A 57,671-nucleotide genomic window follows, 5' to 3' on the forward strand; every position below is an offset into this window, starting at 1 on the left:
TATTTTAGGTGAATTTGACAAGTATCTGTAACTCTAAAACCGCATAGGTTCAGCCCAAAAGTTTTTGGGCTTCCAGTTTTCACAACTGGTAAAAAAATCAAACCCACATCTGCGGAATGTGGGATAACAAAAACGGTTTGTAGTGCGGACTTAAGTCCGCAACTAGAGAGCGGACTCAAGTCCGCGCTACGAACAAAACTGCGGTTCGTAGTGCGGACTTAAGTCCGCAGCCAGAGAGCCGACTCAAGTCGGCGCTACGAACAAAACTATAACAAAAACGGTTCGTAGTGCGGACTTAAGTCCGCAGCCAGAGAGCCGACTCAAGTCGGCGCTACGAACAAAACTATAACAAAAACGGTTCGTAGTGCGGACTTAAGTCCGCAGCCAGAGAGCCGACTCAAGTCGGCGCTACGAACAAAACTGTACAGATATCCGTTCAGTTTGAGTTTTCAATTATCCAAAAAGAGAAATATAAATCGGAAGAAGGAAGGCGAAATCTTCCACAACGGTTTCAGCAATTAAAAACTTTCTCATCGTCGGGCGTGGCTGCCATAACTCAAGCCTCAACAATAAAAATAAGCATCATTTTATTCTAGTTGTTGCTTTGCGGATTTTTTTGTAGATGTCATTAAAACTCAGCCTTTTCTCCACCAAAATGCTGATGCTGACCAGCATGAACTCTCAACAATTACGGCCGTTAAATCAGCACTGAGGATGAGTCGATCGAGCTATTCGTCCTGCTAACTTAAGGACAGTAAAAACTACTTGACTGCGGGGACACCTACTATGTTTGGACTTTATATATTCGGTATGTACGTCGCTGCTTTCTGGATACTCACTCAACCGATTGGTGGCAGTAGAAGTCGCGAGTGGTGGGTAGAAGTTGACACAGATTCACCCAAACGCACCTATTACTTTGGCCCTTACGAAAGCAAGGATGAAGCTTCTAATAGTACCAACGGCTACATCAAAGATTTGGAGAAGAAAGGAGCTAAAAAAATTAGCATTAACATCAAGCAAGGTCGCCAACCCAGTCAGCTAACAGCTACTGATGAGTAATATAGCAATCCTAAATGATTCATCAATATTTGTAGGGGTAGTGTCCCCGTGCCTACCCCCTATCTATCGGGGCAACCTGGCTCTTAAAGAACCCCTACAAGAATTATAAAAATGATGCAAGGATTGCTATATCATTTTTTCAAAATCGTGCAACGCCGTAATCGAGCGGGTGTGGCTCCCTTCTTCAATCTCTGGCATTTCAACTACAATCTAATAGCGACGCACTTTACACATTGGGTGGACTAAACAACCCGGATTTTCAGTCTGCCCAACAATTTTCTTATAGCAACCTATTTTCTAACGGTCTAATATAGAGTTAGGTGTCACGGGTCAATTCGTAGAGTGCGCCGCCATTCTTAAATCTTTGGCATTTCATCTAGAATCTAATAGCGACGCACCTTACACATTGGGTGAACGAAACAAACCCAACAAATTTCTTGTAGCAACCTTTTTTCTAAACGGTATTAGCCGATCGCACCAGTGGTTGCTTCTGAGAATTAAGATTAAAGTGCCATCTGGTTTAAAGTGCTGCGGGGATTAAAAGTGCGATCGGCCTTGATTTTTTCGTAGCATTCGCGTTCTACAGCACTCAGTTCTTTCGGCGGGACGATCGCAATTTTGACCAACAAATCCGTGCGTTCGTCTTTCTTCGGTTTCGGCCATCCCTTCCCGCGCAACCGCAAAGACTGACCCGATCGCATTCCTGCGGGAAATTTTACAGTTATCATACCTTCAGGCGCGAGCACTTCAATAGAAGCTCCCAAAACCGCTTCATCTGGAGTTATCGGCACTTCGCAGACCAAATTATCTCCCTCAAACTGAAAGAAAGGGTGAGGCAAAACTTCTAACTTTAGGTACAAATCTCCCTGCTGCTTCGTGTACGGGTCAATTTGACCTTTGCCTTTGACTCGAATTTTGCTGCCGGTTTTCACTCCCGCAGGTATTGAAACTTCACCAGTAGCGACTCGCTTGGAAGTTCCCCGAAATGCTTCCCCCAGAGTCAGCGAAATTGTCACCTCAGTGTCGCGAGTACCTCCGGCGCTGCGGTTATCGTAGCCAGCGAAATCTTCAAATCCGCCAAAACCAGTAGCCCCGCCGGTGCTGGTGCGCTGGCTGCTGTAATTCCACTTGCTGCTGCGGCTGCTACTACTACCTCCACTGCTAGCTGCGCGCCCCAGCAAGGCATTAATAAATTCGTCAAAACTGCCGTACTGGCTGAAGTCAACGCCACCAAAGTCTACATTCGTAGCGCCTGAGCCCGGCCATCCGCTGGGAGTTGCCGCCGCTTGCTTCCAGTATTGACCGTATTGGTCGTATTTTTTGCGTTTTTCTGGATCTGAAAGCACTTCGTAAGCTTCGTTTACTTCTTTAAAACGAGCTTCGGCTTCTTTGTTCCCAGGATTCATATCCGGGTGATATTTCCGGGCTAGTTTGCGAAAAGTTTTTTTAATTTCGTCAGAGCTGGCGGTTTTGTTGAGTCCCAAAATAGCGTAATAGTCTTTAAAATCTGTTGCAGCCATTAAGTAATCCTCTCTTTATTAGTTATTAGTTGTTAGTTGTTAGTTGTGAGAAAGGATAAATCCCAAATTAGCAGGATGGCGAGTTATAGCAACCGCGCCTGACGGTGAGGAGGTTGTTAATTCCTGAAACCCTTACGGAAGATTGCTTCTTCCTTCTTCCCTCTTGTTATCCCGAGCGAAGCCGTTATAGTCCTTTACCCTCTTTCCTCTTCCTTCTTGCTTCTTCCTTCTTCAAATTATAGGTTATCAAAGTTTTGGACTCGATCGAGTTCGGTTGTTGCTTGCGGGACATCGCAATTTCCGCACCCCGCTGCTGTTGGAGATTTTGAGGAGTAGTAAGTCTTTGCGATTTTGGTGTGGCTGCGATAGCTGGTGAGAGTGTGGGGAGAGTTGAGGTGAACCCGGGAAAGCTGCTGCGGTTGTGGGCGCGATCGCCCGTTGGGTTGACTGCCACTGGCGATCGATCTTTTTTTACCGTGCGCGGTGCGATGGCTACTTCCTTAGCTTACGCCTACGAACTTTTCTTTCTTTAGCTTTTCGCTCAATGCAAATCCTAGCAGGTTCTCATCAGCAACTCCCGTCCAAATCTGCTACCTTAATTCTGACTCAATTCTACCATCAAGCGTACATTAATTCAACAGCCTTTGGATATATTTTTTTCTGACACTACTGGTGCTATACTTTTTTATTTTAACACCACATCTATACCTTTAAGTCATAAAATATAACAAAATATATCTGCTGTCTGTTAACTAGAGCACACACTTCAAAAAAAATTAAGATAAGATGGTAACTCAATAACTTATTAACGTTACGAGGGTGATAACATCATGAATTATTTGCTAAGTTGGCCTTGCGGCTGCTGCGACGATTGGAAAGATAGTTCCGAAAGTTGTGTGATGCTAAGAAACGGGCAGCGCATTTGTCAGTCGTGCTACGAGCGCAAATACAAGAATCAGAAGCAATCCGCCAGACGCAGGCGATCGAACATACGCGTATCACCGCAGACCGTAACAGAGACTGTTCCTTATTAATGCGCCTGAGTTTGAATGAAGCCAAATATTTCGACAGCCTTGCACCAACAGTTGCAATTAATAATGAAGTAAAAAAAATCATCAGTCATCAGTCATCAGTCATCAGTCATTGGTTATCTGTCACTAATTTATTTATTTATCATCAGTCACTGGCTGACAGATAACAGATTTTAACTTAAAAAACTAATGACTGACGACTAATGACTAATGACTAATAACTAAATGATAGTTCCATCAGGAATCGTGGCGTTTTTCAGGACTACGACAATGCCGCTGCGGATGTAAAAACCTTGGTTTTCGCGGTTGGCTTCTTCCACTCGGTCTTTATTAATGATTTGAACGTTCCGGCCGATGCGGGCATTTTTGTCCACAATCGCGCGGCGAATTGTAGTATCTGCACCGATACCGAGGGCGACACCACCGTGGTCTAAACTCGAATGCCGTTCCGCGTCGGGTTCGTAGAAGTCAGCACCCATAAGCAGGCTATCTTGAATCGTACATCCAGCTTCAATGCGCGCTCGAACTCCCAACACAGAATGGTCAATGCGGCACTGTTTGAGAATGCAGCCTTCAGCAATAATTGATTCCGTCACGTGAGTATCTAAAAGCTTAGTCGGCGGCAAGAAACGCGGGCGAGTATAAATCGGCGCATTTTCATCGTAGAAACTGAAAGGAGGCTTAGGCTGTTTTGTCAGCGCCAAGTTAGCATCATAAAAAGCCTCAATGGTTCCGATATCTTCCCAATAATCGTCAAACAAATAAGCTTGAACGTTGTGGTCTTTTGAAGAATTCGGAATAATCTCTTTACCAAAATCAGTTTGGTTGGGAGATTCTTTCAGGAGTTTAATCAGAACTTCTTTTTTGAAGACGTAAATCCCCATCGAAGCAATGTAAGGACTTTCCTGAGCCTGCTGCGGTGTCAGTCCCAGTTTAGTAGTATCCACCTGCATTTGTTTGAGCGCATCGCCTTTTGGCTTTTCGCTGAAAGAAATAATGCGGCCGTTGTCGTCGATTTTCATCAAACCAAAATCCGAGGCCCGCTTCTCGTCCATCGGCAAAACGGAGAGGGTGATATCGGCATTGGTTTCGCGGTGTCTATCGACAAACTTTTGGTAGTCCATGCGGTAGAGGTGGTCGCCTGACAGAATCAAGTATTCGTCAACGTCCCACTGTTCTAGCAGCGAAAGATATTGGCGAACTGCATCCGCTGTCCCTTGAAACCAGTTGGGGTTTTCCTGAGTTTGCTGGGCGGCGAGTACCTCGACAAATCCCTCGGTGAAGCCAGAAAACTGGTAAGTGCGAGAGATGTGCCGGTTGAGGGATGCCGAGTTGAATTGGGTGAGGACGTAAATTTTGACTATTTGCGAGTTGATGCAGTTGCTCACAGGAATATCGATGAGGCGATATTTACCTGCGAGGGGAACTGCGGGTTTGGCTCGCAGTTTGGTTAGGGGGTAAAGGCGGGTGCCTACACCGCCACCGAGGATGATGGCTAAGACTTTTTTCAAGGAACTTTCTCCCTAGGGTCGATTAACTCTCCAAGTCCAGTGTCGGATGGTGAGGGCTTCTTGACAAGGGGGGGAGCGAGGAAGTTTTGAGTTTTGAGTTTTGAGCGATCGAGTTATGAGTTAAAATACCCAGGAATAAATTATGGGGAGGTAAACTACCCCTAAAGCTGGTTTCGCCATCCGCGGGTTCGCTTTCTTCAATTCTTCAATTTTTCAAATCTCAAATCGATTGACGGTAATTTTTGGTGGTATTGCCAATGAATGAAGAGCAAACATATCTGATGAGTTAGTCGCTCGGTATTTACCGTACCAGAAATAGGTAAAGTAGATCGTGGAATAGTTTCAGTTAATGCGTATGGAATATATGAAAATATAACTTTCCCATTAATTTTTCAATTATTTAAACTTTTATTCTTCTGATTAATCTGGGCTTATTTCTTACTTTTTCAATCCGGATAGTCACAGAAGAGGGGTAGGTTTGAGTAGGTTTTTAGAAGCGCTGGCAATCACCTCTTCAGAAAACTTGGCCAGGTCTGTACCTCGCATGAAATCGGTCAATAGGGCAACTGTTGAGTAAGAATCGATATTGGCTGCACCATTGTTTGTGAGAATGTCGTCGTAATGCACGGTTCTAAAGTCAAGACTGAAGCGCGTTGACCCCGATGTATTCGGAACAGCAGAGTGCATCTGTGCCCCTGAAAAGAGAATTACTCCCCCTGCCGGACAGACGATCCGAATTTCCGGCTCAATTTCGATCTGTTGTTCTGGATGCGGAAATTCAGCCTCCCGAAAGTTGTTTTTATAATCTTGTTCTTGATTAAAGCTACGAGAGTCATTGTTGACTGGCTGCTTCCAGTACAAGGGATGGAATGCCAATGCACTTTCAGATTCAAATTCGGAGATGGGTATCCACCAGTTGATTAAGCACTGAGGTGCAGCATACCAAGTATCTCGATGCGGATCGTGAAACATTCCTTCATTGTTCGGCAAATAGCCTCGGGCAGGTACGATTCGTAACTGTGGTAAATCAAAATAAGTCTTGCTTAAGTCACACTCAAACTCTTGCAGCAGCGACTGAACCAGTTGCTTGGTTTGAGGGTGATTCATAATCTGGTGTTTGAGGGAAGATTCAGCAGCCAAAAATTTCTCAACTGGCAAACCGTCCTCTATTACTGAAGGTATCGGTGAACCGAAAGTTGCTTCGAGCAGATCGCAGACCAATTGGTGGAGTGCGATCACACTTGGACAAGCAGAAAAGACAAAAAGTTGACCATTATAAAGACGCTGCCGTCTTACATCGTCTTTAACGCTAGAATCAAAGTAAATAGTATTCATTGACCTAATATCTGGGCATAACTGAATTATTCGTTGAGACTCTTGAACTGTTTGATTCCGGCAACTGCGTACCAGTTACGAGTAAATAAGAACTCATCGACACTTGCTTGTTGACAAAGCTCTGAAAACCATCGTTCTGCTCGATCAGAGGGAAACCCTGCTTCCACAATCCAGTTGCGAATTCGCTCAAAGAAAGGTTTGTCAAAGTCGCGATCGATGCGAACACGGGCATCAACTGTGATGTCAGTCAGTCCTAAATGCTTAAACATACTGGGTAATTTTCGACCCATCCAACCATCGCTCCAGTAATCGGCGGCAGCATTGAGAACACTGCGGGTGAGTTGCTTGTCACCGGGATAAAGCACCGCCGTTTCAAAATCTTGATCTAAAACTGCGATCGTTCCACCTATCTTAGTGACTCGCACCATTTCTTTTAAGATGTCTGCCGCCCTTGGTACATGAGCAAGCACAGCCGCAACATAAACGAGATCGAAAGTTTCATCTGGATAAGGCAGGTGAGTCGCATCTGCCGCCTCAAATTGATAGGATGGAAACCGCTGGCTGGCATTGGTAATCAAATACTGATTGAGATCGACTCCATAAAAAGATGGGGTGACGATCGCCTTCAATGTGCGATCGCAAACCTCTAAGAGATGACCTGTTCCACAACCCACATCCAGAATTTTGGTTGGTGTTGAATCTTTCAGGATTGTTTGAAAAAACCAACTGATAATATCTGAGTAGTATGTATCCAACCGATCGAGCAAAACTTTCTCGGCGGCAATCTCTTGAGCAGGGTCGTGATTTCTAGCATCCAGAACCATAAAATTTTAATCTCCTTGAATCAATTTTTTTCAATAATTTCATCTTCCATCCGACAGCTTTCTTGAATGATTAAACTGTACAAATGAAGCATGAAATCAGGGGTAATCCCCTGTTCTATACCTAGCTCCTGACGGCGCTTCTTCACTTCTTCTACTCGTCCCGGTTGCATCATGGGAATCCCCTCTGCTTTTTTGAAATGAGCAACCTGTCTACACACTTCAAATCGTTTACCTAACACTTCAATAATCTGAGCATCTAAGGCATCAATTTCTTGTCTAAACTGTTCGAGCTGATTCATGGCTGAATTTTACCTCTAATACACAAACTATACCAGACAAATCTCCATCCTTTTTTAAGCCCCTGATTTACTCAGTTAATTTTTCATAACCATCCGTAGTTGTTGTTTCTAATCACAGAATGTGATATGTGTCTGGTTCAGATGTTCCGTGCATTGTCAGAACCAGAGCGTCGATTAAGGCTTTGGCTTTAAGCAGCGTTTCCTGAAACTCCATCTCAGGATCGGAAAGCGCTATAATTCCGCCACCGATACCAATCGAGGTTCGATCGGGTGTCAAAACAGCAGTCCGAATCACAATATTCAAATCGGCTGAACCATTCAAGCCCAAAAAGCCGATCGCCCCGGAATAAACTCCCCGCGCCTCTTGTTCCAGGCGATCGATAATTTGCATAGTGCGGATTTTGGGGGCACCAGTCATCGATCCTCCCGGAAATGAAGCCCGCACGCAATCCACCGCTTGTAGATTTGAACGTAACCGCCCGCGTATCGTTGTCACCAACTGATGTACTGTTGCATAGGTTTCCACATCCATTAACTTCGGTACCTGAACGCTACCCACTTCACAGACTCGTCCCAAATCATTGCGTAACAGATCCACAATCATCAGATTTTCAGCCCGGTCTTTTTCGCTGTTGCGTAGCTGCTCTCGGAGGATAAAATCTGCTTCAGGGGTTTCTCCTCGGTGTAGCGTTCCCTTAATGGGCTTAGTTTCTACCCAACCTTGGCGATCGATCCGCAAAAACCGTTCTGGAGATGAACAGGCGATCGCTATCTCACCAAAGCGCAAAAATGCAGAGTAAGGAGCAGGATTGATTTTACGTAATGTCCGATAGAACGTCAATGGGTCGGGGATCGCATCGGTGTGAAGCTGATTCGTCAGGCAAACTTGATAGGTTTCCCCTTCGTGAATTTCGTCCAAGCACTGGTGGATATCTTGGATGTAATTTTGGTAAGTGCGACTCAAACGGAACTTGACTGGCTGAGAATTTCCCTGGGGTACAAGGGTTGCCAGAGGCGCAAGGGTTTCGAGTTGTTGTTGGATAGTATCAAACCAAGTTTCTACCTGTTCTGTTTGTCCTTTTTTGATTAATTGGAGCAAATAAAGACACTGTTCTTGGTGATCGATGGCAATGATGCGATCGGCAAGTAAGAAAATTGCATCAGGTAATGGTGAAGAATGCACCAATGACGATCCCGACTCTGCCTTGAGTTCATAGCCAAAATAGCCAACAAATCCACAATTAAAATCAAACGGTAAACCATCAGCTTGGCAACTTCGGAGGTCAATTTCTCGTTTGAGATACTCGAAAATACTTTCTCTGCGATGGGTCACCCGATCTGACTGTGTGATAATAAGTTCTTGGGTTAGAGTATGGTATCGCACCAATAGACTGTTTACCCCGCTTCCGTCACCCATAAACGAGAAGCGAGATAGACCAAGTTCCACACGGCTGCTATCTAGCCAAAAAGCGTTCGGTGCATCCTCAAACAACTGTACAAATATTTGTTCTGTATTTGGGCAAATATCCAACTTCCGCGTATACAATTCAAACTGCTGAGACTCTTCTTGGTAGGAGTCATCTATAGCAGGAGCAACAGATCCATATCCTGTCCAATACTGTTTTACTGAACTTCTTGATGACTTCTCAGTAAATTGCAGCGTAATCTCTCTAAAGTTTTCTATTAATCTTTGTCCATATTCTGTACAGATAGACTCTGGGTGAAACTGCACCCCCCAAAAAGGTAGATGCCGATGACGCAATCCCATCACCAGTCCTTCTTCAGTCCAAGCAATTTTTTCTAGGCACTCAGGTAGTTCATCAGCAACTAACAGGGAGTTATAGCGCACCACAGAAAATTGACTGGGAATGCCTTGGAATAATTCCGAATCATTGTGATAAATTTTACTGAGTCTACCGTGTCGAACTTCCGGTGCATGAATCACTTTTCCACCATGTAGGTAGCCAAGTCCTTGATGCCCCAGACAAACTCCCAGCAAGGGCACATCCACTTTCTCAATTATCTGTCGGCAGACTCCAAAATCTTCTGACCTTTCTGGACGACCGGGACCTGGAGAAATTACAATATTGTCGAATGCAATTTCTTTGACTTCATCCCAGTTAAGCCGATCGTTACGAATTACCAGAGGCAGCTCCCCATTTACCTCAGCAATCATCTGGTACAGATTAAAGGTATAAGAGTCATAGTTGTCAATAATTAAGGTTCGCATCTAGCCTTTCTCAAAAAGAGGAGGTACAATTATAGTTGTGAGTCGATCATTAATAGTTGTGAGTCGAGAGGCTGAGTCAGGGTCGATCGTCGCTTTCACTTGATCGGCTGCTGCGGCTGAGTCGGGGTCGATCGTCGCTTTCACTCGATCGGCTGCTGCGAGCGCGACCTTTAATTAGAGCTGCATTACCTTTTGGGTTCTATATTGCTCACTCCGTTTTTGTCAGTTACATGATACATCATCTATCTGAGAAAGGCTATATTTTACGATTTTTTGATCGACAAAACTCGATCGAGCGTCTATTCTCTACCAAAAGCTAGATCTCCTAGAAACATCTGCTAATGTAGCCTAAGCTGTAAAAGACAGGAAAATTGTATGCAAATCCAAACGCCGGACTGGGTTAAACACGCGGTATTCTACCAAATATTCCCCGATCGCTTCGCTAAAAGCAAACAGCCGCGCAAACGCCTCCTGCAAAACTTCATCTGGGAAGAATGGCACGAAATTCCCACCCTCCAAGGCTACAAAGGCGGCGACTTGTGGGGCGTTATGGAACAGCTAGACTACCTGCAAGACTTAGGTATTAACGCAATTTATTTCACCCCGATATTTCAGTCGGCCTGCAATCACCGCTACCACACCCACGACTACTATCAAGTCGATCCGATGTTGGGTGGCAATCCAGCGTTTAAAGAGCTTCTAGACGCCGCCCACGATCGCAACATCAAAATCGTACTCGACGGCGTATTCAACCACGCCAGCCGCGGCTTTTTCTTCTTCCACGATATCCTCGAAAACGGCCCCCATTCTCCTTGGGTAGATTGGTTTAAAATAGAAGGCTGGCCGCTATCTGCCTACGACGGTAATTTTCCTGCTAATTACGCAGGTTGGGATGGCAATCGAGCCTTGCCGGAATTCAATCACGACAATCCAGAAGTACGAGAATACATCATGGAAATTGCCGAATACTGGATTAAATTCGGCATTGATGGCTGGCGGCTAGATGTTCCTTTTGAAATTAAAACTCCCGGATTTTGGCAAGAATTTCGAGAGCGAGTCAAAGCAATTAATCCCGAAGCTTACATTGTCGGCGAAGTTTGGGAAGATGCGAGAGAATGGCTCGACGGCAGTCAATTTGACGGAGTGATGAATTATCTGTTTGCGGCGCCGACTATTGCTTTTGCAGCGGGCGACAGAGTAGATTTAGCTCAAATTGAAGGTCGTTCTTACCATCCCTATCCGCCGCTGTTTGCTAAAGAGTACGGGGACAAAATCCAGCACGTTTTGGAACTGTACCCGTGGCCGATACAGCTAACTCAACTTAATTTGTTGGCGAGTCACGATACAGCCCGGTTGATCTCAATTGCTGGAGGCGATAAAGCTAGCGTAGAACTAGCTAATTTGCTGCTGTTAACTTTTCCCGGAGCTCCTAGCATTTACTACGGCGATGAAGTTGGTTTACCCGGTGCTCTAGATCCTGATTCCCGCCGCGGTTTTCCCTTAGAAGCTCACTGGGAACTTGAGGTTTTAGATTACCACAAGCAGTTGATAGCTTTGCGGCATAAATACGCTGCCCTCCGCACCGGAGACTACCAAATTCTATTTGCTGAGGGAACGGTTTACGTTTTTGCCCGAATTTTGGGGGATGAGGAAATAGTTGTTGCTGTCAATGTCGCGACTGAAGAGGCAAATATTAGTTTTGAAGCAGCTACTTTGAAATCTCCTCACGAGAAATTGCTGTTTGGTAAAGGCGAGTTTGTTTGGAAAGGTGAAGGGAAAACTCGGCAGTTAGAATTGATGCTGCCGGCGCGATCGGGCTTAATTTTAGGTTCGCACAATTAGTTTAAGAACATAGGTTTGTAGTGAGGACTTTAGTCCTCTGATTGCGGACTAAAGTCCTCACTACAAACCGACAGAATGTGATAGGTAAGAATTTTGTTGAGTTTGGGTATGTTTTCCATCCAAGAGGCAATAGGATTAGGAATTTTGGTAAAGGGCTCGTCAGTGGGTGGTAATACCAATTTTCTAAAATCGTGCAACACTCGAAGACCCCCCCTAGCCCCCCCTTGCCAAGGGGGGGGACAAGAATACTGTTATTTCGTTTAAAATTGGTATAAGACGGTGTAGGGGCCGGGACTTTACAATAAATTTAACAAATCGGCTGCTTCAATAACAGTCACGAGTGTTCTGAAAGAATCGGCATTGGTGGCAGTCTCGATAATATCAGCCATGATGTTTTTCTGGAGTGGAAATAGCAGAAAATTAATCTGGGGCGACGATCATTTTAGGTATTTAAAAATAGCAGAAAATTGATCGGAAGGCTGATGATTGTTTGACGAACTATAGGTTACTCTAATTGCTGGTGCGGATGGTTGAGTGCGATCGACCTTTTTGGCCTATCCTGGGGTGACATCCTCGCCTTTGCCCAAAAACTGCTGGAGAATCTCTCCGGGATCTCTGTCCCAGGTATCGATATGTTGGTAAATTAAGCCCTCTGGATCCAGCTTGTATGTAGAATAGCCGTTGAAGAAGATCCGAGCTTTCCAGGGTACGCGCAGTGTCCCGCGAACAGTCCAAGTTGCCACAATAGTATCAGGGGTTGTCTGACTTACGTCGTGCAGGTCGAAGTAAATCTCGGTGAAAAATAGCTGCCCGTGAAATCGCAAAGTCCAAAAGATAATGCGATAGTTGATTTTTCCTTTAAATTTGTTAACTGGGTCTTGAAAAAAAACATCTTTTGTGTAGATGTCGTAGGAAATGTCTTTCTCAAAAAGCGTCGGGAGATCTGCTTTGAGGATGTCTACTGTTTGTTCTACCTGCATTTGATATTCGATCGCGCTCAAGCTACCACCTTGTGACACTATTGTGTGTAAGTTTAAATGGATAATCTCGATCGACAGCAAGAGCATCCAAAACTTGATACATCTAATTATATTGTCCGATCCCGCCTTTGGGCCGATCGGGACTTGGGACATCGAAACCTTGGCACAGATTTGATTGAACACCCCCACTCATCTGACATTCTCGCAGAAATCAACGGCGGCAAGCTGTTGATGGTAGATAGCCGTCGCCGAAACGGTCTAATTTTGATTAAAGGCTTCCATGCGGAGTTTGCCGGGCCTGGTGCTGCCGTTGGAGGTGCTTTTGATGCTGACTCGCAGCAGGCGATTCCTGTGGGGGATTTTTGTTTTGTTTGCCCTCTATCTCCCGCAGAAAGACAGAAAGCTTTCGGAATTAGGCGGCATTGGGTGCGGTTAACGGAACAGTTAACGGCAAAGTCTGTAGCTGCGGAACGCGCACAAATGATTTTAACTCAGTTTGAACAATATTTTGATTCGGAAACAGTGGCACAAATTCCCGATCGAGCTTTGGCACTTTTAGTCGGCGTATTTCCCCAAACTATTCGCGCGGCGCGACAAGGAAATGATCGGTTATAAATTGGTGTAGATAGCTTATGCTGCGATCGCGCTGCTACAAGCTCCACTCGGCATTCTGCAAAACAACTCGATAGCCATCTGGGTCTTCAAAGGTCACTCCATCTTTGTCCCAGTAGGGATTGTAGGAGTTTACAGGCTCAAATCCCATTGCTTTCATTCGCTCAACAGCTTGCTGCCATTCTTGTTGGTTAGGAAGGTAAAAGACGATAAGATTGTCTTTAGTTGGAGCGCCACCTACAATATGTCCCCGTTGATGGATGAATTCAAAGTGGTGGCTTTCTCCTGGCATCCCAACCATTACTCCGTCAAAATCTTCATGGTTTTCAAAACTATCGAGGATTTGCAGCCCTAAACCCTCCGTGTAGAAATGAACAACTCGATCGAGGCAATCCGTTGGACGAGCAACCCGTAAAACCTTTCCTTGAAGCATATATATCTTCTCCAAATTTATTTTTGTGTTGAGCAGAAACTGGATACCGAATATTATGACTTGTCAAAAATTTCTCCTATTCGATCGCAAGTTCGCACATTTTCGTCGGGAGTACCCACGGTAATTCGCAAACCTCCGCCTGTGTGGCGAATTAAAGTACCTTGAGTTTTTAGCTGCTGCATGATTTGTTGGTGTTTGTGTTCGGGCGATTCGCCCTCAGCAGTTGTCACCCGCAGGTAAAGGAAGTTAGCTGCACTCGGCCAAACTTGCAGTTTTTGATGCTGACTTAGCGCTGCAATTAATTTGGCTCTTTCTGAGATAATTTCAGGAATTACTGCTAGCAATAATTGCCGGTGGGCGAGGGCAAACTCTGCCGCTGTCTGCGAGAAACTGGGAAGGTTGTAGGGGAGCCGGATTTTTTCTAAGGTGGCTGTGAGTTCGGGATGGGCGATCGCATATCCGACTCTCATTGACGCTAGGCGAAATGCTTTGGAAAATGTTCGCAAAATTATCCAATTCGGATGTTGGTGCAATCTGTCGGCTAAGGTATTTTGGCTGAATTCAAAATAGGCTTCGTCAATTACTACTAAGATATTTTCGGGCAAATTTGACAGCCATTCTATTTCATTGATTGTTAAAGCATTGGCTGTGGGGGAGTTGGGATGGACGACAAAGACGATGCGGACGGGGGGATTTTGATTTTGGTCTATCGCCCTTTGAGCTGCATTGATGTCGATTTCAAAAGTCTCGGGGTTTCGCCCGACACTAACAACGGGAATCCCCAGGGTGGTGGCGGTAATTCCGTACATGGAAAAGGTGGGATTGGCGACGAAAATTGAGCCTGCGCCGCCCAAGCAAGTGGCGATTAAGAGCGATCGAATTAGTTCGTCGGAACCGTTGCCGACTGAGATATTGTCGGCTGTAATGACAGTTTTTGGCTGTGGAACCCCCCCTAGCCCCCCCTTGGTAAGGGGGGGGACAGGAATAGATTCAGCCCCTAGTCCCGCCTTGTTAAGGGGGGGGACAGGAATAGATTCAGATCCTAGCCCGCCCTTGTTAAGGGGGGGAAAAGGAATAGATTCAGCCCCTAGCCCGGGGGCATTTAGGGATTCGTTGACGTATTGGGCGATCGCTTCTTTGAGTGCTGCATGGCCTCCGTCGGGATAGCGATTTGTCTCAATTAACTGCTGGTAAGTCCAAGCTAGCTTTTGTTTTAATTCCTCTGGCAGATCGTAAGGGCATTCGTTGGTGTCTAGGCGATCGAGTACAATTTCCGAGTGCGCTGATTCTCCTGAGGCGCCGCCCGGATGGGGAGTGTATGCGGTAAGTTCGGCTAAGTCTTTTCTGATAAACGGAAGCATGGTATAATTTACGACTTTTTATTTTAGATAATCTGCTTGCAAGCATCTGAACTTAGCATAAAGCTTGTTCTATCTCAAAAGCAAGAGGAAAGGGGGAATTGAGTTTCTGTCGATCGATTGATGCAGGCATCGCGGCAAATTAATTATCTTGATAGAGTAACTGCTGAAATTTGGAAACATACAATGAATAAATATGCAGCTTCGGCGCTTCTAGCTTTGAGTTTAGCTATTCTCCCTTCAGCCATGCCAGCTCAGGCTCAAACAAACTCCGCTCCGGCACAGAACAATACTGATTCTAATCGAGTTATTTTAGACACAACTCCCTTTCAAGAAAGCAAAGGGGACAACAATCATTGGGGTGCTTTGGGTTTGTTGGGCATCCTCGGTTTGGCAAATCTGTTTCGCAAGGATGAACCCAAAAAGTACCGCGATCCGATGGGCGAATAATTTTAAAAACGGCTGTCGCACAAGCCAGAAACCCCATCAACTGTCTGTCTTGGACGCAGAAACCGGGTTTTTTACGAAACTACTGGATTATTGCCTTTAATCCTGACAAAAAACCCGGTTTGTTTGATGTTGACGGACACTTTTGCAAGAAAATTACTAATCGCGCCACAAAGCAATTCCGCCCAACAAACCGCTGACATTCGGTACTATTTTAACTTGTGGCGGTAACTCAAAAACAATTTTTTTGGTATTGCCGCCGCCGATGTAAAGGCGATCGCAGTTAAAGAGATTTTGCAGGTAGACGAGGGCTTTTTCCAGACGGCGGTTCCATCTTTTGGGGCCGACTGTATCTAAGGCGGATCGCCCTAATTGCTGTTCGTAAGTTTCCCCTTTGCGAAACGGGTGATGTCCTAATTCTAGATTGGGTACCAAGATACCATCGACAAACAAACCAGAACCGAAACCGGTGCCGAGAGTAATTACTAATTCTACTCCCGTTCCAGCAATTGCTCCCAATCCTTGAATGTCGGCATCGTTAGCCACTCGCACAGGTTTTCCCAATCGATCTTTGAGGGTAATTGCTAGGTCAAAATCAATCCAAGATGGATCTAAATTGACTGCGGTTTTGATGATGCCGCGGGATACGACGCCGGGAAAACCGACGGATACTCGGTCAAATTCGCCTTGTCCGCTGGCCAAAGAGGCTATGGTTTCCAGTATCGGTTCCGGCTTCGGGGGTTGAGGCGTTTCTAAACGGCTGCGTTCCGTTTGGGGTTCACCTTCAGCGTCCAAAACCATAACTTTGATGCCACTTCCGCCAATGTCAACGGCTAAGGTGCGAGTCGATTTATCTTGTTCAGTCATTTGATTTTTGAAACTAGCAAGTTGGTGAGTAGATTTGAGATTTTAGACTTGAGATTTTAGATTTACTCCACACAGGAATCTTGGAGTTTAAACGTTGTCTAAAATTTTTGTTTCTCACGACTTAAGTCGGAGGATTGTATCCATTTTTGGGCATTGTCAAATTTTAATTTTTGAATTGGCAAAACTTTTGCATCGCTTCCCAAATTTCCGCTAGGACATTTCCCAAAGAATGATCGTCCTCTAGTTCGATTAATTTCACCCAGGGACGATTATCTGAAAAACTTCTGCTAGCTTGAATCGGTACGATCGTATCATGCTTGCCGTGCAGAATTAACGTCGGAACAGATCGCATTAATTTTTCTTCAGGGTATTGAGCCATATCTGTCACAAACTCATAATTCAACGGCAAATAGCGCTGTTCGCCGTAGTGGTAAACTGGCAAATATTTCTCAGACTGCCACTTTTCTAACTGTTGCTGTCCCAACTGTGGCAGCCAATGGGAGAGAAATTGAAAAGCCGGTGCTAACAAAACTATTTGTTTTATTGATAATTGTCGCTGGGCCAGCCAAGCCGCTGTCAGCCCGCCAAAACTCGACCCAATGATGGTAACTTCCCCTAAATTTTTTAGATTTTCTACAGATTCGGAGGATTGGACTTGCAGAAATTCTGTTTCTATTTGGTCTAATTGGCGCGTGAGAGTGAGGCGCGAAAAATCATTGTAATTGAGATCGGGAGTTTTGAGGTCAATTCCTAGGGAAAAAAAGCGATCGCGGAAATATTTAGCCTTAGTTGAATCTGGACTTGAAGCAAATCCGTGTAAATAAATGTAACTAGAATCGTTTTGTAGATTCATCCAGAAAATTTGATGAGATTTACCAACTAATTATTTTAACTTAAATGAGCGAACTGGCGACTGCACGCCCGACAAGTTTATTTTTTAGTAGGGTGTGCAGTCGGTAGCAGTGTAGATTAGAACTCTTGCTCTCGTCAAATTTACCCCCCTTAGTCCCCCCTTATTAAGGGGGGAAACAAGAATAATCTTACCCCCTCCCCGCGACTTCGGGGAGGGTTGGGGTGGGGTGCGTTGTATTTTTGCAAGAGATCTATTATTGGGATTTTTGGCTGTTTTGTCTCCGGGTTTTAGCAGCTTCCCTGCGCTGCTGCATCATTTGGGAGAACTGGCTGCGCTGTTCGGGTGTCAGCACTTCTCGCATGGCTAATGTACTTTCAAATTGTACCTCTTCTAACTGCTGCCTCAATCCCATGATTTGGCGGTGTTTGTCGCGCATTTGGCCGACGTTTGCTGTCGTACCAGACATCATCGTTTCCAATTCTTGTCTGGCTTGGCGGATTGCTTGCATTCGCTGGGAAACTTGGTCTTTGTAGCGATCGCGAACAGTCTGCATTTTCTGCTTTTGCTCGGCGCTTAAATTTAGTTTGTCAAACAGCCCGTTCTCTTTACCACCAACTCGATTGGGACGCTGGTTTTGGGCAATTGTTTCCGGTTGAGCGGGGCTGGGAGCTGCTGTTGCAGCGGCTGTAGTACCGAGAGTTAACAGTAAAACTGCGATAGCAGAAAATTGGCGCATTGACATGAAAAATTACCTCTTTAAGATTAGTTAATTTGTTGGGGTTCGGTGTCAGCAGTAACAGGGAAATCAAATAAATCTGTTTGCGGGCGATCGCTCATAGTTGCCGTGCGAGAATCGTTCAATACACCCTCCCAATTATTTACCAGAAATGCTTCCAAGTGAGCTGCTTCATCCGCCTGTAATTGTGCGGTAACTAGGACGCGATAGCCCGAACCAAAAACTAGCAAGCTAGCGACGATCGCAGCGGGAAAACCCCACTTGGGAAAACGGAGGAATTTTGAGCTTTTACTAGACTCTCTAAATCGCGAATACCCGAGACGATTTAGCTCTCTCGCCCTGTCATTCCTATCTATTGCTGCTAAAAGTCTTTGCTCAAAATCGGGGGCAGCGTCCGGAACTTTTGGGCTATTTTGCTTCAAGAAATTCACTAATTTTTTGTCGCTATTTTCATCGTTCACAGTTCGTCTACCCCCTGTTTTTGCAAAAATTGTCGCATGGCATTTCGGGCATAAAACACGCGAGATTTAACAGTTCCCGCTGGTAGTCCCAGGATTTGGGCTACTTCTTTTTGCGGGATGTCTTCTAAGTCGTGCAGCACCAAAACAGTGCGGTGTTCAAAGCTCAATTGCTCCAGTCCTCGTTGCACTAAATCTTGATAGTGCAACTGCATCAAGCCGGATGTGTTATTATTGGGAATAACACTATCCATTGTTTCTTGATTTTTGAGTTGGGAGTCAAAAGAATGCTGTTTGGCAAATGCTTTTCTTTGGTCAGATGCCACATTCCAAGTAATGCGATAGAGCCAAGTTGAAAAGTTTTCCTGTTGTTTGAGTTTGGGTAATCCTTTCCAGACTCGCAGAAATACTTCTTGGGTTAAGTCGTCTAGAAGTGATGAACCGCAGAGTTGGTAAAGGGTTGACCTGACTTTTTGTTGGTAGCGTTGGTAAAGGTGACGAAAGCAAGTACGTGAAGCGAAGCTATCCCGTAGGGAATCGCCCTTTAAACACCGATCGACTAAGTAGGAGTCGGAACAATCATCGATTAAAACATTGGCTGACACACCTAACACCTGTGAAGTATCCCTCACCTGTTCGTTATCTGAAGCGTTTAGACAGGACAAGTTCAAAAAAGGTTCAAAGGATTTAAAATTCTTTGGCAAAGGTACGTAGTTGCGCTTCAGCGCAAAGCGCGAAGAGCGCTGAAGCGCAACTACATACCTAAATATAACGGCGCTAGTGCGGGTTGAAGAGGGAGGGAAACGGCAATGCCGTTTCCCGATTTAAGATTTATCGCAGAGTCACAAACTCTTCAGCAGTCGAGGGGTGAATGCCGATCGTCGAATCGAAATCTTTCTTGGTAGCTCCCATATTAACGGCGATCGCCATTCCTTGAATAATCTCGCCCGCGTCTTTCCCAACCATGTGCACGCCCAAAACTTTGTCAGTATTAGTTTCAACAACTAACTTGACAAAAGTCTTTTCATCTGCACCTGTCAAAGCGTGAAACATCGGCCTAAACTTGGCTGTGTAGCACTTAATTGAGTCGGGAAATTTGGCTCTAGCCTGCTCTTCTGTTAAGCCGACTGTAGCAGCTTCCGGCTGGGAAAATACCGCTGATGCGACATTTTCGTGACTGATTGCTCTCGGATTGTTGCCAAATTCGGTATCTGCAAAAGCGCGTCCTTCGGCGATCGCAATTGGCGTTAAATTGATCCGGTTGGTGCAATCTCCGACAGCAAAAATGTGCGGTTGATTGGTGCGGCTGTCTTTGGTAACTGCGATCGCACCTTTCTCGGTTTCAACTCCCGCATTTTCCAAGCCCAGTTTTTCCAAATTTGGCGATCGTCCGGTAGCGCACAAAACCGCGTCTACTGTCAAGGTTTCTTGGGATTCTCCCCACAATTGTAACTTTAAGCCTTCGGGAGTTTTCTCAATCCATTCGATCGAGCTTCCTGTGACAAAATTGATGCCGTGCTTAACCATTCCTTCTTGGACGTTGGCGCGAAGTTCTTCGTCAAAGTAGTGCAAAATGCGATCGCGCCGGATGATTTGAGTCACCTCACTTCCCAACCCGTTCATAATGCAAGCAAATTCAACGCCGATATAGCCGCCGCCCAAAATTGCCAACCGTTTCGGCTGCTCTTTTAACAAGAAGATTTCGCGGGAAGTGATCGCGTGTTCGATGCCGGGAATATCGATTCTGTGAGCTTCGCCGCCGACAGCAATTAAGATTTTAGCAGCGGTGTATTTTTTGTCACCAACTTCGACAGTGTGGGGGTCGATAAATTTGGCATATCCTGAGATTAATTCAACTCCGGCTTTTTCGAGGAAGCTGATGTGGAGTTTGCTGAGTCGTCGCACTTCTGTATCTACAGTGGTGACGAGTTTTTCCCAGTTGAAGCTGGTTTCTACAGGGCTCCAACCGTAGCCGATCGCATCTTCGTACAAATGCGAAAATGTTGAAGCGTACACCATGAGTTTTTTGGGTACACAGCCGCGAATGACGCAGGTGCCGCCTACTAAGTCATTTTCGGCGATCGCCACCTTCGCCCCGTAGGATGCCGCCCGCTTAGAACTCGCCAATCCGCCAGAGCCTGCACCTATCACAAACAAGTCGTAATCGTATGTCATAATTGTCGCTAGTTTCCTGTCTCAATTTTAGCCATTTTGCGCTTTACTTTTTTTAATGATATCTCAAAAAAAATTTCGTTTTTTAGAGGAGAGATTGCTTTACTTCTTGCAGTTTACATGATATCATTTAATAATGGAAATATGTGCATTAAGATTTAAAATTTCTCACACTCCCATTATTAGAGTATAGCACAAGCAACTAGCAAAAAACATATAAAAATGTAACTATTTTTCGGCGGCCGCTATGGCAGTTTTATTGCAGTCAAACAAATTAGGTACGTAGTTGCGCTTCAGCGCTCTTTATAAGATTAGGAAAGAGTGCAAAGAGCGTAACAACGTATATTGGCCCAAGCGCAAGCCGACCTTTGAGTTATACTTTAGTAGTTTTATATAGCCTTTCTCAAAAAGATGAGGTATGGCTGACAGCTTACATAACCGCTGAAATCAAGAGGGCTCTCTTCCCAACAACGTCCGCGAATCTTTGTGAAAACCGCTATATTTCCTATCCTGATAATAAAACTATCCACCTCCTCGAAGTCGCGGGGAGAGTTGGGGGAAGTCAAAAATTTACGACTCACTGAAAATTGCTATATTATAGAGATAAATTTATTTGTCGGGCTAGCTTTATGATTGATTGGCTTGTCGTCTGGGGGGTAACGCAAGGAGTCGGCATTCTCGTTAAACCCATCTTAGAAGAGTTGGCAGTAGACGGCGCGAAGGATTTAGTAAAAGATTTTTTTAAAGATTCCCTAAAAAACGTCTTATTTGGCGAAAAAGATCCGCGACAAGTCGCAGGGGGGAAAGCCCTCAAAAAGTTTTTGGAGTTAGTGCAACAGCAGTTAAAAATCAGCGGACTTTCCCAAGAACAGATAAAGCTGTATATTAAAGATGTTAAAAAATTTATAGGCAACAAGTCAGTTAAGGAAATTTTGGGTAAAGCCTTTGAGAGCGATCGCGAATCTCTAGATGCAGAACTTCTCGAACAAACCTGGACTCAACTAGATTTAGCAGCTTTACCCGCCAGATTTAAGTGGCAAACCATCGCCAATCAGTATCTCGCCGAAGTTCAAGAAATTCTCTTTGACTCAAAAGACTTGCGGGATATCTTGAATGCTCAAAATCTGGACAGCATTCAGAAAAACACTCAAGAAATTGCTGGGATAATCCCCGATTTTGATTTGAGGCAATATCAAGAGGCTTTGTGCGAACGTTACAGCAATCTGGATTTAAGCAGCGTCGATAGCAATACCTACGATTATCGCGAAAAGCTGAAAGTTTGGCAAATCTTTATTTTCCAAGATGTGCGCTTAATTTACGAGTCTTTTCTGCCCCAAGCTTACGAAATTCCCAAGGAACATCAACGGCGGTTGGAAGATAGCGATCGATTAGAGGCGATCGCACTTGAGAATGTAGAGAAATATCGACGCGGTTATTTTTCACAGGCGATCGTATCCGTGTTAGATGTCATCAATGACAAGTCAAATTATCCCTACATAGTGATTTTAGGCGATCCGGGTGCGGGCAAATCTACTCTGTTACAATATTTAGCATTAACCTGGGCGCGATCGCCTTTAAATAGCGTAACATCTCTCCCGATTCCGCTGCTCATAGAATTGCGGATTTACATTCGCAACCTGGAATCAGGACATTGCAAGAATTTCCTGGAATTTTGCCACAAAAACTCGGGTTTTATTTGTGACTTGAATCAGCATCAATTGCACGAACAACTTAAAGCCGGCGACGCTGTGGTGATGTTCGACGGATTAGATGAAATTTTCGATTCGGGGAAACGAGAAGATGTAATTACCGCGATTCATCGGTTTACCAACGAGTATCCGCGCGTGCGGGTGATTGTCACGTCTCGGATTATTGGTTACAAACCTCAACGGTTGCAAGATGCCCAGTTCCATCACTTTATCATCCAAGACTTGAATCCCGCACAGATTCAGGATTTTGTGCACCGCTGGCATGAGTTGACTTTTACGGATGCTAGGGAAAAAGTGCGAATTTGCGATCGGATGAAAAGAGCGCTAGAGTATTCATCAACAATTCAAGATTTAGCCAGAAATCCGTTATTGTTAACGATTATGGCGATTTTGAATCGCAGTCAAGAATTGCCGAGAGACAGGGCAGAACTTTACAATCAAGCTTCGCGGGTATTGCTGTATCAATGGGATGTGGAAAGGTCTTTAGTAGAGGATAGCAGGCTCGATCCAAAAACGATTGATGCGAAAGACAAGCAAGAAATGCTGCGGCGAGTCGCTTGGAAAATGCAAGCAGCACCTGAAGGGTTGGCGGGCAATATTATTAGTGCGGAAGATTTGGAGGATATTCTGACAGCATATCTGAAGAATAAAGATTTTGACCAACCGAGAAACCGGGCGAAGTTAATCATCAATCAACTGCGAACCCGCAATTTTATTTTATGTTATTTGGGTGCGGACAGTTACGGGTTTGTGCATCGAACTTTCTTGGAATATTTCTGTGCATCGCAAGTGGTGAACAGGGTTCAGGCTTTAGAACTCTCGCTGGATGAGTTGAAAGCTGAAGTTTTCGGCCCGCACTGGGATGATGAATCTTGGCAGGAAGTTTTGTGTTTGATTGCGGGGTTGATTGCTGGAAAGTTGACAGGGGAATTGATTCAATTTTTGATGGAGCAGGATGGGGAAGCTCAAAAGTTGGCTAATCTGTTTTTGGCGGCGAAGTGTTTGGATGAGGTGAGGAATAGAAAGGAGATTGCTGGGGTTGATAGTCAATTGCTTGAGCGGTTAAAAGAGTTAACAAAGTACGATCTCATTTACCATTATGAGTGTTATGAAGAAGAAGCAGATCTAGTTCAGGAAATTCGCACTCAAGCAGTAAATGCGATCGGCTTTACTTGGCAAGATGACCCGGAAATTTTACTTTGGCTAAAACAATTAGCTCAATCTGATGATTATTCGGATGTGCTAAAAGCAGCCGTCCAAAAATTTGTACTGGGGTACAAGAACAAATCAGAAACCTTAATTTGGCTCAAACAACAGGCTCAATTTGCTAATGATTTAGGTGTGCGAGAAACAGCCGTTCAAGAAGTAGCACGGGGCTGGAAAGATGACCCAGAAACCTTGCCTTGGCTCAAACAACGGACTCAATTTGATGATAGTGATGGTAGTCCGTTTGTAAGACAAGCAGCAGTCCAAGAAATAGCACATGGGTGGAAAGATGACCCAACAACTTTATCTGTAATCAAACAAATAGCTCAATCTAGTGATGATTTAGAGGTGCGAGAAACAGCCGTCCAAGAATTAGCACGGGGGTGGAAGGATGACCCCGAAACCTTACATTGGCTCAAACAATATGCTCAATGTGATAAGAGTCATCATGTGCAAGAAACAGCAGTTCAAGAATTAGCACGGGGGTGGAAAGATGATCCAGAAACCTTGCCTTGGCTCAAAAAATGTGCTCAAGGTGATAAGAATCATCATGTGCGACAAGCAGCACTTCAAGAATTATCACGGGGGTGGAAAGATGACCCAGGAATCTTACCTATGATCAAACAAATAGCCCAATCTGATGATAATTTGTTTGTGCGACAAGCAGCAGTTCAAGAATTAGTCCGGGGGTGGAAAGATGACCCCGAAACCTTGCCTCTGCTCAAGAAATGTGCTCAATCTGATGATGATTGGGTTGTGAGACAAGCAGTCAAAAAATTAGCCTTGGGGTGGAAAGATGACCCCGAAACCTTACCTCTGCTCAAACAATGCGCTCAATCTGATAATAATCAGTTCCTGCAAAGAGCAGCAATCGAAGAATTAGCACGGGGGTGGAAAGATGCTCCCGAAACCCTACCTTGGCTCAAACAACTTACTCAATCAGATGATAATTCGTTTGTGCGAGATGCAGCAATCGAAGAATTATCACAGGGATGGAAAAATGACAATAAAATATTTGAATTATTGTGCGATCTTGCTATAAATGATCCTTTTGAAGGTAATTCGCACATTCAAATTAACCCTCGAAAAACAGCACTTAAAATCATGGTTAAACAATACCTCGATCGCCCAAAAACATTAGAAATATTGCGCGATCGATTTGTCAACGATCCAGATGAACAAGTCCGCAACTTTGCCGAGAAACAATTGGCAAAACTAGACAAGCTGTGATACAAACAAAAAAAGGAGAAACAAATTATGACCACAGCCACTAAAATCCCCCAAGCTTATGCAGAAATAGTTGAGTTTTTTGCTGCTGGCGCTACTCCCGAAAGCATTCTCAACTTTCAACTATCCGAAGAAGCAAAAGAGCATATCGCCGACCTAATTTATGCACACAACAATGAAGGCTTGAGTCGCGAGGAAAACATCGAATTGGACAACTTTCTAGTAGTCGAACATCTGTTAAGGCTAATCAAAGCAGTCGCTCGCAAACACGTCGTTAAAGAGTAGGTTTTTTATGTCTCGTCCTTACATTAGTGTCGAACTGAGGCGTTTAGTTACTCTTCGTGCCGATCGACTTTGCGAGTACTGTTTAATTGCAGAAGCAGATAGTTCCGGTTGTGCAGTTGACCACATCATCAGCGTCAAACATGGTGGAGAAACGACAGCAGATAACCTCGCTTATGCTTGCGTTTTTTGCAACCTCCACAAAGGAACCGATTTGGGTTCAATTGTTCGGCGCACTGGAGAATTGATGCGCTTTTTCAACCCGCGCAGAGATTTTTGGGGAGAACATTTTCGCTTAGATGAAGCCGTAATTCAACCGAGAACAGATATTGGAGAAGTGACAGCACGAATTCTAGAATTTAATAACAATGAGCGGATTAGAGAGCGACAATTTTTCATAGAATTTGGTGCATATCCGTCACCAGCCGCGCAACAACGGATGACTCAGTAACTCAATAAATATCACTCAATCTAGTACAATTAATATGTGTCCCTACTTTTCGGAGACAACCACTATGCAAGTCACAACCGCAGAAATCATTTATCCTTCCAGCGACGGTCAACCAATGGCAGAAAGCACAATTCAATACAAATTAATTGTCAAAATCAAAGAAGGCTGCGAATCGCTGTTCAAAAATGACCCAAACGTCTTTATAGCAGCCGATTTACTGTGGTATCCAGTTCAAGGTAGACCAGACATTTCTCAAGCACCGGATACGATGGTAATATTTGGTAGACCAAAGGGCGAGCGACCTTCTTATATGCAATTTCTCGAAGATAATATTGCTCCCCAAGTCGTATTTGAGATTCGCTCTCATAACGATCGCCAAATCAAGATGGACAAAAAACTTTCATTTTACAATCGCTATGGAGTCGAGGAATATTACCTTTACGATCCAGAAAATAATGATTTGAGTGGTTGGCAAAGAATTGAAGGTAATTTAGAAGTAATTGAGCCGATGGAGGGATGGATCAGTCCTAGATTGGGAGTACGATTTGAGTTGGGTGAAGATGGGTTGGAAATTTACCGACCAGATGGAGAAGCATTCGTTTCTCCTGAAGAATTGAGAGAAGAAAGGGATTTTGAAAGACAGCGTGCAGAACAAGCAGTTCAAAGAGCCGAACGTTTAGCAGCAAAACTGCGCGAATTGAACATCGATCCCGATCGCATTTAAGCCACAAATTGTTTGATTTAGGACTTACTCACCAACACCAAAGAAACCGGATTTTTATCGTTTCTGCACGCTGTAACGAATTATTTACGTCAAAAAACCCGGTTTCTGACTACCCGTGCATAAGTCCCGCAACCGTCCAAACATCGCCCTTCCACCCCCGAAAACCGCTCAGAAGTGTTAACTTAGTAGTAAGTTGTGTCGATCGCACATAAAAACAAATGCCTGAACTACAAACCGAGACCCACCAACACCTCGACCTGCAAGCCACCTCAAAACCCGTCATCCTCGGTCTCAAAGACATAACCAAAGTCTACGGCATCGGCGACTTAGAAGTGCGCGCCCTCAACGGGATCAGCCTGACGGTAACGCAAGGAGAGTATTGCTCAATTATGGGCGCATCCGGTTCAGGCAAATCTACAGCTATGAATATTATCGGCTGTCTCGATCGACCTACGAGCGGCAGTTACTACCTAGACGGCGTAGATGTCGCCCAAATGCCCGAATCAGAATTAGCCGGAATTCGCAATTTAAAATTAGGTTTTGTCTTCCAACAATTTCACCTGCTAGCTCAACTAACAGCATTAGAAAATGTCATGTTACCGATGGTTTATGCAGGCATTCCCTCATCAGAAAGACGCGAACGCGCAGTGGAAGCTTTAACCAAAGTAGGGCTGGAAAGTCGGCTGCAAAACAAACCAAATCAACTATCAGGAGGACAGCAGCAGCGGGTAGCCATCGCCAGGGCTATTGTTAACCGTCCCGTGTTGTTGCTTGCAGATGAACCGACTGGTGCATTGGATACGAAAACTACTCAAGAAGTAATGGATATTTTTACAGAATTTAATGAAGCCGGCATGACTGTTGTGATGGTAACTCACGAACCGGATGTAGCGCGTCAAACTCGCCGGGTTGTCTGGTTCCGCGACGGTAAAGTTATTCATGATAATCTGGATCCGGCAGAACTTTCTCACGCCGTCTTTTAAATTAATTTTTTGTTAGTTGTTATTCGTTATAAAATTGGTTTGTAGTGAGGACTTTAGTCCTGAGATATTCTGCGGACTAAAGTCCTCACTACAAACATCTTTTTTTGGGATTAGTCATATGCTACCAATAACTAATAACTAATAACCAATCACAACTAACTAATTAAAAGCACTCGGAAAAGTTGCCCAAACTCGATCGACAAAATCTCTAAGTTGCCGAGAGGCGATCGTGCTATCCTTGCGATCGGAGTCCAGATACTGTAACTGGGTCAACAGCGAAATCACCTCCGTATCCAGCGCCGCCCGAAACAAACTCAGCGGCCACAGCAAATCAGAACCATCTCGCAAATCCGATAAAGTGTATTCTTCCGGCCAGCTTTGGGGGAAATCCTTCCCCGAAACGAATCCAACCAACATCAAAGGGCGCACCCAACAAATTTGACGTGCTTCAACTACTTGAATTACCTCTGAATGCAGGCACGCATCTCCACATTCCAAACTAACAATTTGACCAGGCTTAAAGTTCAAACCACAATCCATTAATGCTGACTCTTAATACAGACACAACCAAGTAAAATAAGTGCCACAACTCTCAACAGCACCAAAAAATATTATATCACAATTAATTCTTCCCTCTTCCTTCTTCCTTCTTCCTTCGGTCAACCATCAACTGTCAACTGCCAACTGCCAACCATCAACTGTCAACTGCCAACTGTCAACTGTCAACTGTTAACTGTCATCAAGAGTTTTAAGAGCCATTTCGAGTTCGGCCGTCAACAATTTTGCTTCTTTTTTACCACTACCACCATTAGCATAATCTGCCACAGAAATCGGAGCACCGATCGCAATTTTCACTTCAGAACGCCATCGAGGAATGCGCGGGCGATAGCGAATACTCATCGGTACAATTTTCACCCCCAAGCCAGGGGTGCTCAACTCCGCTTGCAGGGCTAAACGAGCTAATCCAGCCTTGAGAGGGTGAACTTCACCATCTTGAAAAATGCCACCTTCAGGAAAAATCACCAACATTTGCTTGTCGAGAAGCAACTCCACGCCGTAACGAAGACTGCTAACTGCTGGATGCTTGATATCGACAGGAAAGCCTCCCAAATGTCTGATAAACCAACCTTGCACTCCTTTGACTTCATCAGCAGTTACCATAAACCGCAAATCGCGTCCAGTCACCTTCTGTCCCGTTGAATAGGGCATCATCAGCGCATCCCACCGGGAACGATGCGTCGGGGCTAAGATTACGGGCCCGTCTTTCGGCAAGTGTTCCTGTCCGGTTATCCTAATCTTGCCAAAATAAAACGGTAGGACAATATAGTGACCTAGCGGATAGAACAAGGAGGTTAACCAAGGAGAAACGCGAGAGGTATTAGATGCTACCTTGGCAGGCATTGGCTTCACTAGAGATGATTTACTGGACTCAATGGCGATCGCGGCAGTATGACGCATGGCAATTACCCTGCTATATCGATATATAGAGTCTAAAGATATGTTGCTTGGCAAATCTTTAGTCTTTCGATGGGGACACTTTTGCTATTGGCCTTTGCCTCCGCAAGCGATCGCACCCAAAACAGATAATCTGTAAGCAGGTAAAACAGGATCCCAGCCGACACCACTACCGCACAGCCGTCAAGGGATTTTAGATTTTAGATTTGAGATTTATGCCACAGATGAATCTGGGAGTTTGAGCAAAAGTCTAAAATCTTGAGTGCACCGCGACGAGTGCCGGCAAGCAAGTATCCGTTTTTAGACGGGGTCAACCGCCGAAAAAGCTCGATCGGGCAATTCCTATTATTTCAGTTAAAGAGTCAAATTCGATTAAACATTTGCTATGGGAGAGTAAAAAAGTTTACCTGTTAATTTTGGCGGCGGGCTTCAAACCAAGCAAGCAACTGCTCTCGACAAACAGACTCCATAATACCGCCGAGTACCTGTAAGCGATGACACGAAGGCGCGCTATCTGGAAGATTGGCCACCGTGCGAATTGTGCCAGTTTTCGGGTCATCTGCTCCGTATACCAGCAAACCGATCCGAGCTTGTACGATCGCACCAGCGCACATCGGGCACGGCTCCAGGGTCACGTAAAGCGTGCATTGATTGAGATGCCAGTCTTGCAAAACCTTGCCCGCCGCCCGCAGCGCCAAGACTTCAGCATGAGCAGTCGGATCGCAGTCTCGCTCTCGCCGATTTTGCGCTTCGGCAATCAATTGGCCAGCACCGTCAACAATTGCAGCACCTACTGGCACTTCGCCCGCATCACCGGCTGCTCGTGCCAGTTCCACAGCCCTACTCATCCAGTGTTGGTGAATAGCATAATGAGAATCACTAATACACAACGGCTTTATTGGCAAATTCACGGTATACCTACTTCAACAGTTGACAGTTGACAGTTGAAAGTTGACAGTTGACAGTTGACAGCAAGAGAGCGACCTCTACCTAGAAACAAGAGGATTGGAGTAATCAATAGTCTGATTTTAATTTCTCCCTCGAAGGCGGGCGGGCTTTCAACCAATTCTTTCTGGTAAATGAAAGCACTTAATATAGTCTTACGTATCCACTTGCTGTGGAAAGAATAAGTACGATCGCTAAGAAAACAAGTTTTTTACAGAATTCATGGCATACTTGCCTAGCTGAAAACACTTAAGATCGAGAAATAAAGTTACACTACAGCCCATCCAGAGTAATTTTGAATTATGGACACCACCCTGATTAGCACTGAAGTTGTTGAGCTGTTGTCCCGGATTAGCCGCCAAAAGCTCCGCGAGCAAGATATCACTCCTTTGGTAGTCTTTCTAACTGCTCTGATTTCCATCCTGCGCGGAGTGATGATTATCGACAGGACGATCGCAGTTGAAGAAGAAGAACGGCTGCAAAAGACTCTCAAAGCCTTTGCTAGTGGCGACCCCGATCGGATAGAACTAATTCAGCGCCTTGTCAAAGGAATCTCCAAACAGCAGGTTTACTTCAACCCCACAGAACTGCTAACTCTGACAGCTTTCTTCTCAGAATCAGAAAAGCTGTTGCTCATCGGTTCCGGCTACGAAATGTCAGCGGTAGACGGACACATCGACCTGAGGGAGCAAATGTACTTACAGTCGATCGGCAATCGGCTCGGCCTCGACTCCAGACACATTGCAGTCGTAGACACTTTATTTACCAAAGAAGGAACTCTCAACCAAGAAGACTTTGCCGAAGTTAAAGCTTTACTAGCTCCCAGCGAATTTGAATCCCGGGATCCGGTATTTGCCAAAGCAGCAAAACACCTGCTGTCTCTGTTAACGCGCAAATAATGCAACGCATATAAATTATTTGCTGCTTCAAAATTTGAGACTGTTAGCACGGGAGAGGGGAATTGCGCGCTCTTGTAGTGAAAACCGGGTTGTTTAACCGGCAACAAGAGCGCTTTACAGTTTTTTGGGGCGAACAAGTCGGTTTGGGCCACCAGTCCCGCTTAATTTTTTTCCCAAGAGTCGATCGACCTTTGTATCCCATTGAACCGAATACGTCTAAAATCTAAAAGCGAATTATTCCGGCCTCGATCGCCCCAGCTCCCTCTTTAATCTCAACTTAACCCCGAATCAACGGGTACAAGCCCCCGACGCTGTTGAGTGAGTGGATGCTCCCCCAAATTGAGACTAAAGTTCCTACTCAGGTAATTCAATTGCCGAGTAAATCTAAAATCTATAGCGGTTCTCCAATAAGTGAGGTATGTTCTTCAGTCCAATGCCCAATGCCCAATGCCCAATGCCCAATGCCCTATGAGTATCTGATGTTACTAAGAAAGGCTATAAAATCTAAAATCTAAAATCTAAAATCGACTGATTGATTATGCAAATTGAATGGCAAACGGCCAAAACCTACGAAGACATTCTGTATCAAAAAAGTGGCGGCACTGCCAAAATTACCATCAATCGACCTCACAAACGGAACGCTTTCCGTCCCAAAACCGTGCAGGAATTGTGCGATGCCTTTACTGATGCCCGTGAAGATACCAAAATCGGGGTTGTCCTGTTCACCGGTGCGGGGCCTCATACAGACGGCAAATACGCTTTTTGTGCTGGTGGCGACCAAAGCGTGCGAGGTTCTGCGGGATATGTAGACGAAGGTGGCATACCCCGGTTGAACGTGCTCGACTTGCAGAAGTTGATTCGATCGATGCCCAAAGTTGTGATTGCTTTAGTTGCAGGATATGCGATCGGCGGCGGTCACGTTTTACACTTAATTTGCGACTTGACGATCGCTGCTGACAATGCTATTTTCGGGCAAACCGGGCCCAAAGTCGGCAGTTTCGACGGCGGTTTCGGGGCCAGCTATCTCGCCAGAGTTGTCGGCCAGAAAAAAGCCCGAGAAATTTGGTTTTTGTGCCGTCAGTACAGCGCCCAGCAAGCTCTAGAAATGGGTTTAGTCAACTGCGTCGTACCCGTCGAACAACTCGAACTCGAAGGAATGCAGTGGGCTGAGGAAATTCTCGAAAAAAGTCCGATCGCGATCCGCTGTTTAAAATCCGCTTTTAATGCCGACTGTGACGGTCAAGCCGGTCTCCAAGAACTGGCTGGAAATGCCACTTTGCTGTATTATATGACCCAGGAAGGTGCCGAAGGCAAACAAGCCTTTTTGGAAAAACGGGAACCCGATTTTAGTCAATATCCTTGGCTGCCGTAGCTCGATCGAGAAATGAGTTTTGGGATTCCCTCATTCAAGTTACACATACCATTGATTGCTGTGAGTTGAATGACCGAGTTTAGTCGATCGTCCAAAAGTATCAGTATCGATACCACTTCGCAAAAAGAATGAAACTGCTTTGCCAGATCCAAATCATAATAGTTATCAGTGATTTCCCAATCGCCAATCGAAAATGATACAATCTGTCCTGTTGCCGACGGACTAAACCGAGACTGCTGCTGATTTTTCGGTTAATGTTGTACCTGTCAACTGGCAGGCATTACGTTCAGAAACAGTAACAGCGGTCTCATGCGGAGTCGCAGTCTGTTCTTGCCACAGTTCAATTTCTGTGATGTTTTCCCAAGATGCCCCAAAAGGCGAAACCGCCAAAGAACAAGCTTTCCACTGACTTTGCACCGGCGCGCTCAACAGATCGCAAATTCCTCCGCGTCTCCCCTCAGGGGTATAGTGGCGGCAGTGACGACAAGCAGAAATTAATGGGGTTTTCATAAAAGTGTTGGCGGAAATCAGTTTCATCTCTAATTCTCCTGTGTAGAGCTAGGAGGTTTTAGAGCATCCCAGCCCTTATCCTGTCTGGGTTATAGCGATCCCCGAAGCACAATCAACCTTAATGATTTATTTATAATCTTGTTATATATAGAAACAATCACCTGAGTCCTTCCTCATTTTGTAGCGAAAAAGACAGGTTAAAAGTTTATAAAGGGTCAGGGATCAAGCAAAAGAACAAATACGGAACGACTATGAGATCTTCTAAATAAACGGTTGCTCCCATGCCAAAATCTGCTGAGAGTCTGTTCAACAGTTGACAGTTGACCGCTTGACAGTTGACCGTTGACCGTTCGAGAGCTACCTCTACCCTTCAGTCCGAGGATTGGAGTAATGAATAGTCTGATTTTAATTTCTCCCTCGAAGGCGGGCGGGCTTTCAACCAATTCTTTCTGGTAAGCAGGCTCCGGGACACAGCAAGAATTAAGTTGTCAAACGAAAATGAAAACAGAGCAAATGGCGATCGACACTTGGGGCCTAAAGGCAGCAGTTGCCTTGACACCAAAAGCAGCTAATCCTAGAATAAGCAAGTTTTAAAGCTTCTTGTTGATAAAAAAAGTTCGGCAAGCGGAAAACGAGCGAGTCTTTATACCGCTCGATGAAAGCGGCACGGGCGGTTTGAACCGCCGTGAATCTTTCTTGATTTTTAAAATTTTTAGCAGTGCAAAAAGGGCTTTTGCCGTTACACTCTATTGTTGGGATGGATACACAGGTGTAAACCTGGGAAGCAAATGCCTACCATATATTCAAGGTACGCGGGGACTCCACGGAACCAAGGGCTAAGCCCCTTAAACGCTTGAGGAGCTTGCTGAAAGGCAAGGATAGCAGCCCACCATTTTTTGGCAAGAGGATTGCGCCCAAGAACCCTAGTAATAGGGATATTAAGAACGAAATTTCTTAAGAATCTCAGTCGCCAAGAGCGCTGAGAGTGTCAACTTTAGAATCAAAACATTAAAATCAATTCAGAGGCGGTAGGAGTTTTGCTAATGAGTAAGCGTTCTTCAGTGGAATCCCCAAGTCAATCCTCATCAACCCCAATCAAACCTGCTTTGCAAGCTGTCCTGGGGTGTTTGGATGTCAACCTGGAAGCAGAACTGACAACATACAGAAGACACAGGCGGCGCGCCGAACAGTGGGTGTCGCCATCAGTTCGCAGCGGCCAGCCAACAGCCACAACCGAGCCACAAAAAAGCCAAAACCTACCGCAGGCTGCGGAGGAAGCCCAGCAACCGCTGTCGCTGCCCCTATCCCTTGGCGGCGTCCAGGGCGATTCCCCGCTAGCAACTACCCTGGGTGGGACAAAAATATCTAGCAATACCTTTGCACCCAACAATTATCTCGAATCCAGCGAAAAACTGATCGAGAGTTTGGACGCAGCAAAAGCTGAGCCTGCGGAAGAACGGAGTTTGGCCGCGAGTCTGTTAACTCCCTTGGGACTGAGTTCGATGTTGCTGTTTCTGTTGTCGTGCACAGCTTTGGGTTACGCAGTGATGCACCCGTCAAGTCTGGTTAAAATGACAGGTTTGAACCGTTTTCTCGATCGTACAAGCACAACCCCCTCTACTAACGAAAGTCCGGCAGCTACAACCATAGATAGCAGCAGCAAGGAACTGCCGAAAGCTCCAAATTTGGCATCCAAAGAATTTGTCGAGCTAGATTTGAACACTCTCAGCAACGTCAATCCCACAACCAGCCCCATTGCTTCCCCATCGCCCAAAGCATCAATCCCCCCCAATCCGCCAGCACCTCCTGCCCCCATCGGCGCTGTCCCAATTCCGACAGAAGACGGCAACCCGGCCAGAGGTAGGGAACAAGGACTCAACAATATCAGTACCGCTTTGCTTCCCAGCCCCAGCCCCAGCGCCGCCCAGACAGTCCCGACACTGCCGACACTGCCTCCCACACCCTCTCCAGTCCAGCCAGCAGCAGCCCCGACAGCAGCAGCCCCGACAGCCACAGCAGCCCCGGCCGCAGCAGCCCCGCTAGGAAGACCGACACGGGCTAGCGACGGCTTTTATTACGTTGTCACCGATTACACCAATGAAAAAGCGCTGCAACAAGCCAGAACCGCAGTTCCCGATGCCTACGTGCGGAACTTCTCAAAGGGTGTCAAAATTCAAATGGGGGCTTTGAACGATTCTGCCTCAGCAGAACGTTTGGCAAAGGAACTCCAAGCAAAAGGGGTGAAGCCGCAATACTATCAGCCCTAAACTCGGCAAACGATCGAAAACTTCAACTAAATTGTTAGACAAAGCCAGAGGATGATGAATGTTTTGTCTAACACAAAATTTTCTTTACTCAGACAAGTTTCTAGACAGAATGCAACTCTAGGCGCCCGATCCAAACCTTGCGCTGACGAGTAAATCGATTTTAGATTTTAAATTTTAAATTTGAGATTTGCTGGCAGCGCAGTGAATCTGGGAGATTTAACTCTTAGGATCGCAAATTAAATAATTTACATAAGGAAAGTGGGATGGGCCCAAAGAGCCCGTCATGAAAAGACGGGCTCTTTGGGCCCATCCCACAAGAACCATCAATTTGTAAGTTATTTAATTCTCATTCCTTAGTCTAAAATTTGGGAATCGACCCTGACGCTCGCGTTGGGGGCTTGTACCTATTTTTGGGATGGTCATATCATGTGCCGTCGATTACCATAACAAAAACGGTTTGTAGTGCGGACTTCAGTCGGCAAAAAGCTGCGGACTAAAGTCCACACTACGAACTAATCTTACTGTGGTTAATCGATCGCACACAAGATCGATCGAAAATGGCAAATAATAGTATTAATTTTCAGTCCTAAATCTAAAATTTAAGAAAATCGGGAGATAGGTAAAATGGGATTATTCGATCGCCTGTGGCGAGTGATTCGAGCCAATATTAACAGTTTGGTCGGAGCGGCCGAAGATCCAGAAAAAATTCTGGAACAAGCTGTAATGGATATGCAGGAAGATTTAATCCAGCTCAGACAAGCCGTAGCAGGAGCCATTGCCGCTCAAAAACGCACCGAACGCCAGTGTTCCCAAGCTGAGTCCACAGCAACAGAATGGTACCAGCGGGCACAGCTAGCTTTGCAAAAAGGCGAGGAAAATTTAGCGCGGGAAGCTCTGACGCGCAAGAAATCCTATCAAGAAACGGCAACGGCGATGAAAGCCAGTCTCGGACAGCAAAACGCTGTGGTTACTCAACTTAAAGAAAATATGCGATCGCTCGAAAGTAAAATTTCCGAGGCAAAATCAAAAAAAGATATGTACATTGCCCGAGCTCGATCGGCCGCATCCTCGGAAAGGCTGCAAGAAATGATGGGAAATCTCAGTACCGGCAGTGCTTTGAGTGCTTTTGAAAAAATGGAAGAGAAAGTCATGCAGCTAGAAGCTCGCTCCGAAGCCATCGCAGAACTTGGAACAAACGATTTAGAAAAGAAGTTTCTCTCTCTCGAAGCTGCTGGCGATGTCGATGCTGAGTTGGCGGCGATGAAAACACAAATGCTTCCGGGCAAGAATACACCAAAATTGCCGTCGGGCGAGCCACCCACATCCTAAACCCCACTCAACACAACAATAGTTGGGATAATTGGCCAAACTTCTCAACTATGCAGCTAGAGATGGCCAACCAGCATATTGGGGAATTCCCGGATCGAAGTTAAACTCAATATATAGGTGCATCAATTAGCTTGGCTGCACCACTGACTCGATCGCTTTAAACTGTATTTATATGTTTGCCAAATTGCCAAAAGCTCGATCGCACTAAAAATCTGACCAACTGAGTCTCACCATCGCGGGCTAACGCTATCAGCCTGCTTTGGGCCTACTTCGTACACCTCACCCAGGAAAAATAGCATTATGGGATTATTTGACCGCATTAGCCGAGTCGTCAGAGCCAATCTTAACGATATGGTCAACAAAGCTGAAGACCCGGAAAAGATTTTAGAACAATCCGTTACCGATATGCAGGAAGACTTGGTGCAGTTGCGTCAAGCCGTTGCCAGCGCGATCGCCACCCAAAAGCGCACCCAGACTCAGTACAATCAAGCTGAATCCCAGTCTAACCAGTGGCAGCAGCGCGCTCAACTCGCCCTGCAAAAAGGAGACGAGACTTTAGCCCGCGAAGCTCTAGTACGCAAAAAGTCTCACGCTGAAACGGCTGCTACGCTGAAAGCGAGTCTGGAACAGCAATCGGGTCAAGTGGAAAGCCTCAAACGCAACTTGATCGGTTTGGAGAGCAAGATTTCCGAAGCCAAGACTAAGAAGGATATGCTCAAGGCGAGGATTTCTGCTGCTAAGGCTCAGGAACAGCTCAACAATACCATTGGCACCTTGAATACTGGCAGTTCAATGGCAGCTTTCGATCGCATGGAAGAAAAAGTTTTGCAGATAGAAGCCCGGGCGGGAGCTTCCGCAGAGCTGGCGGCTGGCGGGAGCAATTTAGAGGAACAGTTCCGCTTGCTTGAAAGTGGTGGCGATGTTGACGACGAGTTAGCTCAGATGAAGGCTCAACTGAGCGGAGGTTCTGTGTCTCAAGGTCAATTGCCGGCTGCGGGTAAAACTGCTGCGGCTCCTAGTAGCTCGGAGTCGAGTCCGGTGATTGACGCGGAGTTGGAAGAATTGCGATCGCAGCTCAATAAAATGTAGTAATTTCTATCACAATTCACCGATTTCTCAGATAACCCCGCCCAACAATGGGTACCAGCCCCCGACCCTCGTTTAGGGTCGAGTTCAAAATTTTAGACTAAGGTTCAAGCTCCCAAATTGCATGAGAGAGTAAATCTAAAATCTAAAATCTAAAATCCAAAATCTAAAATCGACTGACAACTTTGATAGAATGCTCCGCCTACCTACAGCGCTAGCTTGGGGAAGTCGGAGCTTTTTCATAGATTTTTGAGCTCACCACAAAAAACATTTTTTGTCAAGTATATTTATCTTTAATTTAACGACTTAAGTCTTAAACAAAAGTGATAAAGTTACTTTAATCTTTGCAATTGCGCCGGCAAATCCTGCTCGTAAGTGTAAATAACTATCAATTATTGTTAATCAATGATGGCCCTACCACATTCCAGAGGGTTTTGTAAAATCAAGTTTTTTAGCGCAATAGCACTTGGTTGTTCAATTACAGCTATTTGCTTCGCATCGTCAGCAGCTCAAAGTGTTGGCGATCCGATCGTTACTGGTGAATCAGGCGGGCGATCGCCCTTTGTTAATAACAATTTACAGTCTCAATTAAAACTTAATCCAGAAACAGCAGACTATCGCGATCGACTTTCTGGCGATTTATACTCAGGTTCAGAATTAGATAGCAGTAAAGAGCCAGAAACCGACATCCCGGAATTTGCCGCAGCAGCGCCAAGTCAGGAACCTGAAACTCTCGCCCAATTGCCCAACCGAGGAGACAACCGACAAGAAATTCCGATTCCCAATCCTGTACTGCCAAATTCGACTCACCTCCCAGAACCCGCGCCAAGAACGCCCCTACCTCCGATAGAACAGCTTTTGCTACCCGTCCCCGTACCGAGACGGACTGAAGAATTGCCGAATATTCCGGGTACGATAACGGTCGATCGATTTGAAGTAGTTGGCAGTACCGTCTTTAGCAAACAAGAATTAGATGCTGCACTCAAAAACTTTGTAGTCCGCCCGCTGACTTTCGCCGAACTACTATCGCCCGGGGCGGATGCTCGCGGTAAAACTCGGGTTTCGGCGCTGAGACTGTTGGAGGATTTTACTCAGCGGGGAGAGAGGGATGTCTTGGTGGCGCGATCGCACTTCAATCTGGGAGTCTCAGCATTTGGTGCTACCGCGAGCAACAGCGAGCCTGACGGTCAATTTTTGACGTGGCGGGGTCAATTGCAGTACGTGCGGTTGTTGGCTCCCCAGACGCTGCTGGTTGTGAGATCCCAGGCGCAGTTGGCTGGGGGTGAGCTTTTGCCGATCGAACAATTTGGTTTGGGCGGCCCGGATACAGTGCGGGGCTACCGTCAGGATGCTTTGGTGGCGGATAGCGGACTTTTTGCTTCCGCCGAGTTGCGGTATCCGATTTTGCGTACCGGGGACAAAAAAGGTATTTTGCAGGTGACGCCGTTTGTGGATGCTGGCAATGTTTGGAATAGCGGGGGAAGGGTGGCTCTGGAAGCAAATACTCTGCTATCAGCGGGATTAGGCTTGCGGTGGCAGTACGGCGAGAGGTAGAATTCTCGGTTCGGCTGGGGCATTCCTTTGATTGGCATCAAATCGGGCGAGAGGAGTTGGCAAGAGCGCGGGCTGTATTTTTTCGTAGAATTCAAACCTTTTTAGGAAAATAGCCGTTCTGCCCTTAGCGGAACTGAGTAATTTGGCTATATAGTAATAAGTATCATTTGGCACTCATCTTTAGGTGCCAAGAGTGCATTTTACTGAAATTTTTTACATTAAACTATGTCTAAGGTGCGGTTGCTGGTTTTAAGTTCTTTTGCTTCCGGTTTTGGTTTTTGCTCAATCATTTTGGCGATGTTTACGATGATTTATGCGCTGTCGTTTACGTCTTTTTTTGTATTTGTTTTAACCTTGGTATTCTTTGGCATAAATATGGTGTTTGCTTTGCATTATTACACATCAATCACTAAGCAGTTGAGCGTGAAAGGTAAAAGTAAAGCTAGAATTTAGGGCTTGTGAAGCAGCAACAGACAAAAGCATGGAGAGTCCTTGATAGAATTTGAAGCTAATCCAGAAAAACGCCTCTGGGTTAGGACAATTATCTAGCTGTAAGTCATAATTATTGTAGGTCTAATTATTTAGGAGGTGCGATCGTGGTCATTGCTCAAACCAACCCGCCAAACCTTGCTTCAGATGCAACAAAGACTAGCTTCACTCCTGATGAATACCGGGCGATGGAGGAAACCGCCGAAGAACATCACGAATATTGTAACGGAGAGATTATTGCTATGCCAGGAGGTTCACCCGCTCACAGCCGTATTGCCGTAGACACTACGACTTTTCTGAATGTGGCTCTCCGAGACACCAATTTTCAAACCTATAACGGCGATTTACGAATTTGGATTCCTAGCTTCAATCACGGAACTTATGCCGATGTTATGGTAATTGATGGAGAACCGGAATTCCATGGATCTCGCACGGATGAAATTCTCAATCCTTTACTGATTGTCGAGGTTCTTTCGCCGTCTACCGAAGCCTACGATCGAGGTGAAAAGTTCCGAAAATATCGCTCTCTTCCTAGTTTCTGTGAATATCTGCTGGTTAGTCAAGCTGAACCATATATTGAACAATATCACAACCTCGATCGCCCGTCGGGCGATCGCTGGCAATGGCAAGTGTACGATGGGATGGAAAAGGCGATCGTCCTCCACAGCTTAAATATAGAACTGCCGATGGCCCAAGTCTACCGCCGGATTAGTCTTTAAGGGCGATTTTTTCAAGTTTGAAATGAATTATATTTAACTAGAAATATAAATTTAGGAGAAAGCTATGGTTACTCTAATTCAACATCCAGGGCAAAACCAACTTGAAACCCCACCGGAACAAAAAATCTGGACAGATGCCGAATTCATGGCACTCAACCGAGATGGACACCGCTATGAACTTGTAAATGGAGAACTAATTGATATGGGAAACTCGGGTGCAAAACACGGTTATGTTTGTAGCATTTTGATGATTTTGCTTGGTGGCTATGTCCGCCTTCAAAAATTAGGTGCTATGTTCGATTCCAGCACTGCTTTTAAGATGAAATCAGGGAATAAGCGATCGCCCGATGTTTCTTTTATGGCAAAAGAACGTTTGCAAGGGCTAGATGACCTCCCCGATGGCTTTCTAGAGGGTGCACCGGATTTGGCTGTAGAAATCCTGTCTCCTAGCAATACAGTCGAAGAAATTCACAACAAACTCGTAGAATATTTCGACAATGGCTCGCGTTTAGTTTGGGTGATTCATCCTAAAGAACAATATGTGTTGGTATATCGATCGGCCCAGGAACCCGATCGCCTGCTGAAGTCTGCCGACTCCCTTGATGGCGAAGATATCGTCCCCGGCTTTACTTTGGCGGTTGCCGAGTTATTTCAAAAGCTTGATTTTTCATAAAAGGGCGATCGCACTCTCGAACATTGCTAATAGTATTAATAATTTGACTTCAGCAGCTAGGAAAATGGATATCATATAGTGTCCGGTCGATTGACCGCGATAATATTCGTTCGTAGTGCGGACTTCAGTCCGCAGAATATTGCGGACTAAAGTCCGCACTACGAACAGTTTTTTGTTATAGTAATCGACCAGACATGATATCCCTTTTAGGGGCTACTCCCCACACACAAAAACCGGGCAACTTCACAGCTACCCGGCAATCTAAACTTTAGACTTCAGATAAATCTAAAATCTTCAACCTCAAATTATTAAACAGCTACAGCCTTCTTAGGAGCGCTCAATTCGCCCTTTGCATACTTAGCTGCAAAATCATCCAAAGACATTTGCTTGATCTTTGTACCGTGACCAGCGCAACCGAAAGAGTTGTAGCGATCGCTACAAACCTTCTGCATATACTTGATCGACGGCTTCAAGAAGTGGCGCGGATCGAATTCATCTGGCTTGGCAAACAAAGCTTCGCGCACCGCAGCGGTAATCGCCAAACGGTTGTCAGTGTCGATGTTGATCTTGCGAACGCCGCACTTGATGCCTTTTTGGATTTCTTCCACAGGTACGCCGTAGGTTTCGCGGATAGTGCCGCCGTTGCTGTTAATGATTTCCAGCAATTCTTGGGGTACAGAAGAAGAACCGTGCATTACCAAGTGAGTATTCGGCAAGCGGCGGTGAATTTCTTCGATGCGGCTGATTGCCAAAATTTCGCCAGTCGGCTTGCGGGTGAATTTGTAAGCGCCGTGGGAAGTGCCAATTGCCACTGCGAGAGCATCAACGCCGGTTTGCTCGACGAAATTAACAGCTTCTTCAGGATCTGTCAGCAATTGATCGTGGGAAAGCGCGCCTTCAAAGCCGTGGCCGTCTTCTGCTTCGCCCATCCCTGTTTCCAGAGAACCCAAGCAACCCAGTTCGCCTTCAACGCTAACGCCGATGGAATGAGCAACTTTTACTACTTCGCGAGTAACTTCAACGTTGTACTCGTAGCTGGCGGGAGTTTTAGCATCCGCTTCCAAAGAACCGTCCATCATCACGCTGGTGAAACCTTGGCGCATGGCAGAATAGCAAGTGCCGGGGGCATTGCCGTGGTCTTGGTGCATGGAAATGGGGATGTGAGGATAGGTTTCAACTGCGGCCAAAATCAAGTGGCGCAGGAAATTTTCTCCAGCGTAGGAACGAGCGCCGCGAGAAGCTTGCAGGATCACAGGGCTGTTGGTTTCGTCAGCAGCGCGCATGATCGCTTGGATTTGCTCCATGTTGTTGACGTTGTAAGCCGGTAGGCCGTAACCATTTTCAGCCGCGTGGTCGAGCAGCAGTCGCATAGGTACAAGCGCCATAGATATTCCTCCTAATTATTTGTGTTTCTGGGCAGTGGATTTTGAACAAGCTCAATTCTTACGATAATCTTAAGACAATTTGTTGCCGATCGCGCATTATGTTTCTAGATTTCAATTTAGGCTCAAAAAATCCACATTGCCCAAAACTAAATTTGGGGCAATCCCGCTGGGCTTGCCCTGAACTCCTGATGAAAGCTAGAATTTATTCTGCTTTCTACTTTTTACGTTCTGTCTGAAAAAATGGGTCGCCCGGGATTTGAACCCGAGACCAATCGGTTAAAAGCCGAATGCTCTACCGCTGAGCTAGCGACCCGCGAAAACATTGTTACCGCACACAATTTCTAATAGTAGCACCCATCATTTCAAATAGCAAGTGTTTTTCAAAAAAAAGTTGCAGTCATGCGAACCAGCATCTCGCAAGTCGCGCCGGGGGGCAAATAAATCAAGTGTTCGCGAGTATTGAGGGCATTTCTAGGAGCCGTCCAAGGTTCCAAACAGTAAAAATCCTTGCCTTTCAAAGTCCAGAAAACCAACTTCCCATAGCTGGAGTTATAACTGACGGTGAGCCGCAAGCCTCGCGTCGGGTCAGTGACAGTAGCAGCAAGACCGGTCAGTTCGTCAAAGGAAACATCTATTTCGTCGAGAGTCGGGTCAAAAACCCCTGTGAAATAACCTTTCTTGTGAGTGTGGTGATCTCTGTACTGCATCCCGGGAATCTCAAAGCGCAGATTTGTCTTGTCGGGAGCTAAAAAGTAAGGATGCAAGCCGCTAGCAAAGGGCATTGGTTCGTCACCAAGATTGGTGTATTCCTGCACAATTTCCAAAGAATTGCCTTTAATTTGATAAGTAAAAGCTAATTGGAAATCAAAGGGATAAACGGTCTGGGTTTTCTCGCTGCTGTTGAGCACTAGAGTAAGAGCCGCACAACCCTCCGTAAATTGTTTTGTCGCCGTCCAAGGCAAGTCGCGAGCAAAGCCGTGCTGTTTGAGCTGCCGCTCCACTCCCTTGTGGGTATAGGTGTCGTCGGGGAGATTGCCACAGATGGGAAACAAGATGGGAATGCCGCCGCGTACAGTTAGATCGGGATTGGCGAACCGTTCCGAGTCCAAGTAAAACATTTCTTTGCCTTCAACCAGCCAGCTAGTGGCAATACCGCCCCGTTCCGGCACAACTTCTAGGGTAGAGTTTGCGGTTTCGTCGGAGAGGATATAGGTTTTGTACTGCTTTTGCTTCAGCGCGATCGCAAACACATTTGTCATTGTTAGTAGGTCGTCGATCATTGGTTGTTAGTAAATCGGTCGTTATTGACACTCCCCGGTCTGAAGACGCGGGGATTCTTAAGGACCAACTTTGGGGGATGAATCCGCCCAAAGTTTAATTCTTAAAGGGTTAGTCAGTAACCCGCTACCCACTCGCTCAGTTATTGAGTCTATGGCTACTTTTGATTTCCTAATGATGTTTGCCGCACCGTTAACATCTGCATTCAGAATTAATTTCTGACCAGAACGGTACAAACCTCGTTTAATTCTTTTACCAGACGGTTGCCAATTGTCGGGTTTTTCACCAACTTTCACGGGCAGTAAGTCTCGGTCCAAGAAGCTGGCTTTTGAGGTGTAGGATTCGTCTTGCTCTACAAATCTCCATCCTTTGAGAGCGCACTCTTGTTGTAGTCTATCTTTGACTTTAGCTGTGGGTATTTGGACAAAGTTTTGATTAGTTACGACCCCCATATTTACTTCTTGCTTAGGTCTTTTATTCCAACCAAAAACTATGACATTGATTTGGTGATTTTCGCAATACCCTATTATGGTTCTAACTGCTTTATTTACCGCGTCTCTCATTCTTCTGGCGCGAGTTTCTGACAACTGTTGCAGTCTTTTTGACGAGAAACCTTTGGGTAACTTGTATTGAGCGTGCGCCGATTGCACTCGCGCTTTTTCCTTATTAAACCACTGGTTCCAAGACTTCAGCTTTCGACCATCAATGATGAAAGGCTTACTATTACTAGAAACACAAGTCAACCAGTTATTGATGCCGTGGTCGATTCCCAAAACCCCTGTTACTTCCAGACTACAACTAGCGGCTTGTTCAGTTAGACTTTCATAGACATACTCAAGCCAGACTTCGCCATTTCTAGGGATTAGCCTGAGTTCTTTAATCTGGCAATCTTTCAGTCTTTCTGGTAAAGTCACCCAGAGCGCATCTTTCCCAAAGTGTTCTTTGCCTTTGGTTCCCAAAGGTAACCTTACCCGATTACCCACTATTTTTAAAGCTTGACCAGGATAGGAAACTTGGTACATCGCCCCTTTAGTTCTGTACTTGGGTAGCCTCGGTTTTTGATTAAGCTCTCCTTTCTTGGCTAACTTTTGTAGGGTTCGGAAAGAGCTAAAGGATTCAGCGACCGATTTTAAAGATTGTTGCGCGACTTGCGAGTAGAGTAACCCGTAATTCTCGTTGCCTTTGGCAATTTTGTACAAATCTGGGTATTTAATTGCACCTTTGTCCTTAAAGTACCGTTGCCGACTTTCGTAAGTCCCGACATTAAACAGATTGTTTGACCACTTCAACAGTTGCTCGACAATGGTTTTGTCGAGTCCTGTTAAATGCCAAACGTCTCTTTGTACTGCGTACATCTTTTTTTACCCTCCTTGATTGATTTTACTAGAATTGGTAAATATTTAACTGGCAGGATAAATCCTGCAATGCCCTTTCATCCCTGGACTAAAGTCGCAGGGTTTTCAGGGTATTTCTTATAATTGGTCGCTGGTAGTTGATTTTCGCCCATCACCACCCTTTGCTCTCCCTGTCTCCTCACTCGGACTCTCACGGGCTAACCCACGTTCGCAGCTATAGGAGGCAGGGCTAGCCGCAGCCCAGAGCGATCGCTGCTTTTGCCGGGAACGACCCTGTTTGTCGGCTGCTCTTTGAGTGCGACTTTGAAAGATACATCGCCAGTTGGGGGAAGATAGCTTTGGGGACTGAGTACCCCTCCCGAACTCGGAGATGGTGGCGAAATAAACGGTTCTTTGATGAATGGTTCTTTGGTAAACGGATCTGGTTCCCGGCTGGGTTTTTCAGGTTTAGTGCGATTGACGCGCGATGGCAAATCTTGACTTCTAGGCGGGTTCGACTCCATAGCAGGCCCTGCCCCGTTCTGGAAAACTGAGGAGTTGTCCGGCTGTTTGGGCAAAGCCGGTACAGCGGGCAAAATCGGAGTAGGTTTGGGTTGTCCTGGGCCTGGCAGATTGGTTTCTCCTGTCAGGGGGACTGGGGAAGCCGACCCGGGCCCGTAGGTACCGCTTTTGGGTGCTCCTGGCAAGGTCGAATTTGGAGTCTTTGGTGCCAATCCGGGGTTGATTGGGGCTTCTAGAACCACAGAAGAGCGCATCGGTCGATCGAATATACTAGAAATTTGTTCGACGCGTTTGAGGATGCGATCGCCTGCTGCTCCATTCACCACTTTCGGCTGAAACTTTTTCACCTCCACAGGCAAAAATTCTACCTTCATATTCCTGTCTTTGAGGGATACTTTCAGGACTGCGGTATCGTAATCGCTGCGAGCATTCCCCCCGAATATAAAATTACCCAACGAGTAAACTATCGGGCGGCCCTTGTAAACTTCGGCACCTTGCAGGACGTGGGGATGGTGTCCCACTACCAAATCTGCACCTTGATCGATCGTGAACCGAGCCAAATCTATCTGCCAGTCCCCCGGATAATCTGCCAATTCGACTCCCCAGTGGTAATTAACAATAATCCAGTCTACCTGACCTTTGAGAGCTCGAATATCCTCTGCCACCCGATTGTTACGCCTGGGGTTGGTGCCAGCCTTACCTTGGTCGGCAGCATGAAGGTCAGCATCGTAATAACCGAGGTACGCGATCCGCTGACCCTTAACCTCAATAATATCTGGACGCCTTGCTTCTTTAAGATCTCTACCGGCTCCCAGATGCCCTATACCAGCATTATTTAGAGTATTTATAGTTTCCACCAGCCCCGGTTCCTCGTAATCCATAGCGTGGCTGTTTGCCAGATTGACAATATCCACTCCTCCTGCTGTTAATACTTTCACCGATTCTGGATCGGCTTTAAAATTTAATTGTTTTTTGCCAGAACCCAAGGTAGAGCGAGTCAGGGGGTTTTCTAGATTAACCATCGACACATCTGCTTGCCGGTACTCGTCCATATTGGCAAAAGCCCAATGGTAATCGTTGCCCCCAGATGCGGAAATCGCATCGGATAGATTCACATTTCCTCCGAACATCAGCGTTACGGTGGGGTCGTAGGGATTAGCAACCTGCTTTTGTTGCACTACAGGTACTAATTCTAAGGCCGCTTGCACAGCATCCGGACGTTTGGGAGGCGGCCCCGACATTACCGCAGCTTGGTGGTAAGCGGAGGCTGGGGACATTAGCCGTAGGGCTACAGCCTCGTGGTAGCTCACCCAACACCCTAATATAAATGATGCCAGTGCCGAGCCCACTAGCAGTAGAGAACGATATGTTTTAAATTTAACCCAATCGACGACTAATAGGGAACGGTAACGCCGCTGGTTGCGGTTTGCTGGAGTCACAATTCGTACTGACTGTTTCCAGAGAATCTCTGGTTCCCCAGCCAAGCGCGCGTGAATTCGCACTCCTTCTACTGCTGGCGAGTTGAGTCTCCAGAGTTGGTGACAAATAAATTTAACTAAGCCTTCGCGGAGAGTGCTCCCCAGTAATGTATTCTCTGGCGCAAATCCGCGTTGGAATTCTACTAGGATTTGGACGCAGCCGGCTTGAGCCTGTTCGACGCGGGCATAAATCCCCTCGGGTCGCAGCAAGCTGTCAATCCAGTAATTCAGGGCCTGAAAGTTGCCCGATCGCGCTAGCTCCAAGATAGACGGCTGCGACCAATTTTCTGCATATACCATCAATTAGCCTCCTTAACACGTTCGAGCGATGACTTCAATTTGTTTTGAACGGAACTACAATTTTTTTAGCTTAACCGCCACTTCGCTGCCCGTTTTGAAGCTAGTTTTTGGTCGCCACCATTTTCTACATTTAGGTGATGCTTGCTGTCAGTGATTTTTATCACATTTTGGGATCTGGATTGTAGATTTTTGATTTTTGATTTGAGATTTGACATTTGAGATCGATTGACATAGTCACCGCCAGATCGAACGTGCGGTGATTCTTGACGCTTCACAGGGGTCTGCTACCTTTGGTAGTCTTACGTCCCCTCTGCGCCCGTTTAGAGTCGTGGCAATGCCCTATCCCGACTTTGTTTATATTTTTAGCTGCATTCTCATCGCGATCGTGTTCAATACCACAATTCAAGCATTGAACCGAGCGGACTTTCAAATCCAACTTTCCCCACTTATATCCGCAATCAGAACAGATTTGACTGGTAGGTTCCCACCGACTAATGACCCTAAATTCCCTGTCCAACCTCTGGGACTTAGCCTCACACAACACCCTAAACTCATACCAGCCTTGTTGGCTAATTGCTCTTGAGAGTTTGCGATTCTTTACCATTCCCGACACATTCAAGTCTTCCAAAACAATTACTTGGTTTTCGTTAACTATCTTGGTTGACAATTGGTGCAAGAAATCTTTACGCAAGTCCGCTATTTGGTTGTGCAGCTTGGCTATTTTAATCCGAGTTTTATCTCTGCGCTTAGAGTTTTTGGGTTGGCGGGCCCCTTTGCGCTGTAATTTACGAACTTTCCGGTCTAACTTTTTATAGTTAGGACTTTCGGCTTTTTCTCCATTACTCATTACTGCAAAGGTTTTGATTCCTAAATCAATACCGACGCTTTGATTTTTAGCATCGACTTGAACTGGTTCAATCTCTACAACAAAGCTAAGAAAATAGCGGTTAGCGCCATCCTTGATAATCGTTACTGAGCTGGGTTTTGATGGTAGTTCCCTGGACCATATGGGCTTAACAATTCCAATTTTGGCTAAATAAACACCCTCTCCTTTAATTGAGAACCCTCCGCGCGTTAACCTTGCCGATTGGCTGTTTATACGCTTTTTGAACTTAGGATAGCCAACTTTGCGCCCCTTTCTTTTTCCTTTCCAGAACTCAAAGAAGTTCTTAAATGCTGTCTCTAAATCGGCTATTGACTGTTGCAAAGGGATATTAGAAACTTCACTTAACCAAGCTCTTTCTTCAGTCTTTTTTGCCTGAGTGATTACTATTTTCTGAATTTCAGCCGATTTGGGCTTCTTTTCGGACTGCTTACAAAGTGCAAGTGCATCATTCCAAACTACACGAACACAACCAAATAACTGAGCTAGGCTCTGTTTTTGTTGGCTGGTCGGATAAAATCTGTATTGATACCTTGCTTTCATTTTTCCTGTTATTTACTTTTACTTACTCTATCATACTATGACTTGCTGATAGAATTAGGAATAATTAAAGCCGTCCTATAAGGACGGGGCTTGTGTCCCATTAATCTTGGTCAAGGGATAATTGAAGTTGAGATTTTCCAATTTTAGCGGTAATTGCGGGCGATCGCGCTCTGTAAAACAGATGCTGCTAGGGGCGCGAACTCGTACAAGGCGAGTCAACAACCCGCTAAGTAGTATTCAATCTGCTGGCAAGGGAGTCAGTTCGATTTATGTTTTACAATTCGGGAAATTTTCGTTCTCTAACTTCTAGGGAATAATCTTGGACAGCTTGGGTAATTGTCGATCGCAAATTGACGTAAGCTTTGGCAAAAGGCGGTTGTTTTTCGGAAAGTCCCAACAAATCGGAAGTAACCAAAACTTGTCCGTCGCAGTGCGGCCCGGCGCCGATACCAATGGTGGGAATAGTTAATTTTTCGGTAATTTGAGCCGCTAAGTCTGGGGGAATGTGCTCTAGGACGATCGCAAAGGCACCTGCTTCTTGAAGTGCGATCGACTCTGCTAGGATGCGATCGGCAGATTCGGCTGTTTTGCCTTGTTTTTTGTAACCGAGTTGGTGTACCGACTGGGGAGTTAAACCAACGTGACCCATCACCGGAATCCCGGCGGATGTTAGCTGCGAAACGGTGGCCGCCATTGCTGGATATCCGCCCTCCAATTTTACAGCTTGAGCGCCAGTTTCTTTCAAAACTCTCCCGGCCGAGTGCATGGCTTGCTGGGGACTTTCCTGGTAAGTCAAAAACGGCAAATCCACAACAACTAATGCTTGCTTGACGCCGCGACGGACTGCTTTAGCGTGGTGCAGTATTTCATCGAGGGTTAGCGGTAGCGTAGTTTCGTAGCCCAATATTGGCATGGCGAGGGAATCGCCGACTAGGATGATGTCAGTGCCTGCTTGGTCGAGTAGTTGGGCGATCGCGTAATCATAACCGGTCAGCGCCACAATTCGACGCCCTTGCTGTTTCCACTGAATCAGTTGATGTGTAGTTACTGCCATTTTATTGCAAAAATATCTGGCCTTTTTTAGATAGATTAGGTACTCATGGGGATCGGGCATCGGGAATCGGGCATAGCGCATCGGGAATCGGGCATAGCGCATCGGGAATCGGGCATAACGCATACCTTACTTTTTTGAGAACCGCTATATGTCTGGTAATGGCTAATGGCTAATGGGAGGAAAGCTTTTGAACCGCAAGCTTTTCGGTGATTGCCGATTACCTTTTTTCATTACCTATTCCTCAAGCTTACCAGGAAAAATTGGTTGAAAGCCCGCCCGCCCGATCGGGAGAAATTTAAAACAGACGATTCATTACTCAAATCCTCGGACTTCCAGGTAGAGGTCAACTGTCAACTGTCAACTGTCAACTAAATGAACTCATCTTTCGATCGAACTGCTATATGAATTGTCGATCGCCAATTTTTGCCTAGTTTCGCTCGATCGCCTCGCAGCATCCGCTAATTTCAAAGCGTACAAACTACTGGTATTCTTGACGTACAACGGCGTACCATTTAACAAACAGTCTAACACCATATCCGTATCCTTAGCAAACAAACCGCGCCGCGTTCCTACTGCGATCGCCTGCCGATTTTCTCCCTGAATCAATTGACCGGATTCGGGAGTGAAAATCAGGGTTCCGGCTTCTCCGTAGATAGTAAAAATGTTTTCCGACTGCCAAAAAGTCTCTCCTTTTCCATAAACAGCTTCAGCGACAACGCCATTGGTAAAGCGCAACTGTGCGTTGCACAAACAAGCTTTGTAGAAATCCGGCTGAGTCTCCCAAAATTGAGTTTGACAGTTAACGGTTCCGACTTCTCCGAACAAATCAGTAAATCGGTGCAGTCGAGAAATTGCCCCGATTAAGGGAAAGCCAAATAGGGAATGCTGAAAAGTCCAGCGCTGCGGTACGGTACGCTGAGGGGTAATAGTAATGTAGCGGGCATAAAAAACTTTACCGATTAATGGTAAGGATTCTTTGATTGCTTGATGCAAACCGCCTAACAGTTCGATGTGTTCGATGTGGAGGAGTTTTTGCTTTTGGGCGGCAAGGGCGATCGCCCTTTCGGCCTCAGACACATCTAAAGATAGAGGATATTCGACCACAACGTGCTTGTCATTTTCCAACGCCGCCAGGACGATCGCCCCATGATCGCGGTTCACAGTACATACAATTACCAAATCTAAATCGTCTCTTTCTACCAGCTTGCGCCAAGAAACCGCAGCCTCGGCGCCGAATGTTTGACAAAATGCTGCGGTTTTATCTGGGTTGTGGCCCGCGACTGCTACCAAGTTCGATCGGGCGTCAGCTACCAACGTCTCGGCCCTCAACTTAGCCGCAAAACCAGTACCCACAATCCCCACGCGAATAGGGGAATTTACTGCAAAACCAATGCCAGTATTAATTTGAGTCATAGGATTTTAGATTTTAGATTTTAGATTTTAGATTTTAGTAGAGTTAAAGACTTGCGCCCAAGTCTGGTGCGGTATGTCGCAACCGCCACCTAAAAGCGCGGACATAAATAATCTCATGAACAAAGCCGATACCCGTTAAGCATAAATGGTTTGATGCCCGTACTGTGCAACGGTCAACTGTGGAACCCTTCAACTTCGCTGACTGTCAACTGTGGAACCCTTCAACTTCGCTGACTGTCAACTGTCAACTGTCAACTGTCAACTGTCAACTGACAAGACTGTCAACTGTCCAAGGCTGGGGGGACAAATTCCAGCAAGTCTGGCTGAAAGTCGATGACACACCGCATACCAAAAATCGGATTTTTTGGTTGTCGGGTTCAAAACAGGATTTTTTTCCGCAACCGGGTTATTTGGCGTAAGTCTTGCGGCAACAGTATCACAAGGCTGAACCCAACATAGGTATAAGTAATTAAGATGAAATTAGAAAAAGTTATAACTAATCCCATTCAAATCTTTTGTAAATAAGTGTTGCAACCTCCCTTCTTTCCCCTACTATCATAAAGGGAACGAACCTAAGAGCTAACCTTAAAGCTAATAGAGCCTTGAAGTTTGCATTAGGAAAACTTATCAATATTGTTGAATTTTTGAGAGGATTAGTGCATGGCAACTTACAAAGTTACCCTCATCAGCGAAGCCGAAGGAATCAACCAGACCATTGACGTTGATGACGATACTTACATTCTTGATGCTGCCGAAGAAGCAGGACTCGACCTCCCGTATTCTTGCCGCGCTGGAGCTTGCTCCACCTGCGCTGGCAAAATTACTGCTGGCGAAATTGACCAATCTGACCAATCTTTCTTGGATGACGACCAAATCGAGGCCGGATTTGTTCTGACCTGCGTCGCTTATCCTAAGTCTGATTGTACGATCGAAACTCACCAAGAAGAATCTCTCTACTAAGAAAGGATTCACAGGCGCGGTGCGCTAATTGACCCGGTTTCTTGTTTTCGTAATTGAGCTGTTTGGGCTTAATTACGTTAAGAGACTGGGTTTTTGTATTGAAAGACGGCGATAAAGATCGGACGTGCGGTTGAAATCGCGTCTATACAAAAAATGTCCGCAGCAGACGGCGGTTAGAAACCGCGTCTATACAAACGATGTCCGCAGCAGACGGCGGTTAGAAACCGCGTCTATACAAACGATGTCCGCAGCAGACGGCGGTTAGAAACCGCGTCTATACAAACGATGTCCGCAGCAGACGGCGGTTAGAAACCGCGTCTATACAAACGATGTCCGCCGGACGCCGACTCAAGAAATCCGCAGCAGACGGCGGTTAGAAACCGCGTCTATACAAACGATGTCCGCAGCAGACGGCGGTTGAAACCGCGTCTATACAAACGATGTCCGCCGGACGCGGACTCAAGAAATCCGCAGCAGACGGCGGTTAGAAACCGCGTCTATACAAACGATGTCCGCAGCAGACGGCGGTTGAAACCGCGTCTATACAAACGATGTCCGCCGGACGCCGACTCAAGAAAGAAGATAAGGTAAATTTAACCGGCCACTCTTCAACCCGCGGAGGCGGGTTTTGTTTGTGTAGACGCGGTTTCAACCGCCGAATCTTATGCCGAATCTGATGCTATTCCCGCCAAAATGTAATGGAATCGTTGAGGGGCACAACTTGAGCGCCGGGAAAATAAAAACTCAGAATACGATCGCCACTCCAGCCCAAATTAGCTAAATTGTAAGAACCGGTTTGACTCATTCCCACGCCGTGTCCGAAACCGCCTCCGACAAAAGCATAACCGTTGAGAGTTTTGTCTGGATTGTAAATTGGATCGAGGTAAAACAGCGTGCTAATCGGCGGGAAAAAAGCATTGCGAATCTCATCTTTATCGATATCGATGGGGCCCAAATTAGTTTGTACCTTCATCTGCAAAACTCTACCAGCAGCCGACCTTTCCACCACTTCAACTTTTGTGAGAGTTTTAAAATTAGCCAGCGGGTGCTTTTTCTTCTGAAGATACTGTTTGAGAAACCCACCAATCGATGTCAGTGAAGCTTCTTCGCGCCAGCGGAAGGTGTCTTCTTTTTCCTCATTAAACCCTGCTTTCAGAGTCATAAAGCGGCGGAAGTTGGTTTCGTCAGACAAGCTCTGCTTTGTCAAGTCCCAGAGGTTCTTGGGGGAATCGACGATCGATCGCAAATATGGACGTTCCGGGCCGTGCCACACATCGCCAAAAGTCGCTGTCACACCGCCGCTAGATGCGGAATAGAGCGCGTCTACGAGCTGATTTTCGTAAGTTAGGACTAAACCTGCTGTTTGGGCGATCGCGCGATCGCTCTGCGGGAAAACCTCCGTCAAACCTTTATAAACTTGACAGTTAACATCAGCGCACAACTCGTAATTATCGACAGCAAATCGGCGCAAATTTCTGAGGGCGTAAGTTCTCGCCAAAATAGTTTGAGCGACAATCGAAGCGTAGGGCGCAAAAGCTCCAATTTCGTGAGGAACAACACCGCGCAAATAAGTTTCAGTCGGCACATTATTGACTAAAGTATAAGTGCCGTAAGAATTTTTTTGCAAGTGCAAACTGCCACCGTAACGGCGAGTTTGTTGAATAGCTTTTTCTGGATCGGTAGCTGTCGCCTCTTGAGTAGTTTGTTCCAATACCTCAATTACATTTTTACCAGCCGTGACATCCAACTCATTGCGGTTGAAACGAAAGCCATTTAACAGCCAAAACGTTTGAGGTATTTGTTTAAAAACTTTCGTATCTAAAAAAGCCGTTTTGTTACCTTGAGCTTGCAAACTTTGCAACAGCCAGCGCCGCACCAAAGGAGAATTATAAGTATCTCTTTTCGCCCAAACTTGCCAGCGCAAAGGTTGAGCAATTTCCACATCAATACCCTTAGCACGCCACTGATTGGCGCTATCTTCTGCACTCTCAAAACTGCGGTGGGAGCTCAGAACAACTCGTTCTTCTACTAATGGCGCTTCCAGAGGTTTATTGGCGATTTCTAGTTTGATGCTGGCGGTAGTTTTGGTTTCTGTGCCTTGGGGAGTTTTGTAACTTAATGTTAAGCTGTCACCGGGTAAAGCTTTCAGCGTTAGTTTATCGGTAGGTTTAGTACCAAAGCGCTGCACTACGCCGATTTTGATGACTCTATTTTGGGGAGTTTGGGCGTATCCAGCAGCGTTGGAAAGGGGCAACAGGCACAAGGCGCTGAAAACAGTGCTAGAAATGCAGCTAAACCATTTGTAATTGGGAGTTTGAGGTGCTTGAGCGAACACGGTTGTCTATCTCCCGATAGTTGAAATTTGGGGATTTGCGATCGTTACGTTAGCACATTTGGCTGCTGGTACAGCGGAATTGCCAAAGATATGCCAGTCGTATGGTGTGGATCCTGCGATAAATCCCTAAAAAAGAGCGACTTTTCGAGTAGCGACGCACCTTGCAAAATAGTTGTGTCCTCAGAAACCTGGTTTCTGCGTAGATTTATCGCTACTAAACACAAAATTCCGTAGAAACCCGGTTTCTAGCCTCCCATGCGAAGCCCTGAAACTATCCCAACTTTAGGCTAAAAATCGGCAGAATAAATGAGTAATCATTTTTTTCGAGGACTAATCTCATCTTTTCGAGGAGTAATATCGTCGCATAAGTGCTTGTCGCTTTCATCAGCATTATTCTGCAAATAGTCGTGCAGCCAATCGCAGCCTTGCACCAGCATTTCATCTAAACTTCTAATTCGCCACAACCTTGCTGTATTGTCTAATGATGTCGTAGCGATGTATTTGCCGTCAGGACTAAAACTGATACTCGATACCGAACTTTGATGTCCTTTAAATTCTTGTATCAACTTGCCTGTTAAATCCCACAACCGCGCTGTTTTGTCATTTGATGCCGTAGCGATGTATTTGCCATCCGGACTAAAACTGACACTCGATACCGAATCTTGATGTCCTTTAAATTCTTGTATCAACTTGCCTGTTAAATCCCACAACCGCGCTGTTTTGTCACCTGATGCCGTAGCGATGTATTTGCCATCCGGACTAAAACTGACACTCGATACCGAATCTTGATGTCCTTTAAATTCTTGTATCAGCTTGCCTGTTAAAGCCCACAATCTTGCTGTACCGTCAGTTGATGCAGTAGCAATGTATTTGCCATCCGGACTAAAACTGATACTCGGTACCAAATTTTGATGTCCTTTAAATTCTTGTATCAACTTGCCTGTTAAATCCCACAACCGCGCTGTTTTGTCATTTGATGCCGTAGCGATGTATTTGCCGTCGGGACTAAAACTGATACTGAATAACCAACCTTGATGTCCTTTAAATTCTTGTATCAACTTGCCTGTTAAATCCCACAACCGCGCTGTTTTGTCAAATGATGCCGTAGCGAAGTATTTGCCGTCGGGACTAAAACTTACACTTGTTACCGCATTTTGATGTCCTTTAAATTCTTGTATCAACTTGCCTGTTAAATCCCACAACCTTGCCGTTTTGTCCGCTGATGCTGTAGCGATGTATTTGCCGTCGTGACTAAAACTTACACTTGTTACCCAATCTTGATATCCTTTAAATCCTTGTATCAACTTGCCTGTTAAGTCCCACAACCGCGCTGTTTTGTCAAATGATGCCGTAGCGATGTATTTGCCATCCGGACTAAAACTGACACTCGATACCGAATCTTGATGTCCTTTAAATTCTTGTATCAGCTTGCCTGTTAAAGCCCACAATCGAGCTGTATTGTCACCTGATACCGTAGCAATGTATTTGCCATCGGGACTAAAACTGATACTCGATACCAAATTTTGATGTCCTTTAAATTCTTGTATCAACTTGCCTGTTAAATCCCACAACCGCGCTGTTTTGTCAAATGATGCCGTAGCGATGTATTTGCCATTCGGACTAAAACTGACACTCTTTACCTCGTTTTGATGTCCTTTAAATTCTTGTATCAACTTGCCTGTTAAATCCCACAACCGCACTGTTTTGTCCCATGATGCCGTAGCAATGTATTTGCCGTCGGGACTAAAACTTACACTTGTTACCTCACTTTGATGTCCTTTAAATTCTTGTATCAACTTGCCTGTTAAATCCCACAACCGCGCTGTTTTGTCCCATGATGCCGTAGCAATGTATTTGCCGTCGGGACTAAAACTTACACTCGATACCTCACTTTGATGTCCTTTAAATTCTTGTATCAACTTGCCTGTTAAATCCCACAACCTTGCTGTTTTGTCCCGTGATGCCGTAGCGATGTATTTTCCATCGGGACTAAAGCTGACACTCCATACCGAATCTTGATGTCCTTTAAATTCTTGTATCAACTTGCCTGTTAAATCCCACAACCGCGCTGTTTTGTCATCTGATGCCGTAGCAATGTATTTGCCATCCGGACTAAAACTGACACTTAATACCGAATTTTGATTTCCTTTAAACCGATTTTGTTCTCGGATGTTGTCGAGAATCTGGTTGAGAGCAATCTGGGGAGTAGATATCGGGTAATCTGCAATAGAACGAACGTCCTTGAATGTAGCTTTGAGTTCTTTTCCAGTCTTCACGGCTGAGATTAAAGCATCTATTTGGTTATTGCCAGATTCAAACAGTCTCAAAGCATCGCTTGCTGCGCGCTCTAATTTGGTCAATTTCTGTGCCTTGTCCACTTGCTGCCACGCTACTCCCATTACAGTTGCAGCTAAAACTAGGCTAATACTCAATACCGCTGTACCAATACCAATTCGTCTCTGGGCTTTTCGCTGTGATTCTACTGACAATAGTTCTGCTTTTTGTTTTGCCTCTGCTAATATCTGATTTTCTGATTCAGTCTGCTTGAGCCTTTCGCGTAATTCTAATAATTCGGCACTTTGCAATTTGCGGATAAACGGTACTAAATAATCGTGGACAAGTTGGTAGCGATCGATCGGAGTTGCTGGCACTTCTAATACCAATCCCGATCGCACGACAATCTCTAAAACTAAATCTAATTCTCCTGACTCTGTTCCTAAATTTGCTGCTAATTCAGCTAAAGTTTTTTGGGGACGAGTGTTGTTTTCATCCGTCAGCAAGTACAAGACAAGTTCGGCAATATCTTGATTTTCCTTGCCACAGTCTGTTATTACTTCTGCTAAAAATTCCTCAACCAGTTTAACCTTAGCCCGATCGCCCAGTTGCTGATATTCGCTCAGTCGAGTAATCTGCTGTTTTTCCAGTTGCATTCCCACAATTTGCAACTCAATCGGCCGCACTTCGCCGAGTTTACCTGCCAAATCTTCTATCAGTGCGTTTACCAAATCCTCGTCCAAGTAGAATTGAGAGCCTTTTGTTAATGTTTGAACAACTGTTGTCGCATCTGAAATTGAAAAATTACCCAAGTAATAGCAGATTCTTTTAGTGAGAATGTCGTTATCAATAATTGATAAATTGGTGGCGCGATTGAACTCTAACAAGTAGAAAAGATAATCTTCCCGCAGCGACAGGATAATTTTGAGGTCGCTAATCTGATTTAAACATTCAGCCAGAAAATCATATAACTCTCGCCTACCAATTGGATCTCGATAAGCAAAGAAAAATTCCTCAAACTGGTCAAAGATTAATACAGTTAATAAATTACGGTCTTGATTCAGTCGCAACTGTTCTAAAATAGCTGTCGGAGTGTCGATCGCCCCTGACAAACTCACACCTTTTAATTGTTCAATTCCCGCTTGCAAACACTGACCGCAATCCCTCGCCCAATCATGATAAGATTGCAATAAAACAGGCAATACGTCCCGCGCTTCAAAAGTTGTCAGTTGCAGTGCAGGAACTAACCATGCCTGAATTATCGAACTTTTTCCTACCCCAGATTGTCCGTGAACGATCGTCAGCTTGCAAGCAGGTGTACGTATCCGTTTGCTGAGTTCTTTAATATCGCGCGATCGACCGGAAGCTGCTTCAATTTCCTCAATAATTTCAGCTTTTGACTTGCCGGATGCTAAACCGCTGTCAATTATTTGTTGTGGCGACTGCAAGCGACTGGCACCGATAA

General features: G+C 45.5%; 50 protein-coding genes and 1 tRNA gene (1 of these 51 running past the window's edge). 20 read left to right on the forward strand and 31 right to left on the reverse strand.

From position 1 onward, the window contains the following. The first annotated feature begins 786 nt into the window (after window positions 1-786). Window positions 787-1,059, forward strand: coding sequence for a DUF1816 domain-containing protein (locus QZ938_RS19785; RefSeq protein ID WP_293146764.1), 273 nt, complete (start codon window positions 787-789; stop codon window positions 1,057-1,059). 503 nt (window positions 1,060-1,562) lie between these two features. Here the strand turns inward: QZ938_RS19785 and QZ938_RS19790 are convergent. Together QZ938_RS19790 and QZ938_RS19795 are read right to left on the reverse strand one after the other, a co-directional pair. Next, a complete protein-coding gene (locus QZ938_RS19790; protein ID WP_293352895.1) occupies window positions 1,563-2,579 on the reverse strand; it encodes a J domain-containing protein in 1,017 nt (338 codons plus the stop codon). Window positions 2,580-2,763: 184 nt separating this feature from the next. After that, window positions 2,764-3,033, reverse strand: a complete 270-nt coding sequence (locus QZ938_RS19795) for a hypothetical protein (RefSeq protein WP_293352897.1) — start codon at window positions 3,031-3,033, stop codon at window positions 2,764-2,766. A gap of 468 nt (window positions 3,034-3,501) precedes the next feature. Between QZ938_RS19795 and QZ938_RS19800 the strand changes: the two genes are divergently transcribed. Beyond that, on the forward strand, window positions 3,502-3,777 hold the full coding sequence (locus QZ938_RS19800) for a hypothetical protein (protein ID WP_293146768.1): 276 nt from the start codon (window positions 3,502-3,504) through the stop codon (window positions 3,775-3,777). Window positions 3,778-3,831: 54 nt separating this feature from the next. On the opposite strand, the gene QZ938_RS19805 is transcribed toward QZ938_RS19800, so the two are convergent. The 5 genes from QZ938_RS19805 to pabB all read right to left on the reverse strand — a co-directional run bounded on the left by QZ938_RS19805 (window position 3,832) and on the right by pabB (window position 9,809). Then, a complete protein-coding gene (locus tag QZ938_RS19805; protein ID WP_293146770.1) occupies window positions 3,832-5,121 on the reverse strand; it encodes a glucose-1-phosphate adenylyltransferase in 1,290 nt (429 codons plus the stop codon). 459 nt (window positions 5,122-5,580) lie between these two features. Next, window positions 5,581-6,456: a phytanoyl-CoA dioxygenase family protein gene (locus QZ938_RS19810; protein ID WP_293146772.1), complete on the reverse strand. Its 876-nt coding sequence runs from the start codon at window positions 6,454-6,456 to the stop codon at window positions 5,581-5,583. A gap of 26 nt (window positions 6,457-6,482) precedes the next feature. Then, the gene (locus QZ938_RS19815) at window positions 6,483-7,280 is read right to left on the reverse strand and encodes a methyltransferase domain-containing protein (protein ID WP_293146773.1); all 798 of its coding nucleotides are present in this window, start codon (window positions 7,278-7,280) and stop codon (window positions 6,483-6,485) included. A 20-nt stretch (window positions 7,281-7,300) separates the two neighbouring features. Next, entirely contained in the window at window positions 7,301-7,579 is a 279-nt protein-coding gene (locus QZ938_RS19820) for a chorismate mutase (protein ID WP_293146775.1), read from the reverse strand. A gap of 112 nt (window positions 7,580-7,691) precedes the next feature. Further along, on the reverse strand, window positions 7,692-9,809 hold the full coding sequence (pabB, locus tag QZ938_RS19825) for an aminodeoxychorismate synthase component I (protein ID WP_293146776.1): 2,118 nt from the start codon (window positions 9,807-9,809) through the stop codon (window positions 7,692-7,694). Between the two features lie 375 nt (window positions 9,810-10,184). Here pabB and QZ938_RS19830 point away from each other — a divergent pair, with 375 nt between their 5' ends. Continuing rightward, complete coding sequence (locus tag QZ938_RS19830) at window positions 10,185-11,651, forward strand: alpha-amylase family glycosyl hydrolase (RefSeq protein ID WP_293352899.1); 1,467 nt, start codon at window positions 10,185-10,187, stop codon at window positions 11,649-11,651. A 554-nt stretch (window positions 11,652-12,205) separates the two neighbouring features. Here QZ938_RS19830 and QZ938_RS19835 read toward each other — a convergent pair. Then, the gene (locus QZ938_RS19835; protein WP_293352959.1) at window positions 12,206-12,631 is read right to left on the reverse strand and encodes a DUF2358 domain-containing protein; all 426 of its coding nucleotides are present in this window, start codon (window positions 12,629-12,631) and stop codon (window positions 12,206-12,208) included. A gap of 57 nt (window positions 12,632-12,688) precedes the next feature. Between QZ938_RS19835 and QZ938_RS19840 the strand changes: the two genes are divergently transcribed. Next, window positions 12,689-13,246: a hypothetical protein gene (locus QZ938_RS19840; protein WP_293146780.1), complete on the forward strand. Its 558-nt coding sequence runs from the start codon at window positions 12,689-12,691 to the stop codon at window positions 13,244-13,246. Between the two features lie 34 nt (window positions 13,247-13,280). On the opposite strand, the gene QZ938_RS19845 is transcribed toward QZ938_RS19840, so the two are convergent. After that, window positions 13,281-13,676: a VOC family protein gene (locus QZ938_RS19845; RefSeq protein WP_293146782.1), complete on the reverse strand. Its 396-nt coding sequence runs from the start codon at window positions 13,674-13,676 to the stop codon at window positions 13,281-13,283. A gap of 53 nt (window positions 13,677-13,729) precedes the next feature. Further along, complete coding sequence (locus QZ938_RS19850) at window positions 13,730-15,037, reverse strand: histidinol-phosphate transaminase (protein ID WP_293352901.1); 1,308 nt, start codon at window positions 15,035-15,037, stop codon at window positions 13,730-13,732. A gap of 183 nt (window positions 15,038-15,220) precedes the next feature. Between QZ938_RS19850 and QZ938_RS19855 the strand changes: the two genes are divergently transcribed. After that, window positions 15,221-15,484, forward strand: a complete 264-nt coding sequence (locus QZ938_RS19855; protein ID WP_293352903.1) for a WGxxGxxG family protein — start codon at window positions 15,221-15,223, stop codon at window positions 15,482-15,484. 156 nt (window positions 15,485-15,640) lie between these two features. Here the strand turns inward: QZ938_RS19855 and QZ938_RS19860 are convergent, their stop codons facing one another. The 6 genes from QZ938_RS19860 to gor form a co-directional block, all read right to left on the reverse strand. After that, window positions 15,641-16,348, reverse strand: a complete 708-nt coding sequence (locus QZ938_RS19860; protein ID WP_293352905.1) for an ROK family protein — start codon at window positions 16,346-16,348, stop codon at window positions 15,641-15,643. Window positions 16,349-16,511: 163 nt separating this feature from the next. After that, on the reverse strand, window positions 16,512-17,201 hold the full coding sequence (locus tag QZ938_RS19865) for a YqiA/YcfP family alpha/beta fold hydrolase (protein WP_293146788.1): 690 nt from the start codon (window positions 17,199-17,201) through the stop codon (window positions 16,512-16,514). 253 nt (window positions 17,202-17,454) lie between these two features. Beyond that, a complete protein-coding gene (locus QZ938_RS19870) occupies window positions 17,455-17,943 on the reverse strand; it encodes a Spy/CpxP family protein refolding chaperone (RefSeq protein ID WP_293352907.1) in 489 nt (162 codons plus the stop codon). Window positions 17,944-17,963: 20 nt separating this feature from the next. Further along, entirely contained in the window at window positions 17,964-18,398 is a 435-nt protein-coding gene (locus QZ938_RS19875) for a hypothetical protein (protein ID WP_293352909.1), read from the reverse strand. Continuing rightward, the gene (locus QZ938_RS19880) at window positions 18,395-19,009 is read right to left on the reverse strand and encodes a sigma-70 family RNA polymerase sigma factor (protein WP_293352961.1); all 615 of its coding nucleotides are present in this window, start codon (window positions 19,007-19,009) and stop codon (window positions 18,395-18,397) included. The genes QZ938_RS19875 and QZ938_RS19880 overlap by 4 nt, the downstream gene beginning before the upstream one ends. A gap of 217 nt (window positions 19,010-19,226) precedes the next feature. Further along, window positions 19,227-20,570, reverse strand: coding sequence for a glutathione-disulfide reductase (gene gor, locus QZ938_RS19885; RefSeq protein WP_293352911.1), 1,344 nt, complete (start codon window positions 20,568-20,570; stop codon window positions 19,227-19,229). Window positions 20,571-21,196: 626 nt separating this feature from the next. On the opposite strand from gor, the gene QZ938_RS19890 reads away from it, so the two are divergent. From QZ938_RS19890 to QZ938_RS19910, 5 genes are all read left to right on the forward strand, one after another. Continuing rightward, window positions 21,197-24,712 carry a HEAT repeat domain-containing protein gene (locus QZ938_RS19890; protein WP_293352913.1) on the forward strand — a complete coding sequence of 1,172 codons (3,516 nt, stop codon included), beginning with the start codon at window positions 21,197-21,199 and terminating at the stop codon, window positions 24,710-24,712. Between the two features lie 27 nt (window positions 24,713-24,739). After that, complete coding sequence (locus QZ938_RS19895) at window positions 24,740-24,994, forward strand: hypothetical protein (protein WP_293352915.1); 255 nt, start codon at window positions 24,740-24,742, stop codon at window positions 24,992-24,994. Between the two features lie 7 nt (window positions 24,995-25,001). Beyond that, the gene (locus QZ938_RS19900; RefSeq protein WP_293352917.1) at window positions 25,002-25,442 is read left to right on the forward strand and encodes an HNH endonuclease signature motif containing protein; all 441 of its coding nucleotides are present in this window, start codon (window positions 25,002-25,004) and stop codon (window positions 25,440-25,442) included. Between the two features lie 64 nt (window positions 25,443-25,506). Beyond that, window positions 25,507-26,166 (forward strand): Uma2 family endonuclease, encoded by a 660-nt coding sequence (locus tag QZ938_RS19905; RefSeq protein ID WP_293352919.1) that lies wholly within the window; start codon window positions 25,507-25,509, stop codon window positions 26,164-26,166. A gap of 218 nt (window positions 26,167-26,384) precedes the next feature. Then, window positions 26,385-27,149, forward strand: coding sequence for an ABC transporter ATP-binding protein (locus QZ938_RS19910; protein WP_293352921.1), 765 nt, complete (start codon window positions 26,385-26,387; stop codon window positions 27,147-27,149). 159 nt (window positions 27,150-27,308) lie between these two features. Here the strand turns inward: QZ938_RS19910 and QZ938_RS19915 are convergent, their stop codons facing one another. The 3 genes from QZ938_RS19915 to tadA all read right to left on the reverse strand — a co-directional run bounded on the left by QZ938_RS19915 (window position 27,309) and on the right by tadA (window position 29,515). After that, entirely contained in the window at window positions 27,309-27,677 is a 369-nt protein-coding gene (locus QZ938_RS19915; protein ID WP_293352923.1) for a hypothetical protein, read from the reverse strand. Window positions 27,678-27,878: 201 nt separating this feature from the next. Then, entirely contained in the window at window positions 27,879-28,607 is a 729-nt protein-coding gene (locus tag QZ938_RS19920; RefSeq protein WP_293352925.1) for a 1-acyl-sn-glycerol-3-phosphate acyltransferase, read from the reverse strand. Window positions 28,608-29,014: 407 nt separating this feature from the next. Then, a complete protein-coding gene (tadA, locus tag QZ938_RS19925) occupies window positions 29,015-29,515 on the reverse strand; it encodes a tRNA adenosine(34) deaminase TadA (protein ID WP_293352927.1) in 501 nt (166 codons plus the stop codon). A 336-nt stretch (window positions 29,516-29,851) separates the two neighbouring features. Here tadA and QZ938_RS19930 point away from each other — a divergent pair, with 336 nt between their 5' ends. Next, window positions 29,852-30,448, forward strand: coding sequence for a TerB family tellurite resistance protein (locus QZ938_RS19930; protein ID WP_293352929.1), 597 nt, complete (start codon window positions 29,852-29,854; stop codon window positions 30,446-30,448). A 538-nt stretch (window positions 30,449-30,986) separates the two neighbouring features. Further along, a complete protein-coding gene (gene menB, locus QZ938_RS19935; protein ID WP_293146799.1) occupies window positions 30,987-31,820 on the forward strand; it encodes a 1,4-dihydroxy-2-naphthoyl-CoA synthase in 834 nt (277 codons plus the stop codon). Between the two features lie 222 nt (window positions 31,821-32,042). Here the strand turns inward: menB and QZ938_RS19940 are convergent, their stop codons facing one another. Continuing rightward, window positions 32,043-32,357, reverse strand: coding sequence for a hypothetical protein (locus QZ938_RS19940; RefSeq protein ID WP_293336634.1), 315 nt, complete (start codon window positions 32,355-32,357; stop codon window positions 32,043-32,045). Window positions 32,358-33,373: 1,016 nt separating this feature from the next. Between QZ938_RS19940 and QZ938_RS19945 the strand changes: the two genes are divergently transcribed. The 6 genes from QZ938_RS19945 (at window position 33,374) to QZ938_RS19970 (ending at window position 40,447) form a co-directional block, all read left to right on the forward strand. Continuing rightward, a complete protein-coding gene (locus QZ938_RS19945; protein ID WP_293352931.1) occupies window positions 33,374-34,597 on the forward strand; it encodes an SPOR domain-containing protein in 1,224 nt (407 codons plus the stop codon). A 624-nt stretch (window positions 34,598-35,221) separates the two neighbouring features. After that, a complete protein-coding gene (locus tag QZ938_RS19950) occupies window positions 35,222-35,926 on the forward strand; it encodes a PspA/IM30 family protein (protein ID WP_293146802.1) in 705 nt (234 codons plus the stop codon). A 300-nt stretch (window positions 35,927-36,226) separates the two neighbouring features. Continuing rightward, the gene (locus QZ938_RS19955; RefSeq protein ID WP_293352933.1) at window positions 36,227-37,015 is read left to right on the forward strand and encodes a PspA/IM30 family protein; all 789 of its coding nucleotides are present in this window, start codon (window positions 36,227-36,229) and stop codon (window positions 37,013-37,015) included. Window positions 37,016-37,417: 402 nt separating this feature from the next. Next, window positions 37,418-38,566, forward strand: coding sequence for a ShlB/FhaC/HecB family hemolysin secretion/activation protein (locus tag QZ938_RS19960; RefSeq protein ID WP_293146804.1), 1,149 nt, complete (start codon window positions 37,418-37,420; stop codon window positions 38,564-38,566). Window positions 38,567-39,162: 596 nt separating this feature from the next. Further along, on the forward strand, window positions 39,163-39,774 hold the full coding sequence (locus tag QZ938_RS19965) for a Uma2 family endonuclease (RefSeq protein ID WP_293336644.1): 612 nt from the start codon (window positions 39,163-39,165) through the stop codon (window positions 39,772-39,774). Between the two features lie 64 nt (window positions 39,775-39,838). After that, window positions 39,839-40,447: a Uma2 family endonuclease gene (locus tag QZ938_RS19970; RefSeq protein WP_293146806.1), complete on the forward strand. Its 609-nt coding sequence runs from the start codon at window positions 39,839-39,841 to the stop codon at window positions 40,445-40,447. Here the strand turns inward: QZ938_RS19970 and QZ938_RS19975 are convergent. From QZ938_RS19975 to QZ938_RS20015, 9 genes are all read right to left on the reverse strand, one after another. After that, the gene (locus tag QZ938_RS19975) at window positions 40,442-40,606 is read right to left on the reverse strand and encodes a hypothetical protein (protein ID WP_293146807.1); all 165 of its coding nucleotides are present in this window, start codon (window positions 40,604-40,606) and stop codon (window positions 40,442-40,444) included. The genes QZ938_RS19970 and QZ938_RS19975 overlap by 6 nt on opposite strands. A 149-nt stretch (window positions 40,607-40,755) precedes the next feature. Beyond that, window positions 40,756-41,832, reverse strand: a complete 1,077-nt coding sequence (gene fba, locus QZ938_RS19980) for a class II fructose-bisphosphate aldolase (RefSeq protein ID WP_293146808.1) — start codon at window positions 41,830-41,832, stop codon at window positions 40,756-40,758. A 241-nt stretch (window positions 41,833-42,073) separates the two neighbouring features. Further along, window positions 42,074-42,145, reverse strand: a tRNA-Lys gene (locus QZ938_RS19985). 67 nt (window positions 42,146-42,212) lie between these two features. Beyond that, complete coding sequence (locus QZ938_RS19990; protein WP_293146809.1) at window positions 42,213-43,112, reverse strand: aldose epimerase; 900 nt, start codon at window positions 43,110-43,112, stop codon at window positions 42,213-42,215. Between the two features lie 57 nt (window positions 43,113-43,169). Then, window positions 43,170-44,465, reverse strand: coding sequence for a transposase (locus tag QZ938_RS19995; RefSeq protein ID WP_293146810.1), 1,296 nt, complete (start codon window positions 44,463-44,465; stop codon window positions 43,170-43,172). Window positions 44,466-44,662: 197 nt separating this feature from the next. Then, a complete protein-coding gene (locus QZ938_RS20000) occupies window positions 44,663-46,744 on the reverse strand; it encodes a CapA family protein (protein WP_293146811.1) in 2,082 nt (693 codons plus the stop codon). A gap of 271 nt (window positions 46,745-47,015) precedes the next feature. Next, window positions 47,016-48,170, reverse strand: a complete 1,155-nt coding sequence (locus QZ938_RS20005; RefSeq protein ID WP_293146812.1) for a transposase — start codon at window positions 48,168-48,170, stop codon at window positions 47,016-47,018. Between the two features lie 274 nt (window positions 48,171-48,444). After that, complete coding sequence (panB, locus tag QZ938_RS20010; protein WP_293146876.1) at window positions 48,445-49,224, reverse strand: 3-methyl-2-oxobutanoate hydroxymethyltransferase; 780 nt, start codon at window positions 49,222-49,224, stop codon at window positions 48,445-48,447. Between the two features lie 378 nt (window positions 49,225-49,602). Next, on the reverse strand, window positions 49,603-50,637 hold the full coding sequence (locus QZ938_RS20015; RefSeq protein ID WP_293352935.1) for a Gfo/Idh/MocA family oxidoreductase: 1,035 nt from the start codon (window positions 50,635-50,637) through the stop codon (window positions 49,603-49,605). A 164-nt stretch (window positions 50,638-50,801) separates the two neighbouring features. Between QZ938_RS20015 and QZ938_RS20020 the strand changes: the two genes are divergently transcribed. Both QZ938_RS20020 and QZ938_RS20025 read left to right on the forward strand, forming a co-directional pair. Then, window positions 50,802-51,056, forward strand: coding sequence for a hypothetical protein (locus QZ938_RS20020; protein WP_293146814.1), 255 nt, complete (start codon window positions 50,802-50,804; stop codon window positions 51,054-51,056). 241 nt (window positions 51,057-51,297) lie between these two features. Continuing rightward, a complete protein-coding gene (locus QZ938_RS20025; protein ID WP_293129326.1) occupies window positions 51,298-51,597 on the forward strand; it encodes a ferredoxin in 300 nt (99 codons plus the stop codon). Between the two features lie 679 nt (window positions 51,598-52,276). Here the strand turns inward: QZ938_RS20025 and QZ938_RS20030 are convergent. Next, window positions 52,277-53,932, reverse strand: a complete 1,656-nt coding sequence (locus QZ938_RS20030; RefSeq protein WP_293352937.1) for a SpoIID/LytB domain-containing protein — start codon at window positions 53,930-53,932, stop codon at window positions 52,277-52,279. A gap of 314 nt (window positions 53,933-54,246) precedes the next feature. Then, window positions 54,247-57,671, reverse strand: the 3' portion of a protein-coding gene (locus tag QZ938_RS20035; RefSeq protein WP_293352939.1) for a hypothetical protein. The gene runs 1,348 nt beyond the window's last position; only the last 3,425 of its 4,773 coding nucleotides appear in the window; the start codon falls outside the window, past its right edge — the gene reads right to left on this strand; it ends in the stop codon at window positions 54,247-54,249.

It is taken from the genome of Microcoleus sp. CAWBG27 (assembly GCF_020883145.1).
Lineage (GTDB): Bacteria > Cyanobacteriota > Cyanobacteriia > Cyanobacteriales > Microcoleaceae > Microcoleus.

Coding starts and splice junctions, on each gene's coding strand:
- QZ938_RS19870 (WP_293352907.1), bottom strand. CDS start 17,943: ATGTCAATGCGCCAATTTTCTGCTATCGCAGTTTTACTGTTAACTCTC.
- QZ938_RS19995 (WP_293146810.1), bottom strand. CDS start 44,465: ATGTACGCAGTACAAAGAGACGTTTGGCATTTAACAGGACTCGACAAA.
- QZ938_RS19920 (WP_293352925.1), bottom strand. CDS start 28,607: ATGCGTCATACTGCCGCGATCGCCATTGAGTCCAGTAAATCATCTCTA.
- QZ938_RS19785 (WP_293146764.1), top strand. CDS start 787: ATGTTTGGACTTTATATATTCGGTATGTACGTCGCTGCTTTCTGGATA.
- QZ938_RS19845 (WP_293146782.1), bottom strand. CDS start 13,676: ATGCTTCAAGGAAAGGTTTTACGGGTTGCTCGTCCAACGGATTGCCTC.
- QZ938_RS19900 (WP_293352917.1), top strand. CDS start 25,002: ATGTCTCGTCCTTACATTAGTGTCGAACTGAGGCGTTTAGTTACTCTT.
- QZ938_RS19815 (WP_293146773.1), bottom strand. CDS start 7,280: ATGGTTCTGGATGCTAGAAATCACGACCCTGCTCAAGAGATTGCCGCC.
- QZ938_RS19910 (WP_293352921.1), top strand. CDS start 26,385: ATGCCTGAACTACAAACCGAGACCCACCAACACCTCGACCTGCAAGCC.
- QZ938_RS19970 (WP_293146806.1), top strand. CDS start 39,839: ATGGTTACTCTAATTCAACATCCAGGGCAAAACCAACTTGAAACCCCA.
- QZ938_RS19890 (WP_293352913.1), top strand. CDS start 21,197: ATGATTGATTGGCTTGTCGTCTGGGGGGTAACGCAAGGAGTCGGCATT.
- menB (WP_293146799.1), top strand. CDS start 30,987: ATGCAAATTGAATGGCAAACGGCCAAAACCTACGAAGACATTCTGTAT.
- QZ938_RS20015 (WP_293352935.1), bottom strand. CDS start 50,637: ATGACTCAAATTAATACTGGCATTGGTTTTGCAGTAAATTCCCCTATT.
- QZ938_RS19865 (WP_293146788.1), bottom strand. CDS start 17,201: ATGAATCTACAAAACGATTCTAGTTACATTTATTTACACGGATTTGCT.
- QZ938_RS19990 (WP_293146809.1), bottom strand. CDS start 43,112: ATGATCGACGACCTACTAACAATGACAAATGTGTTTGCGATCGCGCTG.
- QZ938_RS19820 (WP_293146775.1), bottom strand. CDS start 7,579: ATGAATCAGCTCGAACAGTTTAGACAAGAAATTGATGCCTTAGATGCT.
- QZ938_RS19835 (WP_293352959.1), bottom strand. CDS start 12,631: ATGCAGGTAGAACAAACAGTAGACATCCTCAAAGCAGATCTCCCGACG.
- QZ938_RS19790 (WP_293352895.1), bottom strand. CDS start 2,579: ATGGCTGCAACAGATTTTAAAGACTATTACGCTATTTTGGGACTCAAC.
- QZ938_RS20005 (WP_293146812.1), bottom strand. CDS start 48,170: ATGAAAGCAAGGTATCAATACAGATTTTATCCGACCAGCCAACAAAAA.
- QZ938_RS19860 (WP_293352905.1), bottom strand. CDS start 16,348: ATGACTGAACAAGATAAATCGACTCGCACCTTAGCCGTTGACATTGGC.
- QZ938_RS19810 (WP_293146772.1), bottom strand. CDS start 6,456: ATGAATACTATTTACTTTGATTCTAGCGTTAAAGACGATGTAAGACGG.
- QZ938_RS19940 (WP_293336634.1), bottom strand. CDS start 32,357: ATGAAACTGATTTCCGCCAACACTTTTATGAAAACCCCATTAATTTCT.
- QZ938_RS19960 (WP_293146804.1), top strand. CDS start 37,418: ATGATGGCCCTACCACATTCCAGAGGGTTTTGTAAAATCAAGTTTTTT.
- QZ938_RS20025 (WP_293129326.1), top strand. CDS start 51,298: ATGGCAACTTACAAAGTTACCCTCATCAGCGAAGCCGAAGGAATCAAC.
- QZ938_RS19895 (WP_293352915.1), top strand. CDS start 24,740: ATGACCACAGCCACTAAAATCCCCCAAGCTTATGCAGAAATAGTTGAG.
- QZ938_RS19850 (WP_293352901.1), bottom strand. CDS start 15,037: ATGCTTCCGTTTATCAGAAAAGACTTAGCCGAACTTACCGCATACACT.
- fba (WP_293146808.1), bottom strand. CDS start 41,832: ATGGCGCTTGTACCTATGCGACTGCTGCTCGACCACGCGGCTGAAAAT.
- QZ938_RS19955 (WP_293352933.1), top strand. CDS start 36,227: ATGGGATTATTTGACCGCATTAGCCGAGTCGTCAGAGCCAATCTTAAC.
- pabB (WP_293146776.1), bottom strand. CDS start 9,809: ATGCGAACCTTAATTATTGACAACTATGACTCTTATACCTTTAATCTG.
- panB (WP_293146876.1), bottom strand. CDS start 49,224: ATGGCAGTAACTACACATCAACTGATTCAGTGGAAACAGCAAGGGCGT.
- QZ938_RS20000 (WP_293146811.1), bottom strand. CDS start 46,744: ATGGTATATGCAGAAAATTGGTCGCAGCCGTCTATCTTGGAGCTAGCG.
- gor (WP_293352911.1), bottom strand. CDS start 20,570: ATGACATACGATTACGACTTGTTTGTGATAGGTGCAGGCTCTGGCGGA.
- QZ938_RS19830 (WP_293352899.1), top strand. CDS start 10,185: ATGCAAATCCAAACGCCGGACTGGGTTAAACACGCGGTATTCTACCAA.
- QZ938_RS19855 (WP_293352903.1), top strand. CDS start 15,221: ATGAATAAATATGCAGCTTCGGCGCTTCTAGCTTTGAGTTTAGCTATT.
- QZ938_RS19905 (WP_293352919.1), top strand. CDS start 25,507: ATGCAAGTCACAACCGCAGAAATCATTTATCCTTCCAGCGACGGTCAA.
- QZ938_RS19950 (WP_293146802.1), top strand. CDS start 35,222: ATGGGATTATTCGATCGCCTGTGGCGAGTGATTCGAGCCAATATTAAC.
- QZ938_RS19930 (WP_293352929.1), top strand. CDS start 29,852: ATGGACACCACCCTGATTAGCACTGAAGTTGTTGAGCTGTTGTCCCGG.
- QZ938_RS19840 (WP_293146780.1), top strand. CDS start 12,689: ATGGATAATCTCGATCGACAGCAAGAGCATCCAAAACTTGATACATCT.
- QZ938_RS19945 (WP_293352931.1), top strand. CDS start 33,374: ATGAGTAAGCGTTCTTCAGTGGAATCCCCAAGTCAATCCTCATCAACC.